Origin of the sequence: Streptomyces sp. NPDC020742, from assembly GCF_040641675.1 — a bacterium.
Lineage (GTDB): Bacteria > Actinomycetota > Actinomycetes > Streptomycetales > Streptomycetaceae > Streptomyces.
In genome coordinates, this window is record NZ_JBFAEA010000020.1 from 57,672 (window position 1) to 115,342 (window position 57,671).

Below are 57,671 nucleotides of genomic sequence, written 5' to 3' on the forward strand. Positions count from 1 at the left end.
GGGACGGGGGTCAGGTGCACGAACGGGGGACGGCTCGGGGCGGGTGCCGGGCGGTGCGGAGGTGCCGTGCGGACCGGCCCGGCGGGCCACCACGGCGTCCTACGGGGCGAGCGGGTTGGGGAGGGTGACGTAGACGGACTGGGTCTCGACCGGGCCGACGAGTTCGTCCAGGCCGTGCAGCCGGGTGGCGAGGTTGGCCTTGCAGCGCAAGGTGCGGGCGGCGAGCAGCTGCTCGGGGAGCGGCGAGCGGTGCGCGCGGGGCGCCGCGGCGGCATCGGCGAGGAAGCGGCGGAAGGCGGCGAGCAGGATCTCCTCGCGGACCAGGCGCTGGGCACCGAACGCCCCGATGAGGCCGAGGACGTTGTTGATCCCCAGGTAGTAGGCGAAGCGTTCGTCGATGACGTCGTCGGCGACGAAGGAGTCGCTGGCCGCGCCGATGCCGGGCAGCCGCCGCTCCAGTTCGGCGCGGCGGGAGGCGCGGTAGTAGTAGCCCTGGTTGTCGCGGTAGCGGCCGCCGGCCGGCCAGCCGTCGGGGTCGAGCAGGACCAGGGTGTTCTGCTGGTGCGCCTCCAGGGCGACCCCGGCCGTCCCGTCCAGCCACAGCAGGGGGCGCACGACCGCTTCGAGGTAGCGCAGGAACCACTCGGTGGCCACCGCGCCCGAGGGGCGGCCGTGGCGGGTGGCGAGCGTGCCGATGAGGACTTCCAGGCGGGAGCGCACCCCCGCAGGGCCGGGCCAGGGCCGGGGCGAGGTCAGGCCGGCGAGGCAGACGGCGTCGTCGGTGGTGGTGAAGGGGTTGTGGCGGATGACGACGTCCAGGCCCCGGACCGGTGCGCCGTCGGGCCCGTCGACGGCGAGGTAGGCCGGGTCGCGGACGATGTCGAAGCGGGGGTGGACGGTCTGCCACTGCTCGCCGAGGCCGGTGCGCAGCAGTCGGTGCACCTCGACCCCGCGGACGAGTTCCTTACGGAGGTTCTCCCGGCGGGAGTTGGTGATGCGCAGGCCGAGGGAGAGCTTCAGCATGGCGTCCGCGCCGGGGCGGTAGACGGTGCGGACCGAGGAGGTGGGGTGCCAGCGGGGACCGTGCGGGCCCAGGTCGTACAGCAGGCCGGCGTCGCGCAGCGCGACGATGTCGGGGCGGTCGGCCAGCTCCCTGGCCTGCCACGGGTGCAGCGGCAACGGCACGGCGTCGGCGGGGAGTTGGAGTTCCTCCCCAGCGAGGCGCGCGGCGAGCCGCTCGGCCGGTACGGGCTTGCCCCGCTCGGTCCAGGCCGAGTCGGTGGCGATGACGGAGCGGTGCACGGCCGCCCAGTGGAGCGGGAAGGCCCCACGCAGTTCGGGCGAGTAGGCGCGGGTCTCGGCCTCGGAGAGACCCTCCCGGCTCTTGGGGGTGGGGTGCAGCGGATGGCCGAAGAGCAGGGACTGCTCGGCCTCCAGGAAGAGGGCGGCGTGCTCGTCGGCGGGCCGGGTGCGCCGGTCGGCGAGGAAGACGGCGACGTTACGGACGGAGTCGGCCACTCGGCCGACGAGTTCGGCACCGGCGCCGTCCGGTGTCAGCGCTGGCTCGCTGTCCGGGTCGGGCCGTCCGTCGACGTCCGCGACCCGGTGCTCGCCACCGTCCGAGGCCCGCCGGTCGCCGCTGTGCGCCGCCTCCCGGCGCAGCAGCGCGGCGAGGGTGACGGCATCGAGCGGGGCGGCGCCGGCCGGGGCGTCCTCGAGGGTGGGGGCGCCCAGGCGGTGCCAGCCGGTGGGCGACCAGTAGCGGACGGGGACGTACAGGGCGCCCGCCCCGGCCTGTAGGGGGATGCGCAGCCGGCCGCCGGCCGGACGCCAGGTGCCGTTCTCCCGCAGCCAGCAGCGCAGCAGGTGCTCGATGCCGGCGGCGTCGGCGGCGACCGCCGGGTCCGGGTGGTCGAGCGGGTCGTGGTCCCCGTGCCGGGCACGGTCGTAGCGGCCGGCGGCGCCGGGCGGGGCGGTGGGGGCCGGGCTCTCGTGGGTCTGCTGGTGGCAGCCGTCGTCCGGGGCGCGCCGCTGCTGGCGGGGTACGGACTCGATGGTGGCGGCGCTCTGCGGACGGTCGGGGACGACCTCACCGGGCTGGGCGTCATCGCGGCCGGGGCGTTCGTTCATGGGGAGGTGCCTCGCAGTGTCGTGGGGGACGAGCCCGTCGGCCCGGGAGTGGTGCGGACCGCCGCCGTGATGGCGTCGGCGAGGCGGTCGAGGATGGCGTCCGCCTGTTCGTCGGTGATGGTCAGGGGTGGCAGCAGCCGGACGACGGCGGAGTGCCGGCCGCCCAGTTCGACGATCAGGCCACGGTCCAGGCAGGCCTGCTGGACGGCGGCGGCCAGGCGGGGGTCGGCCGGGCGGGCGCCGGTGGCGTCCGCATCGGCGTCCCGGTCGACGAGTTCGACGCCGAGCATCAGCCCCCGGCCACGGACGTCGCCGATGCAGTCGTGGGCGGCGGCGAGGGCGCGGAGCCGGGTGAGCATCCGGGCGCCGAGCTCACCGGCGCGCTCGGCGAGGCCGTTGGCGCGGACGTGGGCGAGGGTGGCGGCGCCGGCGGCCATGGCGAGTTGGTTGCCGCGGAAGGTGCCGGCGTGCGCACCGGGCTGCCAGGCGTCGAGCTCCTCGCGGTAGACGATCACCGCGAGTGGCAGGCTGCCACCGATCGCCTTCGACAGCACCAGGACGTCCGGCACGATCCCGCTGTGCTCGATGGCCCAGAAGGTGCCGGTACGGCCGACGCCGGTCTGCACCTCGTCGACGATCAGCGGGATCTCCCTGTCGGCGGTGAGCTCCCGCATCCGCCGCAACCAGCCGTCCGGCGCGGGGATCACCCCGCCCTCCCCCTGGACGGGCTCCAGGATCATCCCGGCCGGGCGGGGCACCCCGCTCTTGTCGTCGTCGAGCAGGCTCCGGGTCCAGCGGGCGGCGAGTTCGGCGCCGCGCTCCCCGCCCGTGCCGAAGGGGCAACGGTAGTCGAAGGGGTAGGGAAGCCGGACCACGCTGGTGTGCCGGGCGCCCCCGGAGGCGGCCAGCGCCTCGGCGGTCATGCCGTGGTAGGCGCCGGAGAAGGCCATCAGGCCGTCCCGTCCGGTCGCCGTACGGACGAGTTTGAAGGCGGCCTCGACGGCGTCCGTGCCGGCCGGGCCGCAGAATTGGATGCGGCCCTTTTCGGCCAATTCCCTTGGCAGCGTCGCGAACAGCTCGGTGGTGAAGGCGTCCTTGACGGGAGTGGCCAGGTCGAGGATGTGCAGCGGTGCGCCCGAGTCGAGGACCGCGCGGATCGCTTCGAGCACCACGGGGTGGTTGTGGCCCAGCGCCAGCGTCCCGGCCCCGGAGAGACAGTCGAGGTAGCGCCGGCCGTCGGCGCCCTCAATGGTGAGTCCGCGCGCCCGCACCGGAACGATGGGCAGTGAACGCGCGTAGGTGCGGGCAGCGGACTCACGCAGGGACTGCCGGCGCAGGATCCCCTCGTGGGCCGGCGGAGCGGCCGCCGGCACGGTGTCGGTCAACGCCACGGCAGTTGTGTCCTCCTGCTTGGTGAGCTGCTGGATACCGCGCGGGCCCAGCGGGCAGCCCGGACGTCCCCCGTCCGTACCAACGACGGCGGCGACCCGGGATCACGGCTGCGGGCAAGATCCTTGTCGGCCGGGAACCGGGGACCCGAGTACCGCCGTCCCCATCGTCACCGGCATAGTGGTGTGCTGCGCCGGGATCTTGAGGTTCATGACAACTTCGCTCCGGCGCGCTCCACTCGAGCCACACCGGCTCGGTCCGACTTACTCAGGGGGAACCCACCCATGCGATCCATACGACGGCCAGCTCTGGCCGCCGCCGCTCTCACCGCCGTCGTGGCGCTGACCGCAACCGGCTGCGGGCCCGAGGGCGGCAACGCGGACGCCAAGCCCAGCCAGTCCGCGGCTGATGCCTCGGGTGGGGGTGAGATCAAGATTCCCCAGGACATCCAGGACAAGCTCAAGGAGCACGGCGTCGACCTGGACAAGTGGAAGAACGGGGAGTGGAAGAACTGGGACCGGGACAAGTGGCTCCGGGAAGCCGGGGAGTTCATCAACCCGATCATCAAGAACTTCTGGAACCCGGACAAGATCGACAAGGTCAAGCCCCCGCAGGACCCCAGCAAGCCCGAGGACATCTCGGAGGACCAGGGCAAGACCGACCCTGAGCCGGCCGCCGTCCCCGCTCAGGCCGTCAAGACGCCCTACACCTCAACCGCCCCCGGCGTGGGTCTGCTGCTGTTCAGCACCCCCGAGGGCGAGTCCCGCTGCTCGGCCACCGTCGTCAAGGACCCGGCGCACCCCGGTAAGTCCAACCTCGTGTGGACCGCGGCCCATTGCGTGCACGCCGGCAAGAGCGGTGGCTGGTACCGCAACATGATGTTCGTGCCGAACTTCAACAAGACCGGCGGTTCCGCCTCCCAGTTGAAGAGCAAGCCGTTCGAGGAGCGCGTCCCGTCCGGTAAGTGGTGGGCGGACGACATGGCCACCTCCCAGGAGTGGATCAAGGACGGCGGCGCCGTTCCGGGCGTCCCGATGGCCCCGTACGACTTCGCGCTGATGCATGTGAAGCCGGAGTCGAGCACCGGTGGCAAGTCCCTCGAAGAGATGGCCGGTGGCGCCTACGAGGTCGACTTCAACGCCCCGGCGATGGCCAAGATCCCCAGCCTGACCGCGCAGGGCTACCCGGCCGAGGCGCCGTTCGACGGTGCCGCCCAGCAGCAGTGCACCGACAAGCCGACCCGGCTGTCGATGGACGCCAAGAAGCCGACCATGTACCGGATCGGCTGCACCATGACCGGTGGCTCCTCCGGTGGCCCCTGGTTCATCAAGGGCACCGACGGCAAGCCGGTGCTGGTCTCCAACATGTCGATGGGTCCGCGCCCGGCCCGTTGGTCGGCCGGCCCGCACCTGGGCCCGGAGGCCAAGGCGATGTTCGAGAACATGAGCAAGAAGTGGGCCAGCAAGCAGTAGCCCGCTGAGGGTGGGCGGTCCCCGTCGCGGCACCGCCCACCTCCGCCGTACGACGAAGGCCCGCCCCCGGTTCACCGGGGGCGGGCCTTGGCCGTACGGGCGGGTGTGCCGCCGGTGCCGCTACGCCGCCGGCACGAACGGCTCGAACTCGGCCGCCAGCTCCGGGTGCACCCGCGCCTTGAGGAACGTGCCCTCCCCGGTGTGCTCCTCGGAGATCACCTCGCCCTCCGCGTGCGCCCGCGAGACCAGGGCGCCCTGGGTGTAGGGCACCAGCACCTCGATCTCGACCTGCGGCCGGGGAAGCTCCTCGTCGAGCAGCTCCAGCAGCTCCGCCATGCCCTGGCCGGTACGGGCCGAGACCGCGAGGGCGTGCTTCTCCTGGCGCAGCAGGCGCTGGAGCACCAGCGGGTCGGCCGCGTCGGCCTTGTTGACAACCACGATCTCGGGCACGTCCGTCGCGCCCACGTCGCGGATCACCTCACGGACCGCGGCCAGCTGCTCCTCCGGCACCGGGTGCGAGCCGTCGACCACATGGAGGATCAGGTCGGAGTCGCCGACCTCCTCCATCGTGGAGCGGAACGCCTCGACGAGGTGGTGCGGGAGGTGCCGGACGAAGCCGACGGTGTCGGCGAGGGTGTAGAGCCGTCCGCTGGGCGTCTCGGCCCGCCGCACGGTCGGGTCCAGGGTGGCGAACAGGGCGTTCTCCACCAGGACACCGGCGCCGGTGAGGCGGTTGAGCAGCGAGGACTTGCCGGCGTTGGTGTAGCCGGCGATGGCGACCGAGGGAACCTTGTGGCGCTTGCGCTCCTGGCGCTTGATGTCGCGCCCGGTCTTCATCTCCGCGATCTCCCGGCGCATCTTCGCCATCTTCTCGCGGATCCGCCGCCGGTCCGTCTCGATCTTGGTCTCACCGGGACCACGGGTGGCCATACCGCCGCCCGCCGAACCGGAGCCACCGCCACCCATCTGCCGGGACAGCGACTGACCCCAGCCGCGGAGCCGGGGCAGCATGTACTGCATCTGTGCCAGCGAGACCTGCGCCTTGCCCTCCCGGGACTTGGCGTGCTGGGCGAAGATGTCGAGGATCAGGGCGGTCCGGTCGACCACCTTGACCTTGACGACGTCCTCCAGGTGGATCAGCTGGCCCGGGGAGAGCTCACCGTCGCACACCACGGTGTCCGCACCGGATTCGAGCACGATGTCCCGCAGCTCCAGCGCCTTGCCCGAGCCGATGTAGGTGGCCGGGTCGGGCTTGTCGCGGCGCTGGATGACGCCGTCGAGCACCATGGCGCCGGCGGTCTCGGCCAGGGCGGCGAGCTCGGCGAGGGAGTTCTCCGCCTCCTGGACCGTGCCCGTGGTCCAGACACCGACGAGCACCACGCGCTCCAGGCGGAGCTGCCGGTACTCGACCTCGGTGACGTCCTCGAGCTCGGTGGACAGGCCGGCGACGCGGCGGAGCGCGGCCCGCGCCGAGCGGTCGTACTGGTCGCCGTCGCGCTCCCCGTCGATCTCGTGGCTCCAGGCGACGTCCTCTTCCATCAGGGCGTCGGCCCGAAGGCTCTCGGGGAGGCGCTGCCGGTCCTGCGGAAGGGAAGAAGAGGAGGTCATTTGATCCTTTGTGTCGTTGGGAAGCCCTGACCGGGGCCGGGTGGCCCCACGGGGACTGTCGGTGGTGTCAACGTTCGAGCCGCCCCGGAGATTCCCGGGCGGGCGCCGTCGACCCGTCGATGGTCCCACGCCCCGGGAGGGCCGTCACGCGGGTTTTCCGGCCTGTGCCGGTTTCGCCGGCTGCGGGGGCTTTACAGGTGGTGTGGCCGGCCCGGTGGGCTTCCATTCGGGGTGCCCCGGCATCGGGGGTGTCCGGCGGCCGTAGAGCCAGGCCCGGAAGAAGCCCGAGAGGTCCTGCCCGGTGACCTTGGAGGCCAGCGCCTGGAAGTCCGCGGTGTCCGCCACGCCGTCGCGGTTCTGGGCCACCCACTCCCGCTCGACGCGGTCGAAGGCCGCGGGGCCGATCTTCCGCCGCAGGGCGTAGAGGACCAGCGCGCTGCCGTCGTAGACGACCGGACGGAAGATGCCGATCTTCTGGCCGGCGCCGGGGACCCTGGGGGCGGCGGGCGGCCCGCCCTCGGCACGCCAGCCGTCGGACTGCTCGTAGGCCCGCCGCATCCGGAAGTCCAGGGAGGCCCGGCGGTCGCCCTTCTCCTGCGCGTAGAGGGCCTCGTACCAGGTGGCGTGGGCCTCGTTGAGCCAGACGTCGGACCAGCGGCGCGGGCTGACGCTGTCGCCGAACCACTGGTGGGCCAGCTCGTGCACCATCACCGACTCGACGTACCAGCTGGGCAGCTGGTCGGCGGTGAACATGGCCTTCTCGAAGAGCGACAGGGTCTGGGTCTCCAGCTCGAAGCCGGTCCGGGCGTCGGCGATCAGCACGCCGTAGGCCTCGAAGGGGTACCGGCCGACCTTGCGCTCCATCCACGCGATCTGGTCGGGGGTCTTGGCCAGCCACTTCTGCAGGACCGGGCGGTCCACGGCGGGCACCACGTCCCGGACGGGCAGACCGTGCGGCCCGTGCTGCGTCAGCACGCTGGACTTCCCGATGGAGACCTGCGCCAGCTCGGTGGCCATCGGGTGGGCGGTGCGGTAGGTCCAGGTGCGCTGCGCTGCGCGCCGGGACTGCTGCCCCGCCGGCAGCCCGTTGGCGACCACGGTCAGCTCCTGGGGCGCGGTGATGTGGAAGGTGAAGAACGCCTTGTCGGAGGGGTGGTCGTTGCAGGGGAAGACCCGGTGTGCGGCGTCGGCCTGGTTGGCCATCGCCAGCCCGTCGGTGGTGCGGATCCAGCCGCCGTCGCCCACCGTGCGGGGGTCGCTGGTGTGCTGGACGGAGATCTTCACCTCCTGCCCCCGGGAGATGTGGAACGCCGGCGTGAGCACCAGGTCCTCACCGTGCTGCTCGTGCCGGGCCGGCAGGCCGCCGACCGTCGCGCCGCGCACGCTGCCGCGGGCGAAGTCGAGGTTGACGTGGTCGAGCTCGTCGGTGGCCCGCGCGGTGATCACCGTCGTCGCGTTGAGCGGCCGGTCGTTGTGGCCCGAGTAGTCCAGCGTGACGTCGTAGGACGTGACGTCGTAGCCCGTGTTGCCGAGCGTGGGGAAGAGCCGGTCCCCCAGGCCCTGTGCCCCCAGGGGCTGCGGTTCGGTGAGGGCGAGGGTGGCGACGGCGGCCAGCCCGAGGACGGCGGCCCGGCGGCCGGTCCGCCGCAGCCGGCCGCCGGGGGCATCACGGGGCGGGGCGGGGACGGGGCGGTCGGGGGCACGGGACGGACGGCGCGAGGGAAGGGACATGAACTACGGCTACCAACGCCGCCACCCGTGCCGCGGGTGAGCCGCCAAACGGCACCCGATCGGGCGGCGGATCGTGCGTTCGTCCCAGTACCGGTTGCGAACTGAGCGATCGTCAGGTGGGCCGGTCCGCGGTTCAGGACCGCGCCACCGCGGCCGATCGAGTCCGGCCGGCCCGCAACACGTCGAAGACACCGGGCACTTGGCGCATCGCCCGCATCAGGGACGGTAGCCCGGCGGCGTTCGGCAGGTGCAGCGTGTAGGTGTGCCGGACCCGCTGTTCGTGCGGGGGTTCGACGGCGGCGGACACCACGGCGGCGCCCTGGGCGGCGATGACCTCGGTGAGGTCGGCCAGCAGGTGCGGCCGGCTGAAGGCCTCGGCCAGGAGGGTGACCCGGCAGCCGTGACCGCCCTGGTCGGCGCCCCGCCAGCGCACCCCGACCGGCTGCCGTCCGGTGGCCGCCATCCGGGCCACGGCCGGGCACAGGGCGCGGTGGACCGTGACCATGCCGCCCCGTACGGCGAACCCGGTGACGGAGTCCGGTGGGACCGGGGTACAGCAGCCCGCCAGCCGGACCGTGGCATCGGGCAGATCCGCCACCGCGAGGACCGAGCCGGGGGCGGCCGGGACCGCGGCGGGGCGGTCCTCGTCGGCGGCCCGGCGGTCGGCGGGGGGCGCCGGGAGGGCGGGCGGCTCGCCGGTGTGCGCCGGACGGGCGCCGGCCTCCCGCGAGCCGGCCAGCCACCGGGCGATGGCGAGCCGGGCCGCGGGCGTACGGGCGTGGTCGAGCCATTCGGGCGAGGGTCCCGCCGCGGAGTCCGGGGCCATCAGCAGCTGCAGGCTGTCGCCGTCGCGCAGCACCGTGGCCAGGGTCGCCAGCCGGCCGTTGACCCGGGCACCGATGCAGCAGTGCGCGCCCTCGCCGTGCCGCTCGTAGGCCGCGTCCACACAACTCGCCCCGGCGGGCAGGCCGATGGCACCACCGGCGGCCCCGGGCGGGCCGGCCGCGCCCTCCGGGGCGGCATCGGCACAGAAGACCGTGATCTCCCGGTCCTGGGCGAGGTCGTCGCGCAGCGAGGTCCAGAAGGTGTCCGGGTCGGGGGTGGTGCGCTGCCACTCCAGCAGCCGGGAGAGCCACCCGGGGCGGGTCGGGTCGGCCCGCTCGCCCTCGGGGGCGTCCGCGTCGTCGGTGGGGGCGTAGGGGTTGCCCAGCGCGATCACCCCGGCCTCGGCGACCCGGTGCATCTGGTGGGTGCGGATCAAGGTCTCGGCGATCTCCCCGGACTCCCCGGCGACCGCGGTGTGCAGGGACTGGTAGAGGTTGAACTTGGGGGTCGCGATGAAGTCCTTGAACTCGGAGACGACCGGGGTGAAGCAGGTGTGCAGCTCGCCCAGGACCGCGTAGCAGTCGGCGTCCTCCGCCACCAGCACCAGCAGCCGCCCCAGGTCGGCCCCGGTCAGCTCGCGGCGGGCCAGGCGGACCCGGTGCACGGAGACCAAGTGCCGCCGCCGGAGCAGGACTTCGGCCCCGATACCGGCCTCGGCCAGCACCGTGCGCATCCGCTCGGCGAGCGCGGCGAGCGGGTCGGGCCGGGTGGCGTACTCCATGACCAGGGCCTGCGTCGTGGCGTACTCCTCGGGGTGCAGGATCGCGAAGACCAGGTCCTCCAGCTCGGCCTTGAGCGCCTGCACGCCCAGCCGCTCGGCGAGCGGGATCAGCACGTCCCGGGTCACCTTGGCGATCCGGGCCTGCTTCTCGGGCCGCATCACGCCGAGGGTGCGCATGTTGTGCAGCCGGTCGGCGAGCTTGATGGACATCACCCGGACGTCGTTGCCGGTGGCCACCAGCATCTTGCGGAAGGTCTCCGGCTCCGCGGCGGCGCCGTAGTCGACCTTCTCCAGCTTGGTGACGCCGTCGACGAGGTAGCAGACCTCGTCCCCGAAGAGGTCCTGCACCTGGTCGAGGGTCACCTCGGTGTCCTCGACGGTGTCGTGGAGCAGGGAGGCGGTCAAGGTCGTGGTCTCCGCGCCGAGTTCGGCGAGGATCAGGGTCACCGCGAGGGGGTGGGTGATGTACGGCTCGCCGCTCTTGCGCAGCTGGCCGCGGTGCGAGCACTCGGCGAGCAGGTACGCCTTGGTGAGGATGTCCAGGTCAGCCTCGGGGTGGTGGTGGCGGTGCACCTTGGCGACGTGTTCCAGGGCGTGCGGGAGGCCATCGCGCGGGGCCGGGCCGAGCAGTGCGGCACGGCCGATGCGGCGCAGCCCTCTGAGCTCCAGTCGGCGGCGGCCGCGCCTGCGGCCCGCTGCTCCAGGGTTACCAGGGTTAGTGGCCTCTGCGCTCATGGGCACCTCCGGCAGCGTCGACCGGCGGTGGAGCGCGCCCGCGGCGGACGTCCGGGCCGGTGCTTGATGCTATCGAGCCCATCACGCAGCGCTGTACCGCTCTCGCCCAGAGTGAGGCGGACCACCCGTTCGAGCGAAACTTTTGGCCGGAAGCGCCGTCCGAGGGGGTGGCCGGGCGGATCCGGACCGGGTGCCGTCAGGAGAGCGCGGCGGCCAGCCAGGCGGGGTCGAAGGTGCCCTCGGCGACGATCTCGGCGGGGCCGGTCATCTCGACCGTACCGTCGGGCAGCTCGGTGATCGACAGGCTGCCGCCGAGCACCTCGACGGTGTAGGTGACCGGGGCGCCGGTACGGGCCGGGTCCAGGCCGTCCCTGCGCGCGGTGGCGACGGCGACCGCACAGGCGCCGGTGCCGCAGGACCGGGTCTCGCCCGAGCCGCGCTCATGGACCCGCATGGCCACATGGCGCGGGCCGCGGTCGACGACGAACTCGATGTTCACGCCGTCGGGATAAACCGACGCTGGGCTGAACGGCGGTACCGACCGCAGCTCCCCGGCGTGGGCCAGGTCCTCGACGAAGGCAACCGCGTGCGGATTGCCCATGTTCACGTTGCGGGCCGGCCAGCTGCGGCCGTCGACGCTGACCACCACGCCCTCCTCGGGCAGCTCCGCGCGGCCCATGGCGACGGTGACATCGCCGGTCTTGGCGAGGTGGACGCGGCGGACGCCGGCGCGGGTGGCGATGGCCAGCTCACCGGCCTCGGCCAGCCCGGCGTGCAGCAGATAGCGGGCGAAGACCCGGACGCCGTTGCCGCACATCTCGGCGATGGAGCCGTCGCCGTTGCGGTAGTCCATGAACCACTCGGCCTCGTCGGCCTGGGCGCGCGCCTCGGGGTGCGCGGCGGACCGTACGACGCGCAGTAGCCCGTCACCGCCGATGCCGGCCCGGCGGTCGCAGATCCGGGCGGCGGCGCTCGCCGGCAGGTCGAGGCGGCCGTCCGGGTCCGGGACGATCACGAAGTCGTTCTCGGTGCCGTGGCCCTTGAGGAAGGCGATGCGCGCGGTGCTGGTCACCCTTGCATCGTACGGGGAGGGCGGCCCGGGCGCGGTGACGGGGGCGGAGGTGGGGAGTGGGCCATCTCTACTCCCCCCGGACCGTCGTACCGCCCGGCGCGCTCAGCGCAGCCGTGCCACCCGCCAGATGGCGAGGGCGGCGGGGACGGACACCACCAGGGCGTACAGGAGCACCACGCGCCAGTCGGCCCGGCGGCCGGAGCCGCGTGCCGGGAGACCGGGCCAGGTATGGCCGACGCGGCGGGCGGCCATCATGCCCCAGCCGGCGGCGCAGCAGCACAGCAGCAGACCCAGCATCGCGATCACCGCGCCCCCGTCGCCACCGAACTCGAAGGCGAGCGGGAAGGCGAACATCAGCGAGCCGACGGCGGCGAGCCCGACGATCGGCGCGAGCTGCCACAGCCGCAGCCGGCGCGGCGGGCGCAGCTCCCGGAAGGACGCGCCGCCCTCACCGGGCGCCTCGGCGGCCGCATCGGGGCCCTCGGAGCCGGACAGGTCCTCCTGGGTGTCCGGGCCGTCGTCGGCCAGCGGCGCCGTGTCGGCGACACCGTTGTCCGGGTGCTGGGCTCCGCTGCGAGGGCCGGCCTCCATTGCCACGCGCCCTCCCCACTGCAGACTGCACGTCTCGATCGAAGGTCGATGATGACACGCCCTCAGCGGCGCTGTTGACGGCCGGAGCGTCCCGATGCCATGACGTGATCAGGCTGTGACCGGTCGTTCGAGCAACGCGAGCGCCTGCCGGGGAAGTTCCGCCCGCCGGTCGGCCGCACCGCTGAGCCAGTGCACCCTGGGGTCCCGGCGGAACCACGAGTCCTGACGGCGCGCGAAGCGCTTCGTAGCGCGCACCGTCTCGTCCCGCGCCTCCTGTTCGGTGCACTCGCCCGCCAGCTGGGCCAGCACCTGCTGGTAGCCCAGCGCCCGGGAGGCGGTACGGCCCTCGCGCAGCCCCTCGGCCTCCAGCCGGCGCACCTCGTCGACCAGTCCGGCCTCCCACATCCGGTCGACCCGCCGGGCGATCCGCTCGTCGAGCTCCGGGCGCTCGACGTCGACGCCGATCTGCAGGGTGTCGTAGACCGCTTCGTGACCGGGGAGGTTGGCGGTGAACGGGCGGCCGGTGATCTCGATGACCTCCAGGGCGCGCACGATGCGGCGGCCGTTGCTGGCCAGGATCGCGCGGGCCGCTTCGGGGTCGGTGGCGGCCAGCCGGGCGTGCAGGGCGCCGCTGCCCTGGTCGGCCAGTTCGGCCTCCAGGCGGGCGCGTACCTCCGGGTCGGTGCCGGGGAAGTCGAGGGCGTCGATGGCACCGCGTACGTACAGGCCGGAGCCGCCGACGAGGACCGGGGTGCGACCCTCGGCGAGCAGCCGGTCGATCTCGGCGCGGGCCAGCCGCTGGTACTCGGCGACGTTGGCCGCGCGGGTCACGTCCCAGATGTCCAGGAGGCGGTGCGGTACGCCGTGCTGTTCCTCGGGCGTGAGCTTGGCGGTGCCGATGTCCATGCCTCGGTAGAGCTGCATGGAGTCGGCGTTGATGACCTCGCCGCCCACGTGGTGCGCGAGCGCGACGCCAAGATCGGACTTGCCGGCCGCGGTGGGGCCGACGACGGCGATGACCCGCGGAGCGGGGACGGCGGTGTTCACCCCGTCAGTCTCGCAAACATCACGCCCCCATCTCGAACGAGCGACGTGACGGGCCACCGATGGCGTCGTTGCCTGTTCGAGGTCCCGAGTGAGCCGGTGCAGCACCGGCGCCCGTGGGCGGCGCAACGGTCCGCTCCGGGCGGCCCGGGATTTCGCCACATGAAGAGCGTAGGAGCAGTTATGGGCGTGTTTTCGCGGTTTCGTCGCCGTAAGGACGAAGCGTCGACGGAGGAGAGTGCCGCTGCGACGGTGACGACCGAGGCGGAGGAGCCCGCGGGGTCGGCCGCTTCGGCGGACTCCGAGGGCGCCGAGCGGGCCGAGGAGAGCGACGCGGCCGGGCGGACTCCCCAGGACGGCGCGTCCGCCGGGGAGGTGTCAGCCGCTGCGGAGGAGGCCGGCCCGGCGGCGGAGAGCGCGGCTCCGGAGGCCTCCGGTGACGGCGCGCAGGCGGCCCCCGAGGTCGCGGCGGACGAGGAGCCACGGGCGGAGCGGTCCACCGAGAGCGCCGGGATCCCCCGGCAGCAGTCGGCGCGGGCCGCGGCCGACAGCGAGTCCGGCGAGAGCACCCGGCAGTAGGCCCGGCGCCCGGATCGGGCGTACGGCGACGGCCGCGAGGTGGGTCCACCTCGCGGCCGTCGCCGCATGCCCGGACGGATGCCCGCGCTACGACCAGGTGGCGACGAAGTAGCCCACGCCGTACGGGGCCTCCTCGCGCAGCAGTCGGCCGCTCGGGGACGTCCCCTCGGCCGCGCCCGCCAGGACCTGCCAGCAGGCCCGTCCGCGCGCCTGGAGTTCGCGGGCCAGCGCCGCGTCGAGCGCGCCCAGTGCGGGCAGGTCGGCGGCGCCCAGGGCGCGGGCAGCCGCGGTGTCGAAGCCCTCGGCCCGTGCGTCGAGGTAGCCCGGCGCCTTCACCGTCCGGCACGCACTGCCGTCGCCCATCACCAGCAGGGCGACCCGGGGCGCGGACGCGGCGGCCTCCCGGCCGGCCGCCAGGCACCGCTCGGGGGGCAGGTCCTCCCCCACGGCCAGGCCCTGCACCGGGGCGTCGTCCCAGTCCGCCCGGGACAGCAGCCAGGCGCCGACCGCCAGCGACTGCGGGAGCGCGCTACCAGGTGCCTCCTCGGCCGCGCCCAGCGCCACCTCCAGGTCCACGCCGACGCCGCGGAAGGAGCCGACGGCGCCCTGCGGGTAGGCCTCCGTACCGCTGCCGGCGACGGGGCCGAGGACGACCAGCCGGTCCGGGCGGGCCGCCGCGAGCACGCCGACCGCGTCGAGGCAGGCGGTGCGCAGCGGGTCCAGCTCGGGTGCGGCTCCGGCGGCCACCTCCGGTACGAGCAGCGGTGGGCAGGGGCAGAGGGCGGCAGCTACGAACATGCCACGCAGCGTAACGCCCCGGCTCCGTCCGTCCCGTACCGGTCAGTCGCAGCCGCAGCCGGCCGCGGGGACCGGGCTGGGCGCCGGGGCCCCGATGGTGGGCAGACCCAGCAGCACTCCCTTGGGCTGCTCCGCCGGGGCGGCGTTCCGCTTCTCCCAGGCGTCGCCGGAGCGGGTGCGGCGGACGGCCTTGGCCGGCCCCTCCGCCAGGAGGTGGTGCGGCGCGGCGTAGGTGATCTCGACGGTCACCACGTCACCGGGCCGGACCGGCTCCTCGGGCCGGGTGAAGTGCACCAGGCGGTTGTCGGGGGCGCGCCCGGACAGCCGGCGGGTGGCGTCGTCCTTACGGCCCTCGCCCTCGGCGACCAACACGTCCAGGGTGCGGCCGACCTGCTTCTTGTTCTCCTCCCAGGAGATCTCCTCCTGGAGGGCGACCAGGCGCTCGTAGCGAGCCTGCACGACCTCCTTGGGGATCTGGTCGTCCATGTCGGCCGCCGGGGTGCCGGGGCGCTTGGAGTACTGGAAGGTGAAGGCCTGGGCGAAGCGGGACTCGCGGACCGTGTGCAGGGTCTGCTCGAAGTCCTCCTCGGTCTCGCCCGGGAAGCCGACGATGATGTCGGTGGAGATCGCGGCGTCCGGCATCGCGGCGCGCACCTTCTCGATGATCCCGAGGAAGCGCTCCTGGCGGTAGGAGCGGCGCATCGACTTCAGGATCCGGTCGGAGCCGGACTGCAGCGGCATGTGCAGCTGCGGCATCACGTTCGGGGTCTCGGCCATGGCCGCGATGACGTCGTCGGTGAAGTCGCGGGGGTGCGGGGAGGTGAAGCGGACCCGCTCCAGTCCCTCGATCGAGCCGCAGGCCCGCAGCAGCTTCGAGAACGCCTCACGGTCGCCGATGTCGGAGCCGTACGCGTTGACGTTCTGGCCGAGCAGGGTGATCTCGCTGACGCCCTCGGCGACCAGCGCCTCGATCTCGGCGAGGATGTCGCCGGGCCGGCGGTCCTTCTCCTTGCCGCGCAGCGCCGGGACGATGCAGAACGTACAGGTGTTGTTGCAGCCCACGGAGATGGAGACCCAGGCGGCGTAGGCGCTCTCCCGCCGGGTGGGCAGCGTGGAGGGGAAGGCCTCCAGCGACTCGGCGATCTCCACCTGCGCCTCTTCCTGGACGCGGGCGCGCTCCAGCAGGACGGGGAGCTTGCCGATGTTGTGCGTGCCGAAGACCACATCGACCCAGGGGGCCTTCTTGACGATGATGTCGCGGTCCTTCTGGGCGAGGCAGCCGCCGACGGCGATCTGCATGCCGGGCCGCGCGGCCTTCTTCGGGGCCAGCTGGCCGAGGTTGCCGTAGAGCCGGTTGTCGGCGTTCTCGCGCACCGCACAGGTGTTGAAGACGACGACGTCGGCGCCCTCCGCCTCCTTGGGCGCGGGCACGTAACCCGCCTCCTCCAGCAGCCCGGACAGCCGCTCGGAGTCATGGACGTTCATCTGGCACCCGTAGGTGCGGATCTCATACGTCTTGCTCTGCTGAACGCCCACTGCCTGGCTCCGGTCGCTGCTGGTCATACGACAAGGGTAGGCGCTGCCGAACCCTCTCCCGGACGCCGGAGCGCACTCCGGCACCGGCCGGCACACCCGCGGTGCCGGGGCCGGGATCAGTGAAATGCGCCGCTGCCCCTCCCGCCGGCGCCACGCTGCTGGCAGGATCCCGCGCATGGTCTGTGCACTTCCCCGCTCCGTCCGCCGGATCCTCCAGGCGGCGACCGCGGCGCTGCTCGCCCTGGGGGCGCTGCTGTGGTGGGCGCTGTCGGCGAACGGGGAACGGGCCCCGAGCGGGCGGGTGACGCTGGTGACGGGCGTGCCGACCGGTGTCTACGCACGCTACGGGGAGTTGCTCAAGCAGGACCTGGCGCGCGATATGCCGGAGCTGGATCTGCGGCTGACCCGCAGCGAGGGGTCGATCGACAACCTGCGCCAACTGGTCGCGGGGAAGGCCCAGTTCGCCATCGCGACCACGGACGCGGTGGCCGCGGTACGGGGTGAGCCGGGCGCGGACCGGCTCCGGGCCTGCGCCCGGCTGTACGACGACTACATGCAGCTGGTGGTGCCGAAGGACTCCGCGGTGCGCTCGACGAAGGACCTGCGGCGGCTGCGGGTGGGAGTGGGCACCGACGGCTCCGGCGTACAGCTGATCACCCGGCGGCTGCTGGAGGCGGCCGGTCTGGACTTCGCCCGGGACATCGAACCGGTACGGGTCGGCATCGACCGGATGCCGAAGCTGCTGGAACAGGGGAAGCTGGACGCCTTCTTCTGGTCCGGCGGGCTGCCGACGACGGCCGTGCAGCGCCTGGCGCAGCACTTCCCGGTGCGGCTGGTCCCGCTCGGGGACCTCACCGGGGGGCTGCACCGGCAGGGCGAGCGCACCCGCTACTACCGGGCCGCGGTGATGCCCGCCGACGCCTATCCGCGGGCCCAGGACGGGCGGGCGGTGAAGACGATCGCGGTGGCGAACCTGCTGGTCACCACCGACCGCGAGGATGCGGCGCTGACCCAGGGGATCACCCGGACCGTGATCGACAGCCGGGACCGGATCGGCCGCGAGGTGCACGCCGCGCAGAAGGTCGACCTGCGGACGGCGGTCTTCACCGACCCGCTGCCGCTGCACCGGGGCGCCCGGCGGTACTACCTGTCGGTGAAGCCGTAGCGCACCCCCGGGCAGCGGCCGCAGTCACCCGGGCGCGCGACGGAACGGACCGGGGCCCGCACCGGAAATCGGTGCGGGCCCCGGTCGACAAGCGGGACGCGTCAGGCCGCGACGATGTTCTCCGCCTGCGGGCCCTTGGGGCCCTGGGTCACGTCGAAGGTGACCTTCTGGCCCTCGAAGAGCTCACGGAAGCCCTGGGCGGCGATGTTCGAGTAGTGGGCGAAGACGTCGGGGCCGCCACCCTCCTGCTCGATGAAGCCGAAGCCCTTCTCGGGGTTGAACCACTTGACGGTGCCGGAAGCCATGTCCTTCTCCTTCACGGGGCAATCCGGAGACCGCACCTTGCGGCCTCCCTGTCGCCGAGGTGCTCGCCCCACACCGGAAAGATCCGGAAAAACACGGAACGCCCGGGGCTACCAGCCTCCGGGCGCGCACAACGTTCATCATGGGTACCGCAACTGCAACACCATGCACGTTAGCACAGGCTTTCCACTGCCGCCCCGCGCGGCCGCGCCCCGGTGCCGCGGCTTCAGGGCGCGGTACGCGGCACCGTGACGGTGACCTCCAGCCCGTGCGGCGGGTGCGGGGCGTAGGCGATGTCGGCGCCGCCCGCAGCGAGCAGGGCGCGGGTGATGGAGAGCCCGAGCCCCGAGCCGGAGACGTTCTGGTGGCGGCTGCTGCGCCAAAAGCGGTCACCGACCCGGGCGAGCTCGTCCTCGGCCAGACCGGGGCCGCGGTCGGCCACGGTGATCCGGACCTGCCCGCCGTCCGGCGCCACCCCGACGGTGACCGGCTCGCCGGCCGGGGTGAACTTCAGGGCGTTGTCGATCACGGCGTCCAGCGCGCTGGACAGGGCGATCGGGTCGGCCCAGCCGGTCACCGCGGTGTGCCCTTCGTAGCGCAGGCGGACGCCCTTGTCGTCGGCCATCGGGGCCCAGGAGCCGACGCGTTCGGCGGCCAGCGCCGCGACATCGGTGAGCTGGAGGTCGGCGGCGGAGTGCTCGGCCAGCGCGAGATCGAGCAGATCCTCCAGAACCCGGGCCAGTCGCTTGCCCTCGGTGCGTACCGAGGCGATCTCCTCGTTGCCCTCGGGCAGCTCCAGCGCCAGCAGCTCGATCCGCAGCAGCAGCGCGGAGAGCGGGTTGCGCAGTTGGTGGGAGGCGTCGGCGACGAAGGCGCGCTGCTGCTCCAGGACGTCCTCGACGTGGTCGGCCATCTCGTTGAACGAACGGGCCAGCCGGCGCAGTTCGGGCGGGCCCGCGGTGCCGGCGACCCGGGACTTCAGCCGTCCGGTGGCGATGTCGTGACTGGCGACGTCCAGGATCCGTACGGGCCGCAGCACCCAGCCGGTCAGCCGGAAGGCCGCGGCCACCGCGACCAGCATCGCGCCGCACTCACCGGCGCCGATCAGCAGCCAGCCGTGCAGGATGCGCGACCGCATCTGGCCGGTGGGCGAGTCGGTGACCACGACCGCGACCACATCGCCGTCCCGGATCACCGGTGAGGCGACCGGGATCCGGCCGTCCTCGTCCCAGGGCCAGACCTGGTGCGGATCGTGGCTGCGGCGACCGGCCAGCGCCTCGTTGAAGGCCCGCCCGCCCTCGCCGTCCCGGGGCACCGGGAGGTCGTGCGGGGCGGCGGCCATCGGGGTGTGGTCGCGGTAGAAGACGCCGGCGCGGATCCCGTAGAGGTCGTGGTAGCGCTCCAGCTCGGCGTCGAGGGTGGTGCGCCGCTCGTCCTCCTCGGGCGTCTTGTGGCGGGGGTCCGCGCCGGGGCGGGCGGTGACGAACTGGGCGAGCGCGGCGAAACGGGCGGCGTCGTCGATCCGGTCGACGACCACCTTCTGCTGCTCCACACCGGCGGTGATCACGCTCAGCGGGAAGCCGAGGGCCAGCAGCACCCCGGCCATGAGGACGATGAGGAGCGGGAGGAGTCGGGTGCGCACGGACCGGCGGCGGCCTTCAGGACGCCGGGGTGGTGGGCCGGCCGGCGGCGGGCACGACGAGGCGGTAGCCGACGCCGCGCACCGTCTCGATCAGGGCCGGCATCCGCAGCTTGGCCCGCAGGGAGGCGATGTGCACCTCCAGGGTCCGGCCGGTGCCCTCCCAACTCGTGCGCCACACCTCGCTGATGATCTGCTCCCGCCGGAAGACCACCCCGGGGCGCTGGGCGAGCAACGCCAGCAGATCGAACTCCTTGCGGGTGAGCGGCACCGTCGTGCCGCCCACGGACACCTGGCGGGTGGGGAGTTCGACGGTGACCGCGCCCAGCCGCAGCGCCTCGTCGGGGGCACCCTCGTCGGCCGGCTGCTCGCCCCCGCGGTCGGTCGGGGGCACCGTGCGCCGGCTCACCGCGTGGATACGGGCCAGCAGTTCGCCGGTGTCGTACGGCTTGACGACGTAGTCGTCCGCGCCCAGGTTGAGGCCGTGGATCCGGGAGCGCACATCGGAGCGCGCGGTCACCATGATCACCGGAATGCTGGTCGTCCTGCGGATCCGGCCGCAGACCTCGAAGCCGTCCTGGTCGGGCAGCCCGAGGTCGAGCAGGACCACCGCGAAGGGCTCGGCACCGTCCGGCAGCAGGGCCTTCAGCGCCTCCTCGCCGTTGCGGGCGTGCACCACGGCCAGGCCGTGCTTGGCGAGCACCGCGGACAGGGCCGCGGCCACATGATCGTCGTCCTCGACGAGCAGCAGTCTCATTCCGGCCCTCCTTCCGGGTGCGTGCGCAGGGGCCACAGGGCATCTACGGCGATGGGGGGCGGGTGCGTCAAGAGCTGGCCACCTCCGCGCCGCCATCCGTTACCCAGCCGGTACGCCCGCGGTATTCCGGCACTGTTCCCATGGCCCGGACCGCCGTCCGGGCCCGTCCACCACCGGGTCACGCAGCGTCTCCCGCTGCGACCGGATCGTTATGCTCAAGTTCCCCTCAGATGTAATGACGCTGCTCGAAGCGCCTCACTAGGGTCCTCCCCAATCGAGGAGGACGGAGCTGTACGCCGATGAGCGAAGTATCGGTGACCAAGAACGCCGAGGGTCCCACGCAGGCAGGGGACCAGCTGGTCGTGCTGGACAACGTGAACAAGCACTTCGGCGCGCTGCACGTGCTCCAGGACATCGACCTGACGATCAACCGGGGTGAGGTCGTCGTCGTGATCGGGCCCTCGGGCTCGGGCAAGTCGACCCTCTGCCGCACGATCAACCGCCTGGAGACCATCGACTCCGGCAGCATCACCATCGACGGGAAGGCCCTGCCGCAGGAGGGCCGGGAACTGGCCCGCCTCCGCGCCGACGTGGGCATGGTCTTCCAGTCCTTCAACCTCTTCGCGCACAAGACGGTGCTCGAGAACGTGATGCTGGGGCAGGTCAAGGTCCGCAAGACGGACAAGGCCACGGCCGAGGAGAAGGCCCGCACCCTGCTCGACCGGGTCGGGGTCGGCACCCAGGCCGACAAGTACCCCGCACAGCTCTCCGGCGGCCAGCAGCAGCGGGTGGCGATCGCCCGCGCCCTGGCGATGGACCCGAAGGTGATGCTGTTCGACGAGCCCACCTCCGCGCTGGACCCGGAGATGATCAACGAGGTGCTGGACACCATGCAGCAGCTCGCTCGGGACGGCATGACCATGGTCGTGGTCACTCATGAGATGGGCTTCGCGCGCTCGGCGGCGAACCGGGTCGTCTTCATGGCGGACGGCCGCATCGTCGAAGAGGCCGAGCCGAACCAGTTCTTCAACAACCCGCGCAGCGACCGCGCCAAGGACTTCCTGTCGAAGATCCTGCACCACTGAGGCCGAGTTGGGCCACGATGATTGCCAACACCTGTTGAACCAAAGGAAGTTCACCATGAGGATGCGTAAGACGGCTGCGGCCGGTGCGGTGGTGCTCGCCCTGGCGGCTACGGCGACCGCCTGCGGTGGGGAGTCCGGTACGGCAGGCGACAAGCCGGCCGGCGGCGAGGTCTACAAGGGCAGCTACACCGTCGCCAAGGACGTCAAGGTCAACTCGCCGGTGCTGAAGAAGGCGCAGAAGGCCAAGAAGATCGTCGTCGGTGTGAAGGCCGACCAGCCGTTCCTGGGCTTCAAGGACCCGGCGACCACCAAGTACTCCGGTTTCGACATCGAGATCGCCAAGATGGTCGCGGCCGACCTCGGCTTCTCCGAGAACCAGATCGAGTTCAAGACGATCGACTCCAACGTCCGTGAGACCACCATCTCCAAGGGCCAGGTCGACTACTACGTCGGTACCTACACGATCAACGAAGAGCGCAAGAAGCAGGTCGGCTTCGCGGGCCCGTACTACACCGCCGGCGCGGACCTCCTGGTGCGCAAGGACGACAAGGCGATCACCGGCCCGGACGCCCTCAAGGGCAAGAAGGTCTGCTCGATCACCGGCTCCACCCCGCTGCAGGAGATCAAGAAGAAGCGGTACGGCGCCGACACCACCGAGGTCGGCAAGTACTCGGACTGTGTGAAGTACCTGCTGGACAAGCAGGTCGACGCGGTCACCACCGACGACGCGATCCTCAAGGGCTACGCCGCGCAGCGGCCCTCCAAGCTCCGGGTCGTCGGCAAGCCGTTCACCAAGGAGCCCTACGGCGTCGGCATGAACAAGGACGACAAGACGCTCCGCGACGCCATCACCAAGGCGCTGGAGCACCACATCGCGAACAAGGACTACCAGAAGGCGTACGAGGGCACGCTCGGCAAGTCGGGCTCGAAGTACGTCGCCCCGGAGACCCCGCTGCCGCGCTACTGAGGCAGCGCACGCACCGGACCGCGCCGCCCCGTACGCCCGCCGCGGCGGGTGTGCGGGGCGGTGCGCCTTCCCGCCGTGCACCTCGGCACCGTCCGGCCGTTCCGTTCGTCCGTGACCTTCCCGCCGCCGACCCGATGACCGCTACCGCGGAGACCCCATGAACGTACTCCTCGATTACCTGCCCGAGTTCCGGGACGGATTCCTCGGCACGCTGGCGATCACCGCGTCCAGCGGCCTGCTCGCGCTGATCCTCGGCGTGCTCATAGCCGGCTTCCGGGTCTCGCCGATTCCGCCACTGCGCGCCTTCGGGACGGGCTGGGTCACACTGCTGCGCAACACGCCGCTGACCCTGCTCTTCCTGGTCGCGTTCTTCGTCGTACCGCAGGTCCTCTTCCAGGGCGCGAGCCCCTTCGTGCTCGCCACGCTGGCGCTCGGCTTCTACACCTCCTCGTTCGTGTGCGAGGCGGTGCGGTCCGGCATCAGCACCGTGCCGCTGGGACAGGCGGAGGCCGCGCGCAGCCTCGGTATGACGTTCGCCCAGACGCTGCGCATGATCGTGCTCCCGCAGGCGACCCGCACCGTGATCGCGCCGCTGAGCAGCATCTTCATCGCACTGACGAAGAACTCCGCGATCGCCGGCGCCTTCAGCTACCCCGAGCTGTTCAACGTCTCCAAGCTGCTGAACGACAAGGGCTACGCGATCGCCTGGATCTTCCTGTGGATCGCGCTCACCTACCTCATCATCACCTTCTCCATCAGCGGACTCTTCCGACTGCTGGAGCGCCGGATGGGGGTCGCGCGATGAGCGGACACGGGAGCCGGAACAGCACGACGTGGGGGCCGCGCGCAGGCGGGGCGGAACGAAGCGAGGTAAGGGCATGAGTGGCGCCAGCGTTCTCTACGACGTACCGGGGCCGCGGTCGAAGCGGCGCAACCTGGTCTACTCGGTCATCGGCGCGCTCGCGATGGTGGCGCTGGTCGTGTTCGTGGTGCTGCGGCTGCAGTCCAAGGGCCAGCTGGAGCCCGAGGTCTGGAACATCTTCAACAACGCCGGTGTGCGGACCAGCATCCGCGACGGTGTCCTGACGACCCTGAAGGTCTTCGGGGTCGCGGCGGTGCTGTCGCTGGTACTGGGCGTACTCCTCGCGGTGGCGCGGCTGTCGGACCACAAGCCGGTCCGCTGGCTGGCGACCGGCTTCATCGAGCTCTTCCGCGCCGTCCCCCTGCTGATCACCATCTACGCGCTGTGGGTCATCCTCCTCAGCAACCGGGCGAGCCTCGGGCTGGGCGACAACGAGCCGCAGTTCTGGGCGCTGGTCATCGGCCTGACGGTCTACAACGGCTCGGTGCAGGCCGAGGTGCTGCGCGCCGGCATCAACGCCGTGCCCAAGGGGCAGCGCGAGGCCGCCTACGCCCTGGGGCTGAGCAAGACGCAGGTGATGACGACGGTCCTGATCCCGCAGGCCGTCCGGGCGATGCTGCCGACGATCATCAGCCAGCTCGTGGTGACCCTGAAGGACACCTCCCTCGGCTACATCATCACCTTCGAGGAGCTGCTCTTCACGGCCCGGCTGATGAGCACCAACATCATCGTCAACGGCAACGACACCTACGTCCCGGTCATCATCGTCACCGGCAGCATCTACGTCGCGATGTGCCTGACGCTCTCCGCCCTCGCCAACTGGATCGAGCGGCGCGGCCGGCGCGCCAAGACCGGCATCGGGGTGGCAGCGGCCGCCGAGCCGGTTGAGGCGACCGACGCGAGGGAGGTCGCCGAGGCCGCTCCGGGCGGGCCGGCGGCCAAGGCGGACTGACCCCGATCCCCCCGCCGGCCGCCGCGCCGCGCGGCGGCCGAGACGCATCCCCTGCGGAGGCGATGGCAACGGCGCCATCGCCTCCGTCACTTGACGCGAGCGGCCGCAGTGGGTTGCATACGCTGTGTGATCACGCACCGGGCTCCAACTGCCAGTTCCCGCACGTCCCGTACGCAGCAGCGGCCCCAGGGAGCGGCGCCGTGGACCCGGTGATCGTGGCCGGAGCCGGCCCGGTCGGTCTCTCCCTCGCCCTGGCGCTCGCCCGGCTCGGTGTGCCCTCCGTCGTCCTGGACGAAACCACCGGCCAGGACGAGGAACGGCCCGCCCGCACCGCCGTGCTCCGCCCCGACACCACGGCCTTCGTCGGCCGGCTCGGCTGCGCCGACACCCTGGAGAGCGCCGGCGCCCGCTGGGCGGCCTGGCGCGTGATGCGCCGCCGGCGCCTGGTGGAGCGCGTCGCCTTCGCCCCCCGGACCCCGGACGCGGCGGCCGGCCCGGCCCCAGCCTCCCCCGTCCACCTCCCCCAGCACGCACTCACCCGTGCGCTGCGCGCCGCGCTGGCCCGCGAGAAGCTCGCCGAGGTCGTCACCGGCAGCAAGCTCGCCGATCTCGAACAGGACGAGCACGGCATCAGCGCCCAGACCCGCGGCCCCAACGGAACGTGGTGGCGCGGGAGTTACCTCATCGGCTGCGACGGCTCCCGGTCGACCGTCCGCAAGCTGCTGGACATCCGCTTCCCGGGCCGTACGGCGGTCGAACGACATGCCGTGGCCACCCTGCGCTGCGAACTCCCCTGGCCGGGGGAGGCCTTGCTGCACCGCTCCCCGCGCCGGCAGGGCGGCGGGCCGGGCGACGAGGTCTCCGCCCGCCCGCTGGCCGACGGCGTCTGGCGGCTGGACTGGCTGCTGCCGCCGGGGCGCGAGCTGGTCACGCCGGACGCCTTGGTGGCCCGGATCCGGGACACCCTGGCCGGCTGGACCAGCGAGGCCCCGGTGGAATCCGGCGCGGGCCCGAACACCGACCGGGCCACGGCCCACGGCCTCGGCCGGCCGGTCCCCCCGTACGAACTCCTCGACACCGGTGTGCACACCGTCCACCACCGGCTCGCCCGCTGCTGGCGGCAGGGCCGCGCCTTCCTCGCGGGGGATGCCGCCCATCTGCTGGGGGCCCTGGGCACCCAGGGGCTGGACGAGGGGCTGCGGGACGCCGAGAACCTCGCCTGGAAGTTGGGCCTGGCCTGGCACCACGGCGCCTCCGAGTTGCTGCTCGACAGCTATCAGGCCGAACGTCGGGGGGCGGTGGCGGCCCGGCTGCGCGCGGCCGACCAGGCGCTGCCGCTGCTCCGGGACGGCCGTTCGGCCCGCTGGCGCACCGTGCTCCCCGGGGCCGCCCGCGGCCGCAGCACCCTGCTCACCGACGGCCATCTGGGCCGCGGTCCACTGGGCGCACCGCCGGTGTACGCCCGCACCCCGCTGGCACCGGACGCCGGCCACCCCGCTGGTCCCCTCGTCGAGACACCGCCCGGGGCGCCGGTCGCCGATGTACCGGTGACCGCGTCCGACGGCTCGGTGGTCCGGCTGCGCGACCGTCTCGGCGACGGCCTGCTGGTGGTGCTGGTGGCGCCCGGCACCACGGTCTGGGACCGGCGGCACTGGCGGTCGGCGGGCCTGATGCCCCGTCTGACCAGCGCGGTCGCGGCCCTGCCGATGTCCGCCGAGGTCCTGGTCACCGAGGCCTACCCGGGCGCCGCGGCGCACACCGTGCTCCTCGTACGGCCCGACGGCCACCTGGTCACCTCGCTGGCCGGTGTCCGCCCGGAAGAGATGGCAGCGTGTGCGGACGCCGTGCGCGGCGGAACGCACGGCCGGGGCGCCGGCGCCGCCCGCCGGGCCGGGGCACACGGCCGGGCCACCGACGGTCCGGCCGCCGGGTCGGCGGCCGGGTCGGCGGCCGGGACGGAGACGGCCGGGGGAGAGCCGGCCGGGGTGGATGCGACAGGGGCGGAGACGGCTGGGACGGAAACGGCCGGGACGGAGGTGGCCGGGACGGAGGTGGCCGGTGCGAAGGTGGCCGGGACGGAGGTGGCCGGCACGGAGGTGGCCGGTGCGGATGCGGCGGGTGCGGGTGCGGGTGCGGTGCCCCCGGACGAAGCGGAGCGCGCCGACGCCGCGGAGGAGGCGCCGGGGACCGGCTCCCCGGTTGACCCCCTGGGAACCTCCGTGCTTCACTCCGAGGATGACTGAGCACAGCTCGCGCTTCTGGCGGAGGGTCCATCTGGACCTGGTCCGCTATGCGGGCTGCATGTGTCGCCCGTCCTGTTGATCCGCATTTTCTCCCCGCGCGGCCCTCCGCCCTGTCCGGCAGCCGCGCCTCTTCGCGATCACTCAGGACGGTTTCCGTGCCCGACGTACACACCCCTGCGCGTCCGCAGGCCCCCGACCTTGCCGGTGGGCCCGGCGCATCCGAGCTCCTCGACTTCGTCCACCGCACCGCCACGGACGCAGCGCTCGTCGCCTCACTTCCGCTCGACCCCGAAGGCCGTACCTGGATCCGGCTGAACGGGCCCGGCGGTAGCGAGGCCTGGCTGATCGGCTGGCCGCCGGGCACCGGCACCGGCTGGCACGACCACGGTGGCTCCCGCGGTGCCTTCGCCACGGCCACCGGTGAGCTGACGGAACAGTCGCTCGCCACCCAACTGCCCACCGAGGGCTGGAAGACGCTGGAGCTCGCCGAGGGCGTGGACCGCGAGCGCACGCTCAGCGACGGCCGCGGCCGGGCGTTCGGCCCGCACCATGTCCATCAGGTGCTCAACACCTCCCAGGACACCCACGCGGTCTCGGTACACGCCTACTACCCGCCGCTGCCCCTGATGCGCCGCTACAGTCGCACCGGCCAGCTGCTGCGCCTCGAAGAGGTCGAACGTCCGGAGGAGTGGGCATGAGCGCCATCGACGAACTGCTGGCCCGGGCCCGGCAGGAGTTGGGCCACCGGGTGGACCCCCAGGAGGCGGCGGCCGTCCAGGACGCCGGCGGTCTGCTGGTCGACATCCGCTACGCACAGCTGCGGGACCGCGACGGCACCATCCCCGGCGCCCTGATCGTGGAACGCAATGAACTCGAATGGCGCCTCGACCCCACGGGGGAACACCGCGCCCCCGAGGCGACCCACCACGACCTGTCGGTCGTCGTCGTCTGCAACGAGGGCTACGCCTCCACTCTCGCCGCCCTCTCCCTCCGCCAACTGGGCCTCCACCGTGCCACGGACCTGGCCGGCGGCTTCCAGGCATGGCGGGCCGCGGGGCTACCGCTCCGCACCTGAGCACCTGCTCCCGCCGGCCCCGGCCCACCGCCGCTCCTGCGGCCGCGGTCCACGGGCCCGCGGTCAGTCGCCCGGCAGGTGGCCCTCCAGGAACTCCGGGTCCTCGCCTTCCTCCTCGAGGGCCTGCCTGACGACCCGGAGGGCGAGCCCCTCCGGGTAGCCCTTGCGAGCCAGCATCCCAGCCAGGCGGCGCAGCCGCTTGTCCCGCTCCAGACCCCTGGTCGTACGGAGTTTGCGGTCGACGAGAGCGCGGGCGGTGACCTCCTCCTGCTCGGAGTCGAGGCGGCCGACGGCCTCATCGATAAGGGCGGAGTCCACTCCCTTGGTGCGCAACTCCCTGGCCAGGGCGCGCCGGGCCAGGCCGCGGCCGTGGTGGCGGGACTCCACCCAGGCATCGGCGAACGCCCCGTCGTCGATCAGCCCGACGTCCTCGAAGCGGGACAGCACTTCCTGTGCCGCCTCCTCGGGGATGCCCCGTTGGCGGAGGGCGTCGGCCAGCTGTTTGCGGGTGCGCGGACTCCCGGTGAGCAGGCGCAGGCAGATGGCCCGCGCCTGCTCCTCGGGGGTACGCGGCGGTCCCGACTCGGCCCTCGACGAGGAGGGACCACCGCTGTCCACAGGGCCGTCCTCCGGAGCCTGACGGCCCCGACGGCCCCTGCGGCCACTACGGGTCTCGGCGTCGCCGGCAGTGCGGCTCAACTCGTCCGCGCTGTCCGGCCATTCCGTTCGCCGTGTCATGGCGGGCTAGCTCTTGGCCGCGGCGGACTTGGCTCCCTTGGCGCCCTTGGCCGCCGGGGCTGGAGCCGCGGTGGCCGGTTCGGCCGGGACGCCGGCCGCGTCCGCACCGGGCTCCGCCGACGGGTCCTGCGGCTTCACACCGATCCCGAGCTTCTCCTTGATCTTCTTCTCGATCTCGTTGGCCAGGTCCGGGTTGTCCTTGAGGAAGTTGCGGGCGTTCTCCTTGCCCTGGCCGAGCTGATCGCCCTCGTAGGTGTACCAGGCGCCGGACTTGCGGATGAAGCCGTGCTCCACACCCATGTCGATCAGCCCGCCCTCGCGGCTGATGCCCTGGCCGTAGAGGATGTCGAACTCGGCCTGCTTGAACGGCGGGGAGACCTTGTTCTTGACGACCTTGACGCGGGTGCGGTTGCCGACCGCGTCCGTGCCGTCCTTGAGGGTTTCGATGCGGCGGATGTCGAGGCGCACCGAGGCGTAGAACTTCAGCGCGCGACCACCGGTCGTGGTCTCCGGCGAGCCGAACATCACGCCGATCTTCTCGCGGAGCTGGTTGATGAAGATCGCGGTGGTCTTGGACTGGTTGAGCGCGCTGGTGATCTTCCGCAGCGCCTGGCTCATCAGCCGGGCCTGGAGGCCGACGTGGGAGTCGCCCATCTCGCCCTCGATCTCCGCCCGCGGCACCAGGGCGGCGACGGAGTCGATCACGATGAGGTCGAGCGCGCCGGAGCGGACCAGCATGTCCGTGATCTCCAGGGCCTGCTCACCGTTGTCGGGCTGGGAGAGGATCAGGGAGTCGGTGTCCACACCGAGCTTCTTGGCGTACTCCGGGTCGAGCGCGTGCTCGGCGTCGATGAACGCGACCGATCCGCCGGCCTTCTGGGCGTTTGCGACGGCGTGCAGGGTCAGGGTCGTCTTACCGGAGGACTCCGGACCGTAGACCTCGATGACGCGGCCGCGAGGGAGACCGCCGACGCCGAGGGCGACGTCGAGTGCGGTGGATCCGGTGGGGATGACCTCGATGGGCTCCTTCGACCGCTCCCCCATACGCATCACGGCGCCCTTGCCGAATTGCCGTTCAATCTGTGCGAGCGCGGCGTCCAGTGCCTTCTCGCGGTCAGTGCCTGCCATGGGTTCCACCCGATTTGCTTGTGTCGATCGCTTCACGTCCATGACGCTAACGCCTGCCACTGACAATGCGCCCGGACCCGGCTCCGGCCTGTGGACAACTCCGCGAAAACCCCGGAAACACCGGCCAGAACCCCCATAAGAATGGATGTTCGATTTTGCTGTCAAGCATGCCACGCCCCGTGCCGCGCGGGCTGCCCTGGGCCACCGAACCCGGGTCTTCGCCGTCGCGGGGTTGATGATCGTGAGTTTGTGCCCTCGGGAGTTGAGCGGCACGGAGTGCTGGGTGTCACAAACGGCGGACCACCGTCCCACTACCGTTGCTCCGCATGGCGCACGCCGAGAGCGAGATCACCGTGGGGTTGGTCCGGGACCTCCTGCGTGAGCAGCACCCTGACCTTGCCGATCTCCCCTTGAAGCTCGGCGCGCGCGGTTGGGACAACCAGTTGTGGCGGCTCGGCGACGACCTCGCCGTCCGGTTGCCCTGGGCAACACGGTCTGCGGACATGCTGCTGCGCAAGGAGCACGCCTGGCTGCCCGCCCTCGCCCCGCACCTTCCGCTGCCGGTCCCCGTCCCGCAGCGGCTCGGCGAGCCCTCCGAGCGGTTTCCACGGCCCTGGATCGTCACCACCTGGGTGCCGGGCGAGCCCGCCGACCGCGCTCCCGCCACGCGCGCTGCGGAGGCGGCCGACACTTTGGCCGCGTTCCTGTCGGCTCTTCACCGACCCGCTCCCACCGGGGCGCCCGCCGGCCGCGGCCGGGGAGGGCCGCTGGCCGAGCATGCCGAGGGGTTCGCCCAGCAGCTCGCCTCGGCCACCGAACTGGGGCTGATCCCCGACCCGGACGCCGTCCGCGTGGTCTGGGAGGAAGCCGCCGCCGCGCCCGACTGGGCGGTCCCAGCGATGTGGCTCCACGGCGACCTGCATCCGGCCAACGTTCTCACCGCGGACGGCATCTTCTGCGGCGTGATCGACTTCGGTGACCTCTTCGCCGGCGATCCAGCCTGCGACCTCGCCGCCCCTTGGGTACTGCTCCCGGACGGCGCCGCCGACCGCTTCTACGGGGCCTACCAGCCGACCCCGGACGCCGCGACCTTGCGTCGCGCCCGCGGCTGGGCGGTACTGCGTGCCCTCGCCTGCCTCCTCATCGGAGACGCCGGCGTCCACGGCCGCCCCGGCGGCAAGCCCACCTGGGGCCCACCCGCCCATGCCGCACTACGACGCCTGACCGCAACGGCCCACCGCTGAGCACGCCCGCACCCTTCGACGACGAACGCTCAAGGTTCGCTGTCACAGAACACGGGCGTGGCACGGGGCGGCAACCGAGCCCGGCGTCCTCCAGGGACTGCCGGGGCGAGGGCTCAGCGGGCGGTGCCGCCGTCCTGGTCTGAGGCGCCCCCGGAGTCCGCCTCGCCGCTGCCCTCGGCACCGGTCCCGCCGCCGGGCGGCGTCCGGGGCGCCGTCACCGTGGGCGCGGACTCGTCCCGGGCCACCACCGGCTCCTCCGGTGACGGTCCCGACCGTTCGGCGCGCAGCACGCCGCGGGCGCGGGCGAGGAGGCCGGCGGCCCGCAGGCCCCGGCTGCGGCCACGGATGCGCAGATCGCCGGGGACCTCGTAGCGCCTGACGTAGGCGCCGAGGAACGCCTGCAGCGTCGCCGTCGCCGGGATGGCGATGAGGGCACCCACCGCGCCCATCAGGGCCGTGCCGGCGACGACCGAGCCGAAGGCGACGGCGGGGTGGATGTCCACGGTCTTGGCGGTGATCCGCGGCTGCAGGAGGTAGTTCTCGAACTGCTGGTAGACCACGACGAAGGCGAAGACCCACAGCGCGTGCCAGGGATCGACGGTGAAGGCGATCAGGATGGGCAGCGCGCCCGCCAGGTAGGTGCCGATGGTGGGGATGAACTGGGAGACCAGGCCGACCCACATGCCCAGCGCGGGGGCGTACGGGACGCCCATCAGCTCCAGCAGGACGTAGTGCGCGATACCGGAGATCAGCGCCATCAGCCCGCGCGAGTAGAGGTATCCGCCGGTCTTGGCGACGGCGATCTCCCAGGCCCGCAGCACCTCCGCCTGGCGATGGGGCGGCAGGACGGAGCACAGCGCGCGCCGCAGCCGGGGGCCGTCGGCGGCGAAGTAGAAGGAGAACAGGGCCACCGTCAGGAGGTTGAACAGGCTGCCCAGCACCGTCGCGGAGACCGCCAGGACGTTGTTGGCGCTGTCCTGGACGTACTTCTGCAGCCAGTCGGACCGCAGCAGGTTGTTCTGCACCTGGACCCGCGAGAGGTGGGTGTGCAGGGTGCTGTTGATCCAGCTGATGACGGAGTCCAGGTACTGCGGGAACTCCTCGACCATGGTGGCGATCTGGCCGGCCAGCATGGACCCCAGGAGCGTGAAGAAGCCGACCGCGCCCACGAGGATCCCCACGAAGACCAGGCCCGTGGCCAGCCCGCGGCGCATCCCTCGGGCCGCCATCCAGTCCACGGCCGGCTCGACGGCCAGCGCCAGGAAGAAGGCGATCAGCACGTTCAGCAGCAGCGTGATCAGCTGGTGGAAGCCCCAGATGGCCAGCTGGTAGCAGCCCACGAGGGCGAGCGCGAGCAGCATGGCGCGCGGCAGCCAGCGCGGCATCCGCGCATCGGAGCGGTCCCCCGGCTGGGCCTCGGCCCGGTGCTCACGCCGGTCCGCCGGCCGGTCCGCGGGCCATGGGTCATCGTTACTGGTGATCTCTTCAGACACGGGCACGCTGCCCAGTGTCGCGTACCGCGCCGACATCCCCGGCCCTGGGCCGTGGCGCGGTCCGTGCCCCCGCAGCCGCACCGGGCGGCCCTGGGCCGCCCGGTCCGCACCGCTGCGATCGGCACCCCGGACCGGCGCCGATCGCGAGGCACCGCCCACGGTGGACGGCCTACGGCAGCGCTTCCCGGTCGGCCTCTGACCGGCCCCGGTCAGCCCAGATCGGCTCCGATCGGCTCCCGTCAGCCCTTGGTCAGCCCCTGGTCAGCGCTTGTCCTGCGGCACGTCCATCACCGAGCAGACCACCCGCCACACCTCCTTGGCGCTCCAGCCCGCGTCCAGCGCCTCGTGGATGGTCCGGCCGCCGAGGCCGGACATCACATGATCGCGCGCGAAGGAGTCGGCGTAGGACGCACCGAAGTGGTCCGCCATCCGCTGCCAGAAGACCGTCAACCGCATGCCTTCAGTATCCCGCCTGGGAGGGCCGCGGTGCGCGAGCCGGTGTCGCCGGGAGATTTCGGGCCTACGGTCGGGCCATGGCCGACAACGTAAGCCCCCCTTCGCCCCATCTGGCGCGCGCCGAGCGCTTCATCTGGCTGACCGCCCGGGTGTTGGAGCAGCGACTCTTCGAGTACCACTTCCTCGGTGGCGCGGCGGACCCGGTCGAGACCGCGCTCGCCGCGTACCGCAACGACGACGACGGCTACGGCCACGCCCTGGAGCCCGATCTGCGCGGCCCCGTCAGCCAGCCGCTGCACACCGCACACGCCCTGAAGATCCTCGACGCCATCGGACGCTGCGACGGCCGCCAGGTGGAGCGCATCTGCCGCTACCTGACGAAGATCTCCACTGCGGACGGCGCGCTACCCGCGCTGCACCCCTCGCAGCGCGGCTATCCGGCCGCCCCGTGGATCCCGGTGGTCGACGATCCGCCGAGCGCGCTGCTGGCCACCGGCCCCGTGGTGGGGCTGCTGCACCGCAACGAGGTGTGGCACGCATGGCTGTTCCGGGCCACCGACTACTGCTGGGCGGCCGTGGAGTCCCTGAAGGACACCCATCCGTACGAGGTCGAGGCGGCGGTGGCCTTCCTGGACGGGGCCCCGGACCGCCCGCGCGCCGCCGCGGCCGCCGAGCGGTTGGGGCGTCTGGTGCGGGAGCGGGGCCTGGTGCTGCTGGACCCGGAGCGCGCCGCGGACGTCCCGGTGGCGGAGGGGTACGCCCCCGGGGAGCACCACCTGGCGTACGACTTCGCGCCCACCCCCGGCTCGCTGGCCCGCACCTGGTTCACCGACGCCGAGATCGACCGGGCGTTGGACCACCTCACCGCGCTCCAGGAGGAGGACGGCGGCTGGCCGGTCAACTGGCGGGTGTGGGCTCCGGGGACCGCGCTGGAGAGCCGCCCGATGGTGACGCTCAGGGCGCTGCTCACCCTGCGGGCGTACGGGCGCCTGGGCTGAGCTCCGCCCGCCCCGGCGTCCGGCCGCGGCGGGCCGCGCGGGGCCGCGATGTCAGTGGTCCGGTGCACGATGGGGGACATGGCCAAGGCAGCACTCGACTCGTTCTCCCCCGCGACCCGCGGATGGTTCGCCGGGGCGTTCAGCGCGCCCACCGCGGCGCAGGAGGGGGCTTGGCAGGCGATCGCCGCGGGGTCGGACGTCCTGGTGGTGGCGCCCACCGGGTCCGGCAAGACCCTGGCCGCGTTCCTCGCGTCGCTGGACACGCTGGCGAGCACCCCGCCGCCCGCGGAGCCGAAGAAGCGCTGCCGGGTGCTGTACGTCTCCCCGCTGAAGGCGCTGGCCGTCGATGTCGAGCGCAATCTGCGCAGCCCCCTGACGGGCATCCGCCAGGAGTCGGTCCGCCTGGGACTGCCGGAGCCGGACCTCACGGTCGGCATCCGCTCCGGGGACACCCCGCCCGCGGAGCGCCGGTCGATCGCCAACCGCCCGCCGGACATCCTGATCACGACCCCCGAGTCGCTGTTCCTGATGCTGACCTCATCGGCCCGGGAGGCGCTGGCGGGCGTCGAGACGGTGATCGTGGACGAGGTCCATGCGGTCGCCGGCACCAAGCGCGGCGCCCATCTGGCGCTGTCCCTGGAGCGGCTCGACGAGCAGCTGGACCGCCCGGCCCGCCGGATCGGGCTGTCGGCGACGGTGCGGCCGGTGGAGGAGGTGGCCCGCTATCTGTCTCCGCGGCGCCGGGTGGAGATCGTCCAGCCGCCGTCCGGGAAGCGCTTCGACCTCTCGGTGGTCGTCCCCGTGGAGGACATGGGCGAGCTGGGCGGCGCACCGGTCCAGGAGGGCGACACCGGTGAGAAGCCGTCCATCTGGCCACAGGTGGAGGAGCGGATTGCCGATCTCGTCCAGGCGCACCGCTCCACCATCGTCTTCGCCAACTCCCGCCGCCTGGCGGAGCGGCTGTGCAACCGGCTCAACGAGATCGCCTACGAGCGGACGACGGGCACCGCGCTGCCCGAGCACCACTCCCCCGCGGAGCTGATGGCCGAGGCGGGCGCCGCCAAGGGCGCGCCGGCACTGCTGGCCCGGGCGCACCACGGATCGGTGTCCAAGGAGCAGCGCGCCCAGGTGGAGGAGGACCTGAAGGCGGGGCGGCTACCGGCCGTGGTCGCCACCTCCAGCCTGGAGCTGGGCATCGATATGGGCGCGGTGGACCTGGTCGTCCAGGTGGAGTCCCCGCCGTCGGTGGCCTCCGGGCTGCAGCGGGTGGGCCGCGCCGGGCACCAGGTGGGCGCGGTCTCCACGGGCATCGTCTTCCCCAAGTACCGCGGTGACCTGGTCCAGGCGGCGGTGGTCACGGAGCGGATGCGCTCGGGCGCCATCGAGGCGCTGCGGGTGCCGGCCAACCCGCTGGACGTGCTCGCCCAGCAGCTAGTGGCCATGGCCGCGATGGACACCTGGGACGTCACCGAGCTGCTGGCCGTGGTGCGCCGGGCCGCCCCGTTCGCCGCGCTCCCGGAGTCGGCGTTCACGGCCGTGCTCGACATGCTCGCCGGGCGCTACCCCTCCGACGCCTTCGCCGAGCTGCGTCCGCGCCTGGTGTGGGACCGCATCGCCCAGACCGTCACGGGCCGCCCCGGGGCGCAGCGGTTGGCTGTGACCTCCGGGGGCACGATCCCCGACCGCGGTCTGTTCGGGGTGTTCCTGGCCGGCGGCGACTCCGGGAAGGGTGGCGGGCGACGGGTGGGCGAACTGGACGAGGAGATGGTCTACGAGTCCCGCGTCGGCGACGTCTTCACCCTCGGCACGACGTCCTGGCGCATCGAGGACATCACCCGCGACCGGGTCCTGGTCACCCCCGCCCCCGGGGTGCCCGGCCGACTCCCGTTCTGGAAGGGCGACCAGCTGGGCCGCCCCCTCGAACTCGGCCGTGCGCTGGGCGCGTTCCTCCGTGAGGTCGGCGCGCTCGGCGCCGAGGACGCCGGGGCCCGGCTGTCCGCCGCCGGGCTGGACGACTGGGCGGTGTCCAATGTGCTGGCCTATCTGGCCGAGCAGAAGCAGGCCTGCGGCCACGTCCCCGATGACCGGACGATCGTCGTCGAGCGGTTCCGCGACGAACTGGGCGACTGGCGGGTGGTCATCCACTCCCCCTTCGGCGCGCAGGTCCACGCCCCTTGGGCGCTGGCGCTCGGCGCCCGGCTGGCCGAGCGTTACGGCATGGACGCCCAGGTGATGCACGCCGACGACGGCATCGTGCTGCGACTGCCGGACGCCGATCTGATGGGGCTCGACCTCCTGGACGGCGACGGCGGGTTCGGGCCGACGGCCGGCCTCGGGCCGGGCAGCCGGGGCGCGGAGTACGACCCCGAGCAGTCCCCGGTGGGGGCCGCCGACGTCGCCTTCGACCAGGGCGAGATCGACCAGGTGGTCACCGACCAGGTCGGCTCCTCGGCGCTGTTCGCCTCCCGGTTCCGGGAGTGCGCGGCGCGCGCCCTGCTGCTGCCGCGGCGCAGCCCCGGCAAGCGCACCCCGCTGTGGCAGCAGCGCCAGCGGGCCGCCCAACTCCTCCAGGTGGCAAGCGAGTTCGGGTCGTTCCCCATCGTGCTGGAGGCCGTCCGCGAGTGCCTCCAGGACGTCTTCGACGTACCGGGCCTGGCGGAGCTGATGGGCGACATCGAGGCCCGCCGGGTGCGCCTGGTGGAGGTCACCACCCCCGAGCCGTCCCCGTTCGCGCGCTCGCTCCTGTTCGGCTACGTCGCCCAGTTCCTCTACGAGGGCGACTCGCCGCTCGCCGAGCGCCGCGCGGCCGCGCTGTCGCTGGACTCCCGGCTGCTCGCCGAGCTGCTGGGCCAGGCCGAGCTGCGCGAACTGCTGGACGCCGAGGTGCTCGCCGAGCTGGAGCGCGAGCTGCAGTGGCGCACGGAGGACCGCCGGGTCAAGGACGCCGAGGGGGTCGCCGATGTGCTGCGGCTGCTGGGCCCGCTGACCGACGCCGAGCTGGCCGAGCGTGGTGCGGACCCGGCCTGGTCCCGGGAGCTGGCCGCGGCCCGCCGCGCCATCCAGGTGCGGATCGCCGGTGCGGACCACTGGGCGGCGGTGGAGGACGCCGGACGGCTCCGTGATGCGCTGGGCACCGCGCTGCCGGTCGGCGTCCCGGAGTCGTTCACCGAGCCGGTGGCCGACCCACTGGGCGACCTGCTGTCCCGGTACGCCCGTACGCACGGCCCGTTCACCTCGGAGCAGGCCGCCGCCCGCTTCGGACTGGGCGCGGCCGTCACGGACGGCGCGCTGCACCGCCTCGCCGCCGCCGGCCGGGTCGTCCAGGGGGAGTTCCACCCCGCGGGGATCGGCCAGGAGTGGTGCGACGCCCAGGTGCTGCGCCGCCTGCGCCGGCGTTCGCTGGCCGCGCTGCGCGAGGAGCTGGAGCCGGTGCCGCCGGCCGCGCTCGCCGCCTTCCTCCCCCAGTGGCAGCATGTCGGTGCCCCGCGCCCGGCGTCGGCGAGCGGCACTCCGGCGCCGCCGTCCGGGGCGTCGCACGGCCTGCGCGGTATCGACGGGCTAGTGCGCGCTATCGAGCAGCTGCAGGGCGCGCCGGTGCCGGCCTCGGCCCTGGAGAAGCTGGTGCTGCCGTCCCGGGTCGGCGGCTACTCCCCCGCCATGCTGGACGAACTCACCGCCACCGGCGAGGTCCTGTGGGCCGGTGCCGGTGCGCTCCCCGGGAAGGACGGCTGGCTCTCCCTCCACCTCGCCGACTCCGCCCCGCTGTTGCTCCCGCCGCCGCTCCCCCTGGAACTGTCCGCGCTGCACGAGTCGTTGCTGTCGGCCCTCGCCCCCGGGTACGGCCTGTTCTTCCGCCAGCTCGCCGACCAGGTGCGCGCCACCACCCACCCCGAGGCCACCGACCCCCAACTCGCCGATGCGCTCTGGGAGCTGGCCTGGTCGGGGCGGCTGACCAACGACACCCTCGCCCCGCTGCGGGCGCTGTTGGGCTCGGGCCGTACGGCGGGCTCGACCGCCCACCGCGCGCGCCGCGCCGTCCCCCGGGGCCGGTACGGCACACTGACCGCCGGCGCGGGCCACGGCGCCCGCCCCACCGCCTCCCGCTCCGGCCCGCCGACCGTCGGGGGCCGCTGGTCGCTGCTGCCCGCGCCCGAACCGGACGCCACCCACCGCGCCCATGCGCGGGCCCGTACGCTCCTGGACCGCCATGGCATCGTCACCCGCGGTGCGGTCGCCGCCGAGGGGGTGGAGGGCGGGTTCTCCGCCGCGTACCGGGTGCTGGCCGCCTTCGAGGAGTCCGGTCAGGCCCGCCGGGGGTATGTCGTCGAGGGGCTGGGCGCCGCCCAGTTCGCGATGGACGGTGCGGTGGACCGGCTGCGCGCGGTCAACACCCAGCGGGAGCGCACCGCCGATGACCCGCTGGGCGACGGCGGTCCGGCGCGGCGCGGCGGTCCACAGCGGGCCGTCGTCCTGGCCGCCGCCGACCCGGCCAACGCCTACGGTGCCGCCCTGTCCTGGCCCGACCCTCCGGAGGGCTCGACCCACAAGCCCGGCCGGAAGGCGGGCTCCCTGGTGGTCCTGGTCGACGGCGCGCTGACGCTCTACATGGAGCGCGGCGGCAAGACCCTGCTCGTCTGGCCCCTGGGACAGGATCCGGGCCGGGCGTCCGAGGACCCCCGGCTGCGTCTCGCGGTCGAGGCCCTCACGGACGCCGCCCGCGCCGGGGCCCTGGGGACGATCACCACCGAGCGCATCAACGGCACCGCGGCCCTGACCTCCCCCTTCGCCACCCTCTTGGAGGCGGCCGGCTTCCACCCGACCCCGCGGGGGCTGCGGCTACGGGGGTGAGCCCCTTGCGGGCCGCCCACCGGAGCCGCGGTCGCGGCCCGGCGGCACCCCTCCGCCCCGGACGCCACCCCGCTCCCCATCGCCTCCCCCTCACGTCCCGACCGCGTCCCGACCGTCCCGCCGCGTTCCCGGCATCATGGGGACATGCCCGAAGGCGACACCGTATGGCGCGTGGCCCAGCGGCTCCACCAAGCGCTGGCCGGCCACCGGCTGACCCGCTGCGACCTGCGGTTTCCCCGGCTCGCGACGGTGGACCTCACCGGCCGCACGGTGCAGGAGGTGATCCCCCGGGGCAAGCACCTGCTCGCCCGCTTCGAGGGCGGCCTCACCCTCCATTCCCATCTGCGGATGGACGGCGCCTGGCAGCTCTACGGCCCGGACGAGCGCTGGCGGGGCGGTCCCGCGCACCAGATCAGGGCGGTCCTGGCCACCACCGGGCGAACCGCGGTCGGCTATCGCCTGCCCGTTCTCGAGCTGCTGCGCACCGCCGACGAAGCCCGGGTCGTCGGCCACCTGGGTCCGGATCTCCTCGGCCCCGACTGGGACGCCGAGGAGGCCCTGCGCCGGCTGCTCGCCGACCCCGCGCGGCCGCTCGGCGAGGCGCTGCTGGACCAGCGCAATCTCGCCGGGATCGGCAATGTCTACAAGTCCGAACTGTGCTTCCTGCTGCGCGCCTCCCCCTGGCTTCCCCTCGGGGACCTCCCGGAGCCGCTCCGCGTCCCGGTGCTCGCCAAGAAGCTGCTGGAGGCCAACAAGCGCCGCCCGGCCCGGGTCACCACCCCCAGCGCCCGCCCCGACCGCCGGCTGTGGGTGTACGGGAGGGCCGGCCGGCCCTGTCTGCGCTGTGGTACGCCGGTCCGCGGCGCGGACCAGGACCCGGACGCGGAGGAGCGGGTCACCTACTGGTGCCCTGCCTGCCAGCCCGGCTCGGCCCGGTCTCCGGAGCCCCCGACCCGACGCCCGCCCACTTATTGACGGACCGTCAGATCCCTCCCTACCCTCGGCCCATGCCCCTCACGGCGTACGACCTCAGCGGCCGCACCGCGGTCGTCACCGGCGCGGCGAGCGGCATCGGCCGCGCCACCGCCGTCCTGCTCGCCGAGGCCGGCGCCACGGTCCACTGCGCGGACCTCGACGGCCCGGGCGCAGCGGCGACCGCCGCGGCCATCACCGCATCCGGCGGGGCCGCACACCCCCACCACTTGGACGTCACCCGCCGCTCCGAGGTCGCCGCCGTCGTCGACGCGGCGCGCGAGGACACCGGCCGTCTCGATGTGATGGCCAACATCGCCGGGATCATGCACTCCTCCCCCGTGCTGGAGACCGAGGACGCCGATCTGGACCGGGTGTGGGCCACCAACTTCAAGGGCGTGCTCCACGGCTGCCAGGAGGCCGCCCGCGCCATGATCGCCACCGGCACCCGGGGCTCCATCGTGACCATGGCCTCCGGCGCGATCGACACCGGCGCACCCGGCCTGCTCTGCTACAGCGCCGCCAAGGCCGCCGTCGTCCAGCTCACCAGGACGCTGGCCACGGAGGCCGGTCCGCACGGCATCCGCGTCAATGCCGTCGCCCCGGGCTGGATACGCACCGCGATGACCGCGCGGCACAGCGCCGAGGCCCAGCAGCAGGCGGAGCGTCCGATGAGCCGGATGTCACCACTGGGGCGGGTGGGCGAGCCCGAGGAGATCGCGCACGCCGTGCTCCACCTGGCCTCGGACGCCTCGTCCTTCACGACCGGCCAGATCCTGCGCCCGAACGGCGGCGTCGCCATGCCCTGGTGAACGCCGCCCCCACCCTCCGTACCCCTCGGACGACGGCCCGTCGGACGGTTCCCTCGCTCCGCCCCGTCGACGGCACACAGTGCACCGGCAGCAGGCTCAGCCCCCAGCCGCCCAGCGCCACGGCGCCTTCGACCACCCCCGACGCCTGCGGCCAGAGCACCAGCCGGACCACGGCGAACCACCACAGCCCCCCGGCCAGCACCGCGGATATCCAGCGCCCCGGCACGCTCCGGGCACGCCGGCCGCCCGGCTCAGCCACCGGGAGCCGACCGGCCGGCCCGCGGGCCACAGATCCACGCCATGCCATGGGTGCCTCCTCCGGCCGACGCTAGACGGGCCCGCCGCCGGCGGGGAGGGCGCACCGGCGCTTGTCCCGCGCGCGGGACGCCGGTGCGCGCTCCGGTCAGTGGTGGGCCTCGGCCTGGAACATCCAGTGGTGCTTCTCCAGGTCAGCGGTGAGACCGATCAGGATGTCCTGGCTGACCGGGTCCGGGTCCGCGGTGTCGACGATCCGCTCCCGCATCCGGCCGATGATCGCGCCCAGGGCGTTCACCATGGCCCGCACCACTTCCCCGTCCTTGATCCAGCCGTCCTGCACCTCGCTGATGCCGCTGGTCTTGGCCACGGTGCCGGCCCGACCGTCGGGCGAGACACCGATCGCGGACGCCCGCTCGGCCACCGTGTCGGCGTGCGTCCGCGCGCTGGCGACCACCTCGTCGAGCTGGAGGTGTACGGAACGGAAGCGGGGGCCGATGACGTTCCAGTGCACCTGCTTGGCGACCAGGGAGAGGTCGACCAGGTCGACGAGGGCCCCTTGGAGGGCGTTGCCGACCGTGCTGCGGTCTGCATCGGACAGCGTGCTCTTGACGACGGACATCCGGATACTCCTGTTCGGACGAGGGAAGGGGCGGTCGATCGGACACCGGCCGGACGCCAGCGGCCGCGGACCGGAACACCAGCCGGACACCGAGGGCACCGAGCCGGAGGCACCCGGAGAGCGATTGGGCGATTTACCCGATTTCGCCATCGTACAAATGAATCGTCCGTTCTGGTCGCCTCAGGCGGACCGACCGAGCGCGCACCAGGGCGCCGTCCACAGCCCCGCCCGGGCAGCACAAAGCCCCGGCGGGCGTGCTGCCCACCGGGGCCCGGTGCGTACGAACAGGGGGTGTCAGGCCGCTACGACATCCACGACGTCGGCCGGCGACTTGATGGTCACGCGCTCCTCCGGCACACCGGCCAGGGACGCGACGGACACCGAATTGAGCTTCGGCCGCACCGGTGCCGGCACCGCATCGCTCGCGGCCGCGGACGCTGCCAGCTCGGCGAGCGCAAGCTCGTCGCTGACCTCCCGCATGAGCTCGGACATGCGCACATCCAGCGCGTCACAGATCGCCGAGAGCAGTTCGGAGGACGCCTCCTTCTGCCCCCTCTCGACCTCGGACAAATAGCCGAGCGATACCCGGGCGGAGGAAGAGACCTCGCGCAGGGTTCGGCCTTGGCGCTGACGCTGTCGGCGCAGCACGTCACCCAGCAGGCGACGAAGCAGAATCATCGCTGGCTCCCTCCTCGGACCTCGGATCCGGATCCTTCTCGCCCCACCGTACCGCCTCGGGCCTCGGCCGTGCCGGGCGCGACTACGTGTTCACTCAGGGCTGCAAACATCCATTCCCCCCGTGTTGTTCCGTATCCTGTGCCCGCGCATTTTCTGTCAGTTCGCTCAACAACAGTGCGAGGACGGCCTCGATGGTGTCTCGTCGGATCCGGTCCCGATCCCCCGACAGCGCCAGTTCGCGCACCCCTCCGACGCCGCCCGGCCCCTGAACCGCCACGAAGACCGTGCCCACCGGCTGCCCGTCCTGCGGCTCGGGGCCGGCCACACCGGTCGTGGCGATGCCCCAGTCGGCGCCCAGCACCCGCCGCACACCCGCCGCCATCTGCCGCGCGACCTCGGCGTCCACCGCCCCGCGCGCGGCCAGCAGCCCGCCGTCCACCCCCAGCAGTTCCCGCTTGAGGTCGGTGGCGTACGCCGTGACCGAGCCGCGCAACACCCGCGAGGCCCCGGGGACGCCGGTCAGTGCGCCCGCCACCAGGCCGCCGGTCAGCGATTCGGCCACCGCCAGGCTCTGCCCCCGCCCGGCCAGCAGCTCCAGCGCCCCGGCCGCGACAGAACCCGGCCCGCTCACCGCGCGGTGTCCCGCTCGGCCCGATCGGCCCGCTCCCGGGCCAGCCCGGCCCGGCGCAGCACCACGGCCTGCCGGACGTAGTCCAGCCCGGTCGCGACCGTGAGCACCACGGCCGCCGCCATCACCCACCAGCGGAGGGTCGCCAGCGGACCGGTCAGCACCAGGACGTACATCCCGACCGCAGTGCCCTGCGCCAATGTCTTGATCTTGCCGCCACGACTGGCCGGAATGACCCCGTGCTTGATCACCCAGAACCGCATCAGCGTGATGCCGAGCTCACGGAAGAGGATCACCCCGGTCACCCACCAGGGCAGATCACCCAACACCGACAGACAGATCAACGCGGCGCCCATGATCGCCTTGTCCGCGATCGGGTCAGCGATCTTGCCGAAGTCGGTGACCAGGTTGTACGTGCGCGCCAGGTGGCCGTCGAAGATGTCGGTGATCATGGCGACGGCGAACGCGGCCCAGGCGAACACACGCCAGACCGGATCCGTCCCGTCGTCGTGCATCAGCAGCACGACGAAGGCCGGGACCAGCACCAGCCGCAGCATCGTCAGGACATTGGCGATGTTCCACAGCCCGGCCTGCCGGACGGCCGGCGCCGTGCGCGGCCCACCAGCTGCGGATGCCGGGACTCCGGTCATCTGCCCGCCTCCTCGGTACACCCCGTGCCGTCCACCGACAGCACCTCCGCCACGAGGTCCACGCCCTCGCTCGCCACCACCTTTGCTTCGACCATACGACCGGGCTGAAGCTCCTGGTCGGTCGAGAGCAGGGTGACGCCGTCGGTCTCCGGCGCCTGGTGCGCGGCCCGCCCGACGATGCCGTCCTCGTCGTCGATCCGGTCCACCAGCACCCGCAGCGTCTCCCCGACCCGCTCCTCGGCGCGCTGTGCGGTCAGCTCCTCGGCCAGCCGCGACACCCGCGCCAGCCGCTCAGCGACCTCGTCCGGGTCGACCTTGTCCTCGTACGAGGCGGCCTCGGTGCCGTCCTCGTCGGAGTAGCCGAAGACGCCGATGGCGTCGAGCCGGGCCCCGGTGAGGAAGCGCTCCAGCTCCGCCAGGTCGTTCTCGGTCTCCCCGGGGAAGCCGACGATGAAGTTGGAGCGGGCGCCGGCCTGGGGCGCCTTCGCCCGGATCGTGGCCAGCAGGTCGAGGAAGCGGTCGGTGTCGCCGAAGCGCCGCATCGCCCGCAGCACGCCCGGCGCGGAGTGCTGGAAGGACAGGTCGAAGTAGGGCGCCACCTTGTCGGTGCCGGTCAGCACGTCGATCAGGCCGGGGCGCATCTCCGCGGGCTGGAGGTAGCTGACCCGGATCCGCTCGATGCCGTCGACGGCCGCCAGCTCCGGCAGCAGCGTCTCCAGCAGCCGGATGTCGCCGAGGTCCTTGCCGTAGGAGGTGTTGTTCTCGGAGACCAGCATGACCTCCTTGACGCCCTGCTCGGCCAGCCAGCGGGTCTCCCCGAGCACGTCCGAGGGGCGGCGGGAGATGAACGACCCGCGGAAGGACGGGATGGCGCAGAACGAGCAGCGCCGGTCGCAGCCGGAGGCCAGCTTCACCGAGGCCACCGGGTTGCTGCCGAGCCGGCGGCGCAGCGGCGCTCGCGGCCCTGAGGCCGGTGCGACGCCCTCCGGGAGGTCCTCGGGCGCCTCGGCCGGCGGCGCCGCCGCGTCGGTCTGGGCGTGGCCGGGCAGCGCCACCGCGGTGGCGCCCTGGCGCTCGGCGGGGCTGAGCGGCAGCAGCTTGCGGCGGTCGCGCGGGGTGTGCGAGGCGTGGATGCCGCCGCTGAGGATGGTCTGCAGACGGTCGGAGATGTCGGCGTAGTCGTCGAATCCGAGCACACCGTCGGCCTCGGGCAGCGCCTCGGCGAGCTCCTTGCCGTAGCGCTCGGCCATGCAGCCGACGGCCACCACGGCCTGGGTTCTGCCGTGGTCCTTCAGATCGTTGGCTTCCAGCAGGGCGTCGACGGAGTCCTTCTTGGCGGCCTCGACGAAACCACAGGTGTTGACGACGGCGACATCGGCTTCGGTGGCTTCCTCGACAAGCTCCCAGCCGTCCGCTGCCAGGCGACCTGCGAGCTCCTCCGAGTCCACCTCGTTACGGGCGCAGCCAAGAGTGACAAGGGCGACGGTACGGCGTTCGGGCATAGGGCTCAGCCTACTTCGTCCCGGACACCCCCTTGGCGCGCAGGTCTCCGCCGCCGGCTCCGGAGCTCCCGGAGCGGGCGGCGGACGGCCCCTCGGGGCGGCGACGGTCAGCCCGCCTGGGGGTCTCCCGGCGTGTAGCTGAGCCGCTCCACCGGGCCCTTCTCACCGATCTGCTTGACTTCCTTGCCGTTGACGTACAGCTGTACGGCCGGGGCGTTGCCGAGGACCAGGTCGATCCGCTTCTTGTCCGTGATCGTCTTGGACTCGCCCTTCTTCAGCAGGCTGTCCTCCAGGAGCTTGCCGCTGGCGTCCTTCGCCGAGACCCAGCTCTGGCCGTCGCGGGCGGTGACCTTGATCGTGACCTTGTCCTTCGGCAGCCCGGCGACCGCGCTGTCGGAGGGCTCCGGGACCGGAGGCTTGATCGTCGAGGGGTGCCGGGTGGGGGCGGGCGCCGGCTTGGCGTTGGCGCCGCCGGCCGTGATCGGACCGTTGCCGCTCTTGTCCCCACCCGTGAAGAGCGTGAACCCGGCGAAGCCCACCACGGCGACGATCGCCGCGATCATGGCGGCCGTCCAGTTCGGGCGGCGCGGCTCGGAGCGGATCCGCTCGGCCTCGAAGATCGGGGCGGCCAGCTCCGTCGGGGTCGGCCGGCCACCGTGCTCCGCGTCGAACTGGCCGATCAGCGGTCCGGGGTCCAAGGACACGGCACGGGCGAGCGCTCTGATGTGTCCCCGGGCGTAGACGTCGCCGCCACAGCGCGAGAAGTCGTCCTGCTCGATCGCCTGCACGAGAGGAATGCGCACCCGCGTCGTCGTACTGACCTCTTCTACGGTCAGTCCCGCTCCGATACGGGCCTGCTGGAGGGCACGACCGACGGAAGGCCGGTCTGCTTCGGGGGAGTTGCCGATGGACACGGGGGCGCCTTTCGAGCGTGTAGCCACCTGCTGGAAGTTCAGTCTAGGGGTGGAGCGAAAGGGTCGGGCAAGCGGGAGGGCGGGGTTTGTACGCCATCGGAACGCCCCCGGGTGCCATGGGGGTCGGTTGACGAACCATCGTTCCCTCGCCTCCCTCAACTTGACGTTTCGGCAGGAGAAACGGTTGCCTGCTTCTCTCGTACGGGTGACCCGGATGTGTGTGCTACTGGGTAGCCTCCCCCCGGATCACCGCAAGCACTCCGTCCAATTCATCCGGCTTCACCAGAACGTCGCGCGCCTTGGAGCCCTCGCTCGGCCCGACGACGTTTCGTGACTCCATGAGGTCCATCAGCCGGCCCGCCTTGGCGAACCCCACCCGCAGCTTGCGCTGGAGCATCGACGTCGACCCGAACTGGGTGGAAACCACCAGCTCAGCGGCCTGACAGAGCAGATCGAGGTCATCGCCGATGTCCTCGTCGATCTCCTTCTTCTGCGCCGTGCCGACCGTGACGTCCTCGCGGAAGACCGGGGCCATCTGGTCCTTGCAGTGCTGGACGACGGCCGCGACCTCGTCCTCGGCCACGAACGCACCCTGCATACGGACCGGCTTGTTGGCCCCCATCGGCAGGAAGAGCCCGTCGCCCTTGCCGATCAGCTTCTCGGCGCCCGGCTGGTCCAGGATGACCCGGCTGTCGGCGAGCGAGGAGGTGGCGAAGGCGAGCCGGGAGGGCACGTTCGCCTTGATCAGACCGGTCACCACGTCGACGGACGGGCGCTGGGTGGCGAGCACCAGGTGGATGCCGGCCGCGCGGGCGAGCTGGGTGATGCGGACGATCGCGTCCTCCACGTCGCGCGGCGCGACCATCATCAGGTCCGCCAGCTCGTCCACGATCACCAGCAGGTACGGGTACGGCGCCAGCTCCCGCTCGCTGCCCTCGGGCGGGCTGACCTTGCCGCTGCGCACCGCCGCGTTGAAGTCGTCGATGTGCCGGAAACCGTAGGCCGCGAGGTCGTCGTAGCGCAGGTCCATCTCGCGCACCACCCACTGCAGCGCCTCGGCGGCCCGCTTGGGGTTGGTGATGATCGGCGTGATCAGGTGCGGGATGCCCTCGTACGCGGTGAGCTCGACCCGCTTGGGGTCGACCAGCACCATCCGGACGTCCTCCGGCGTGGCCCGCATCATGACCGAGGTGATCAGGCAGTTGATGCAGGACGACTTTCCGGAGCCGGTGGCGCCGGCGACCAGCACGTGCGGCATCTTCGCCATATTGGCCGTGACGTAGCCGCCCTCGACGTCCTTGCCGAGCGCGACCAGCATCGGGTGGTCGTCGCCCGCGGCATCCGCCAGCCGCAGCACATCGCCGAGGTTGACCATCTCGCGGTCGGTGTTGGGGATCTCGATGCCGACCGCGGACTTGCCCGGGATCGGGCTGATGATGCGGACATCGGGGCTGGCCACGGCGTAGGCGATGTTCTTGGCCAGCGCGGTGATCTTCTCGACCTTGACCGCGGGGCCCAGCTCGACCTCGTAGCGGGTGACCGTCGGGCCACGGGTGAAGCCGGTGACCGCGGCGTCGACCTTGAACTCCTGGAAGACCGTGGTCAGCGCGGTCACTATGGCGTCGTTGGCGGCGCTGCGGGTCTTGCCGGGGCCGCCGCGGGAGAGCAGCTCCAGGGACGGCAGCGCATAGGTGATGTCACCGGACAGCTGGAGCTGCTCGGCGCGCGCCGGCAGCTCACCGGACGGCTCCGGCGGGGCCTTGGTGAAGTCGGGGACCGACGAGGCGGGCCCACCGCCCTTCGCCGGGGGCTTCGCGCCGCGGGCCGGCGGGACCGTACCGGACTGGGCCGCGGCGTCCCCGGTGTCGGCGCCGTCCTGCTCCCTCCGCTCGCCGGAGACGCTGCTGCTCAGTCCCGCGACGAGCGGGGAGGGCTGGACGCCGTGCAGCACCGCACCGTCCAGCGCCGCGGCGGCCGCCGCGGCGACGTCCACCGCGTCCATCGGCCGATCCGCTTCGGGCTCCGCGGACGCCCGGCGCGGACGGCTCCGCTTGGCCAGCGCCGCCTCCTCTATGGCCTCCGGGCCGTCCGAGGCGGGGGCCGCGGCGGAGCTGCGCCGCGGCCTGCGGGCCGGCTGCTCGCGCCACTCGTCGGCGTACTCCTCGGCGTACTCGTCCGCATCGTGGTACTCCGCCTGCCCGGCGGGGTGCAGCACGCCCAGCCGCTCGCCGAGCGCCCGCAGCCGCTGCGGGACGGCGTTCACCGGCGTCGCGGTGACCACCAGCAACCCGAAGAGGGTCAGCAGCGCCAGCAGCGCCACGGCCAGGGTCTGCCCGACGGTGAAGATCAGCGGCTTGGAGGCGACCCACCCGACATAGCCCCCCGCGTCCTGTATGGCGGCCAGACCGTTTCCCCGGCCCGGTGATCCGCAGGCCATCGCGACCTGCCCCAGGACACCGATGACCAGCGCCGAGAGCCCGATGACGATCCGGCCGTTGGCCTCGGGCTGCTCCGGGTGCCGGATGAGGCGTACCGCGATGCCGCCCAGCAGGACCGGCACCACCAGGTCGAGCCGCCCGAAGGCACCGGTCACCAGCAGCTCGACGAGATCGCCGACCGGACCGGAAAGGTTGGACCACGTACCGGCCGCGATGACCAGCGCCAGACCGAGCAGCCCCAGCGCCAGACCGTCCTTGCGGTGCGCCGGGTCGAGGTTCTTCGCGCCGCGGCCCATACCGCGGAACAGCGCGCCGATGGCGTGGGCAAGACCCAGCCAGCAGGCACGGACCAGACGGTAGACGCCGCCGGTCGGTGACGGGGCCGGTCTCGGTGCGGCCTTCTTGGCGGGCGCCTTCCTGGCCGGGGCCTTCTTCGCCGCGGCCTTCTTGGCCGGCGGCTTGCCGGACGTCTTCTTCGCGGCGGTCTTCTTGGCGGCGCCTCCGGACCGTCCGGCACGCTGCTTCGCGGGTCCCGCCGTGCTCTGGGTTCCCTTGCCGGAGGTACGTGAGGCCATGGCGACGAGATTACAGGCGAACGCGGGCATGACACGAGCGCACGGCGCTTCACCCATCCGTGTCGCGCGCCGGGTCTATGAGGGGGCGTCAGACGGCGCCCGCGCCCCGCGGTCAGCTCGCAGCGGTCCCCGCGGCGCCTGGTTCCAGCGCGTCCAGGGCCCGGCGCAGTCCGGTCAGTTTGCGCTCCAGATGGGCGGCGGTGGCCACCGCCGCCGCGTCCGCCGTCTCGTCCAGCTGCTTGGAGAGCGCCTCGGCCTGCTCCTCGACGGCCGCGAGCCGCGCGGAGAGCTCGGCCAGCAGCCCGGCCGACTCCCTCGCCTCGTCGGCGCTCGGCCGGCCGCCCTCCAGCTGCAGCCTCAGCAGGGAGGCCTGCTCCCGCAGTTGGCAGTTCTTCATGTACAGCTCGACGAATACCGACACCTTGGCGCGCAGCACCCACGGGTCGAACGGCTTGGAGATGTAGTCCACCGCGCCGGCCGCGTAGCCCCGGAAGGTGTGGTGCGGGCCGTGGTTGATCGCCGTCAGGAAGATGATCGGGATGTCACGGGTGCGCTCGCGCCGCTTGATGTGCGCGGCGGTCTCGAATCCGTCCATGCCCGGCATCTGCACATCGAGCAGAATCACCGCGAAATCGTCCGTGAGCAGTGCTTTGAGCGCTTCCTCCCCGGACGATGCCCGCACCAGTGTCTGATCGAGCGCGGAGAGGATCGCCTCCAGCGCCAGCAGATTCTCCGGCCGGTCATCGACCAGGAGGATCTTGGCCTTCTGCACCATGGCCCGTCCTCCTCGCCCCGGCATCGAACCGGACGCCGCCCCAGGGGACGACTCCGTCACGCCGCCCGTCCTTGTGCCGGTCATGGTAGCTGCACCCCGCCTGTCGCCACACCCTGTCACCGCGATGTCACTGTGCACGTAGCAGAAACGCAGACAGAGACGAGAAGGTTCCCCGAATCCGGTGCGTCCACACGTCCGCGGCAACACTCAGTCAGCACGCGATGATCCTCTTACGGCTCCCATACTGTCGTCCCGTCACTCCGCACGCATCCATTGCTCCATGACCGACAGCAGATGATCGGTGTCCACCGGCTTGGTCACGTAATCGGACGCCCCGGAGTCGATGCTCTTCTCCCGGTCGCCCTTCATCGCCTTCGCGGTCAGCGCGATGATCGGCAGCCCGGCGAACTGCGGCATGCGACGGATCGCGGCCGTGGTCGCATAGCCGTCCATCTCCGGCATCATGATGTCCATCAGCACCAGCACGATGTCGTCGTGCTGTTCGAGGACCTCGATGCCCTCCCGGCCGTTCTCGGCGTACAGCACCGACAGGCCGTGCTGCTCCAGGACGCTGGTGAGCGCGAAGACATTGCGGATGTCGTCGTCGACGATCAGCACCTTCTCGCCGTGGAAGCCGCCCTCGAAGCCCGCGTCCACCAGGTCCTGGCCGTTGCCCAGCCAGGGCTCCTCGGCGGGCTGTGGGGCGGCCGGCAGCGCCGGCGGCTGCGGTGCGGGCTGCGGCGGCTGCGGGGCCGGCTGCGGCGGCGCGGCGGGCTGCTGGCCCGGCAGCGCGAAGCGGCGCTGACCGCCGGAGACCGCCCGCCGACGGCGCCGGCTGAGGCTGCCGCCCATCTCGCGATGCTCCGCCTCCTCGGCCTCCTGCCGCACGGCCTCGGTCTCCCGGGCCTCCGCGTCCATCGCCAACCCGCCGGCGACCAGCTGCGGGTAGCCCTGTGGCGGCAGCCCGCCGGGGTTGTGCGGCAGGTAGAGCGTGAAGGTGGAGCCGCGGTTGGGCTCGCTCTGGGCATGGATCTCGCCGCCCAGCAGCCGGGCGATCTCCCGGCTGATGGACAGCCCCAGGCCGGTACCGCCGTACTTGCGGCTGGTGGTGCCGTCGGCCTGCTTGAACGCCTCGAAGATGACCCGCATCTTGCTGGACGCGATGCCGATGCCGGTGTCGGTCACCGAGAAGGCGATCATCTCGGCGTCCGGGTCACGCAGCGAGCCGTGCTCCAGCAGCTGCTCGCGGATGGCCACCGGCACGTCCGCGCCGGCCGGCCGGATGACCAGCTCGACGGCGCCGGTGTCGGTGAACTTCACCGCGTTGGACAGCAGGTTGCGCAGCACCTGCAGCAGCCGCTGCTCGTCGGTGTGCAGCGTCGCCGGCAGCTCCGGGGAGACCCGTACGGAGAAGTCGAGCCCCTTCTCGGCGGTCAGCGGGCGGAAGGTGGCCTCGACGTAGTCGACGAGCTGGACCAGCGCGATCCGCGTCGGGCTGACGTCCATCTTGCCGGCCTCGACCTTCGACAGGTCGAGGATGTCGTTGATCAGCTGGAGCAGGTCGGAACCGGCCCCGTGGATCGTCTCGGCGAATTCGACCTGCTTCGGGGAGAGGTTCCCCTCGGCGTTGTCGGCCAGCAGCTTGGCCAGAATCAGCAGGGAGTTCAGCGGCGTCCGCAGCTCGTGCGACATGTTCGCCAGGAACTCCGACTTGTAGCGCATGGAGACCGCGAGCTGTTCGGCGCGCTCCTCCAGGACCTGCCGCGCCTCCTCGATCTCGGTGTTCTTCACCTCGATGTCGCGGTTCTGCGCCCGCAGTTGCTCGGCCTTCTCCTCCAGCTCGGTGTTGGACAGCTCCAGCGCCCGCTGCCTGCTCTCCAACTCCGCCGAGCGCTCCCGCAGTTGCTCGGTCAACTCCTGCGACTGCTTGAGCAGCACCTCGGTCTTGGTGTTGACCGAGATGGTGTTGACGCTGGTCGCGATCATCTCGGCGATCTGGCTGAGGAAGTCCCGCTGGATCTGGGTGAACGGCTGGAAGGACGCCAGCTCGATCACCCCGAGCACCTTGTCCTCGAAGAGCACCGGCAGCACGATCACATTCGCCGGCGGGGCCTCGCCCAGCCCGGAGGCGATCTTGAGGTATCCGGAGGGGACGTTCTCCACCAGGATCGTGCGGCCCTCCTCAGCGGCCGTGCCGATCAGCGTCTCGCCCGGTTTGAACGTCGTCGGCATCCCGCCCATGGAGTAGCCGTACGAGCCCATCAGCCGCAGCTCGTACGCGCCCGGCTCGCCGCCGTCCGCGCCGATCTCCTGGCTGTCGGGCTGCGCCGCGAGGAAGAACGCGCCGTGCTGCGCGGAGACCGCGGGCGACAGCTCGCTCATGATCAGGGTAGCGACGTCCTTGAGGTCGCGCCGGCCCTGCATCAGACCGGAGATCCGGGCCAAGTTGCCCTTGAGCCAGTCCTGTTCCTCGTTGGCGAGGGTGGTCTCCCGAAGCGTGGCGATCATGGTGTTGACGTTGTCCTGGAGCTCCAGGATCTCGCCCGCGGCGTCCACATCGATCCGGACGTTGTGGTCGCCCAGGGTGACCGCCGCGGCGACCGCGGCGATGGCCCGTACCTGACGGGTCAGGTTTCCGGCCATCTCGTTCACCGACTCGGTCAGGTCCCGCCAGGTGCCGGCCACCCCGCGCACCTGCGCCTGACCGCCCAGCTGGCCCTCCGTACCCACCTCGCGGGCCACCCTGGTGACCTGCTCGGCGAAGGACGACAGCTGGTCGACCATGGTGTTGATGGTGGTCTTCAGCGCCAGGATCTCGCCGCGCGCATCGATGTCGATCTTCTTGGTCAGATCGCCCTTGGCGATGGCGGTGGTGACCATGGCGATGTTGCGGACCTGGCCGGTGAGGTTGTTGGCCATCGAGTTCACGGACTCGGTGAGGTCCTTCCACGTACCGGCGACGCCGGGGACGCGGGCCTGGCCGCCCAGGATGCCGTCGGTGCCCACCTCACGGGCCACCCGGGTGACCTCGTCGGCGAACGACGACAGCGTGGTGACCATCGTGTTGACCGTGTCGGCGAGCTGCGCGACCTCGCCGCGCGCCTCGACCGTGACCTTCTTGGTCAGATCGCCGTTGGCGACCGCCGCGGAGACCTGGGAGATGTTGCGCACCTGGATGGTCAGGTTGTTGGCCATCAGGTTGACGTTGTCGCTGAGGTCCTTCCAGATGCCGGTGACGCCCGGAACCCTTGCCTGGCCGCCCAGTTGGCCTTCCGTACCGACCTCGCGGGCGACCCGGGTCACCTGCTCGGCGAACAGCGACAGCTGGTCGACCATCGTGTTGACGGTGGTGACCAGTTCGAGGATCTCGCCCTTGGCGTCGACGGTGATCTTCTTCGACAGGTCGCCGCGGGCCACCGCGGTCGTCACCTCGCCGATGTTGCGCACCTGCGACGTCAGGTTGTTCGCCATGAAGTTGACGGACTGGGTGAGGTCCTTCCACGTCCCGCTGACGCCCTGCACCTCGGCCTGGCCGCCGAGGATGCCCTCGGTGCCCACCTCTCGGGCGACCCTGGTGACCTCCTCCGCGAACGAGGAGAGCTGGTCGACCATGGTGTTCAGGGTGTTCTTCAGCTCCAGGATCTCGCCCCGGGCGTCCACGTCGATCTTCTGCGACAGGTCACCCCGGGCCACCGCGGTGGCGACCTGGGCGATGTTGCGGACCTGGGCGGTGAGGTTACCGGCCATGCCGTTCACCGAGTCGGTCAGATCGCGCCAGACGCCGGCGACGCCCGGCACCTGCGCCTGACCGCCGAGCCGGCCCTCGGTGCCCACCTCACGGGCCACCCGGGTCACCTGCTCCGCGAACGCCGAGAGCTGGTCGACCATCGTGTTGATGGTGTTCTTCAGCTCCAGGATCTCGCCGCGCGCGTCCACGTCGATCTTCTGCGACAGGTCACCGCGCGCCACCGCCGTGGTCACTTGGGCGATCTGCCGCACCTGCGAGGTCAGGTTCCCCGCCATGAAGTTGACGGAGTCGGTCAACTCCTTCCAGGTGCCGCTGACGCCGTCCACCCGGGCCTGACCGCCCAGCCGGCCCTCCGTACCCACGTCCCGGGCCATCCGCGTGACCTGGTCGGCGAACGAGGAGAGCTGATCCACCATGGTGTTCACGGTGTTCTTCAGCTGGAGCATCTCGCCGGAGACGTCGACGGTGACCTTCTGCGACAGATCGCCGTTGGCCACCGCCGTCGTCACCTGGGCGATGTTGCGCACCTGCCCGGTGAGGTTGCGGAAGGCGGTGTTGACGGAGTCGGTGAGGTCCTTCCACGTTCCCGCGGCCCCGGGCACCGCCGCCTGGCCGCCCAGCTCACCCTCGACCCCGATCTCCCGTGCCACACGGGTCACTTCGGCACCGAACGAGGAGAGCTGGTCCACCATCGTGTTGACGGTGTTCTTCAACTCCAGCATTTCACCGGCGACATCGACGGTGACCTTCTGCGACAGATCACCGTTGGCCACCGCCGTCGTCACCTGGGCGATGTCACGGACCTGCCCGGTCAGGTTGCGGAAGGCGTTGTTGACCGAGTCGGTGAGGTCCTTCCACGTACCGGCCGCACCCGGCACCTGCGCCTGGCCGCCGAGCTGTCCCTCGGCGCCGACCTCGTTGGCCACCCGCGTCACTTCGTCAGCGAAGGTCCGCAGCGTCTCGGTCATGGTGTTGATGGTGTCGGCGAGCTGCGCGACCTCGCCGCGCGCGCTGACCGTGACCTTCTGCGACAGGTCGCCGTTCGCGACCGCGGTGGTGACCTGGGCGATCCCCCGCACCTGCGCAGTGAGGTTCCCGGCCATCAGATTGACCGAATCCGTCAGGTCCTTCCACACGCCGGCGACGCCGGGGACCTGCGCCTGCCCGCCGAGCTCACCCTCCGTACCGACCTCCCGGGCGACCCGGGTCACCTCGGAGGCGAACGAGGACAGCTGGTCCACCATCGTGTTGACGGTGTTCTTCAGCTCCAGCATCTCGCCGGCGACGTGCACCGTCACCTTGCGCGACAGATCACCCTTGGCGACCGCGGTGGTGACCAGTGCGATGTCCCGCACCTGCGCGGTGAGCCGCGAGGCCATCGTATTGACGGACTCCGTCAGGTCCTTCCACGAACCCGACATCCCGCGCACCCGCGCCTGCCCGCCGAGCTTGCCCTCCGTACCGACCTCGCTGGCCACTCTGGTGACCTCGTCGGTGAACGCGGAGAGCTGGTCGACCAGTCCGTTGACCGTCCGACCCACCTTGAGGAACTCGCCGCGCAGCGGATGCTCCGAGGAGCTGTCCGAACTGCGCGACCGCAGATCCATCCGCTGCTCCAGGTCGCCCTCGGACACCGCCGAGAGCACCCGCCCCACTTCGGACACCGGCCGTACGAGATCGTCGACCAGCGCGTTCGAGGCATCGATCGCCGCGGCCCAGGAGCCCTCGGCGGCGCCGACCTCCAGCCGCTCCGTGAGTTTTCCCTCACGCCCGACCACCCGGCGCACCCGCGCCAGCTCGCCGGTCAGATGCAGATTGCGGTCCGCAACCTCGTTGAAGACCGCCGCGATCTCCGACATGACGCCTTCGCCGGAAACCGTGAGCCGCTTGCGGAAGTTCCCGTCCCGCATGGCAACCAATGCGACCAACAGCCGATTCAGCGCAGCCGTATCCACTTCGGTCGTCCCGTTGTTCCGGGATCGTCCGCCTTTCGCGCGCGTGCTTGCGCCCCGCGCCGCTGCGCCAGACTCCACCGTGTCCCTCCCGCAGGGTCGACCGTTCTACCCGGGCTTTCTCTTGATACTTGCCCAGTGTTTCACCATGGCCCAACCAGGCCATAACAGTTCGGCAGCATCGCACACCGTCCTGAGCACGATTGGGGCGGAAACACACCTGACCGGCATCCTCGGGCGCGGCGAAGGTAAGTAACCTGGCATACGGCTGTCCACCCGCCCGGCCGCGAACACGGGCAGCGGTGGTACGAGCACAACAGGTATTCGGAGGGGCGCCGCGACCATGGGGGAGCAGATCACCGACACACGCATGAGGAGACCAGTGATCACCGCGCGGGCCGCCGCAACCTTCGAGCCGGTGGGGCGCTCCGTCGCGACCGCCCGCGCGTTCGTCCGCGACACCCTCCAGGGCTGGGGCTGCGCCGACATCGTCGACGACGCCGTCGTGCTGACCAGCGAGCTGGTCACCAACGCCGTGGTGCACGCCGGCACCGCCGCGGACGTGCTGTGTCTGCGCAACGACGGAGGGGTACGGATCTCCGTCGCCGACCGCTATCCCGAGCGTGAGATCCCGCTCCAGAACGCCGGCCAGGTCATGGTCCACCCGGACCGCGAGGGCGGCCGCGGGCTGCTGCTGTGCGGCGCGCTCGCCGCCCGCTGGGGCGTGGAGTACACCGCCGCCCAAAAGCACGTCTGGTTCCAGCTCGACCTCCCCGAGCGCCCGGCCGGCACCCGCTCGGCCGGCCCCGCCCTCCCCGTCGACGCCCTCCCGGTCGCCGACACCCGCGTCCGCGTCGCGGTGATCCAAATCGACCGCGGCGGCTGCATCAGCTTCTGGAACGAGGACGCCCAGGACCTCTTCGCCTACGAGCCCGAGCAGGTCATCGGCAAACCGCTCACCGACTTCGCCGCCTGGCCGCACACCCCCGGCACCGGCACCGGCATCGCCGAGGCGCTCCAGCTCTCCCGCTGGGAGGGCTCCTACGGCATAAGGGGCGCCGACGGCCGGGTCGTCCCCGTCTACGCCTCCCACCTGCGCGTCCGCGACGCCGACGGCGAGGCGTCCACGGTCTGCCTGCTGGTGCGCGACCACGAGCGCGCCATCCTGCAGAGCCCCCAGCGCACCCCCGCACCGGACGCCGCCGTACAGGCCGCCCAGGCCGAGGGCCGACCGTCCGACCCGTTCGAGGTCTTCATCGGCTCCCCGGCCCCGGACGACCTCGACGGCTTGCTCCAGCGCACCGTCGAGCGCGCCCGCGACATGCTCGACGGCGACGCCGCGTACCTCCTGCTGGCCACCGACGACGAGACCGAGCTGGAGGTGCGTGCCTCGACCGGCCTGCCCTCCGCCCGCCAGCGGTTCGCCCGCGTTCCCGTGGAGGCCGGCTCCGGACGGTACGGCTCGGCCCGGATGCCCGCGGTCCACGAAGACCTCACGGCCGTCCCCGGCGCCGTACCGCTGCTCAGCGGAACGGGCATGCGCTCGGTCGTCACCGTCCCGCTCAAGGTCGAGGGACGGCTCACCGGCTCCCTCGGCGTCGCCGCGGAGGCCCCCGGCCGCTACACGAACGAAGAGGCACTGCGCCTGCAGTTCGCCGCCGACCGGATCGCCCTCGCCGTCGAACGCGCCCGCCTGACCGAGCTGGAGAAGCTGCGCCGCGGCTCCCTGTCCTTCCTCGTCGAGGCCTCCGACCTGCTCGCCGGCACCCTCGACCGCGACCAGACCCTGGCCCTGATGGCACAGATGACGGTGCCCACGCTCGCGACGTGGTGCGCCGTCTACACCGTCGCCGACCAGGCCTCCGAGCCCGAGCTCTCCTACGTCCTGCACGAGGACGAGGACCGCATCGACGGCCTCAAGACCCTGCTGACGAAGGTCGATCCGCCCGAGCCGGTGCCCACCCCCGGCGCCCGCGTGTGGACCGCACCCGGCGACGCCGCCCACGACGCGGCGCTGCGCACCTCCATGCGCAGCCTCGGCCTCGGCAACGCCGCCCGCCCCTCCACCGGCCCCGGCGCCTCCCTGGCCACCGCCGCCGCGGTCGGCGGCGAGACCGTCGTTCTCCCGCTGGTGGCCCGCAACCGCGTCATCGGCATGCTCACCCTCGGCAAGCCCACCGAGGAGCACTTCCGTCAGGAGATCCTGGAGCTCGCCGAGGACCTCTCCCGCCGGGCCGCGCTCGCCCTGGACAACGCGCGCCTCTACTCCGAGCGCACGGCCATCAGCCAGTCCCTCCAGCGCAGCCTGCTGCCACCGGAGCTGCCGGACATCGCCGGCGTCGAGGTCGAGGTCATCTACCGCGCGGCCGGCGAGGGCAACGAGGTCGGCGGCGACTTCTACGACCTCTTCCCCATCCGCGACGGCGCGTACGGCTTCGCCATCGGCGACGTCTGCGGCACCGGCCCGGAGGCCGCCGCCGTCACCGGCCTGGCCCGGCACGCCCTCCGCCTGCTCGCCCGCGAGGGCTTCGGCGGCCCCGCCGTCCTGGAGCGGCTCAACGCCGCCATCCTCGACGAGGGCGCCCGCAGCCGGTTCCTGACGCTCCTTTACGGCGAACTGTGGCCGCAGGACGACGGCAGCGCGATCCTTAAGGTCGTCTGCGCCGGCCACCCCCTGCCGCTCCGCCTGCGCCAGGACGGCACGGTCGAACCGGCCGCCGAACCCCAGCCGCTGCTCGGCGTCATGGACGACCTCGAACTCTACGAGCAGACCGTCACCCTCGACCCCGGCGACGTCCTGCTGTGCGTCACCGACGGCGTCACCGAGCGCCGCGAGGGCACCCGCATGCTCGGCGACGACGGTCTCACCGACGTCCTGACGACCTGTACGGGCCTGACGGCCGGCG

General features: G+C 72.4%; 44 protein-coding genes (1 of these 44 only partly in view). 17 read left to right on the forward strand and 27 right to left on the reverse strand.

Going from position 1 to position 57,671, the window contains the following annotated elements:
• Positions 1-99: 99 nt before the first annotated feature.
• Together AB0G84_RS27645 and AB0G84_RS27650 are read right to left on the reverse strand one after the other, a co-directional pair.
• Positions 100-2,130, reverse strand: a complete 2,031-nt coding sequence (locus AB0G84_RS27645; RefSeq protein ID WP_361326280.1) for an IucA/IucC family protein — start codon at positions 2,128-2,130, stop codon at positions 100-102.
• A complete protein-coding gene (locus AB0G84_RS27650; protein WP_361326283.1) occupies positions 2,127-3,521 on the reverse strand; it encodes a diaminobutyrate--2-oxoglutarate transaminase family protein in 1,395 nt (464 codons plus the stop codon). Before AB0G84_RS27650 ends, AB0G84_RS27645 begins: the two co-directional genes overlap by 4 nt.
• A gap of 282 nt (positions 3,522-3,803) precedes the next feature.
• Between AB0G84_RS27650 and AB0G84_RS27655 the strand changes: the two genes are divergently transcribed.
• Positions 3,804-4,991, forward strand: coding sequence for a hypothetical protein (locus tag AB0G84_RS27655; RefSeq protein WP_361326286.1), 1,188 nt, complete (start codon positions 3,804-3,806; stop codon positions 4,989-4,991).
• Between the two features lie 120 nt (positions 4,992-5,111).
• Here AB0G84_RS27655 and hflX read toward each other — a convergent pair whose 3' ends face one another.
• The 6 genes from hflX to miaA all read right to left on the reverse strand — a co-directional run bounded on the left by hflX (position 5,112) and on the right by miaA (position 13,381).
• Positions 5,112-6,599 (reverse strand): GTPase HflX, encoded by a 1,488-nt coding sequence (gene hflX, locus AB0G84_RS27660; RefSeq protein WP_361326289.1) that lies wholly within the window; start codon positions 6,597-6,599, stop codon positions 5,112-5,114.
• Between the two features lie 144 nt (positions 6,600-6,743).
• Entirely contained in the window at positions 6,744-8,330 is a 1,587-nt protein-coding gene (locus AB0G84_RS27665; RefSeq protein ID WP_361326291.1) for a M1 family metallopeptidase, read from the reverse strand.
• 133 nt (positions 8,331-8,463) lie between these two features.
• Positions 8,464-10,671 carry an HD domain-containing protein gene (locus AB0G84_RS27670; protein WP_361326294.1) on the reverse strand — a complete coding sequence of 736 codons (2,208 nt, stop codon included), beginning with the start codon at positions 10,669-10,671 and terminating at the stop codon, positions 8,464-8,466.
• A gap of 196 nt (positions 10,672-10,867) precedes the next feature.
• A complete protein-coding gene (gene dapF / locus AB0G84_RS27675; RefSeq protein WP_361326297.1) occupies positions 10,868-11,743 on the reverse strand; it encodes a diaminopimelate epimerase in 876 nt (291 codons plus the stop codon).
• A gap of 102 nt (positions 11,744-11,845) precedes the next feature.
• On the reverse strand, positions 11,846-12,334 hold the full coding sequence (locus AB0G84_RS27680; RefSeq protein ID WP_361326411.1) for a hypothetical protein: 489 nt from the start codon (positions 12,332-12,334) through the stop codon (positions 11,846-11,848).
• 108 nt (positions 12,335-12,442) lie between these two features.
• Complete coding sequence (gene miaA / locus AB0G84_RS27685) at positions 12,443-13,381, reverse strand: tRNA (adenosine(37)-N6)-dimethylallyltransferase MiaA (protein WP_361326299.1); 939 nt, start codon at positions 13,379-13,381, stop codon at positions 12,443-12,445.
• Between the two features lie 180 nt (positions 13,382-13,561).
• Here miaA and AB0G84_RS27690 point away from each other — a divergent pair, with 180 nt between their 5' ends.
• On the forward strand, positions 13,562-13,957 hold the full coding sequence (locus AB0G84_RS27690) for a hypothetical protein (RefSeq protein WP_361326302.1): 396 nt from the start codon (positions 13,562-13,564) through the stop codon (positions 13,955-13,957).
• Between the two features lie 87 nt (positions 13,958-14,044).
• Here AB0G84_RS27690 and AB0G84_RS27695 read toward each other — a convergent pair whose 3' ends face one another.
• The gene (locus tag AB0G84_RS27695) at positions 14,045-14,755 is read right to left on the reverse strand and encodes a class III extradiol dioxygenase subunit B-like domain-containing protein (RefSeq protein WP_361326305.1); all 711 of its coding nucleotides are present in this window, start codon (positions 14,753-14,755) and stop codon (positions 14,045-14,047) included.
• A 42-nt stretch (positions 14,756-14,797) separates the two neighbouring features.
• The gene (gene miaB, locus AB0G84_RS27700) at positions 14,798-16,318 is read right to left on the reverse strand and encodes a tRNA (N6-isopentenyl adenosine(37)-C2)-methylthiotransferase MiaB (RefSeq protein ID WP_361326308.1); all 1,521 of its coding nucleotides are present in this window, start codon (positions 16,316-16,318) and stop codon (positions 14,798-14,800) included.
• Positions 16,319-16,466: 148 nt separating this feature from the next.
• On the opposite strand from miaB, the gene AB0G84_RS27705 reads away from it, so the two are divergent.
• Complete coding sequence (locus AB0G84_RS27705) at positions 16,467-17,456, forward strand: TAXI family TRAP transporter solute-binding subunit (protein ID WP_361326311.1); 990 nt, start codon at positions 16,467-16,469, stop codon at positions 17,454-17,456.
• Positions 17,457-17,557: 101 nt separating this feature from the next.
• Here AB0G84_RS27705 and AB0G84_RS27710 read toward each other — a convergent pair whose 3' ends face one another.
• The 3 genes from AB0G84_RS27710 to AB0G84_RS27720 all read right to left on the reverse strand — a co-directional run bounded on the left by AB0G84_RS27710 (position 17,558) and on the right by AB0G84_RS27720 (position 20,155).
• Positions 17,558-17,761, reverse strand: a complete 204-nt coding sequence (locus AB0G84_RS27710) for a cold-shock protein (RefSeq protein ID WP_361326314.1) — start codon at positions 17,759-17,761, stop codon at positions 17,558-17,560.
• Positions 17,762-17,985: 224 nt separating this feature from the next.
• Positions 17,986-19,401, reverse strand: a complete 1,416-nt coding sequence (locus AB0G84_RS27715; RefSeq protein WP_361326316.1) for a HAMP domain-containing sensor histidine kinase — start codon at positions 19,399-19,401, stop codon at positions 17,986-17,988.
• A gap of 16 nt (positions 19,402-19,417) precedes the next feature.
• A complete protein-coding gene (locus tag AB0G84_RS27720) occupies positions 19,418-20,155 on the reverse strand; it encodes a response regulator transcription factor (protein ID WP_361326318.1) in 738 nt (245 codons plus the stop codon).
• Between the two features lie 299 nt (positions 20,156-20,454).
• Between AB0G84_RS27720 and AB0G84_RS27725 the strand changes: the two genes are divergently transcribed.
• The 8 genes from AB0G84_RS27725 (at position 20,455) to AB0G84_RS27760 (ending at position 27,339) form a co-directional block, all read left to right on the forward strand.
• Positions 20,455-21,240, forward strand: coding sequence for an amino acid ABC transporter ATP-binding protein (locus AB0G84_RS27725; protein WP_361326321.1), 786 nt, complete (start codon positions 20,455-20,457; stop codon positions 21,238-21,240).
• A gap of 55 nt (positions 21,241-21,295) precedes the next feature.
• Entirely contained in the window at positions 21,296-22,207 is a 912-nt protein-coding gene (locus tag AB0G84_RS27730) for a glutamate ABC transporter substrate-binding protein (RefSeq protein ID WP_361326324.1), read from the forward strand.
• A gap of 157 nt (positions 22,208-22,364) precedes the next feature.
• On the forward strand, positions 22,365-23,012 hold the full coding sequence (locus AB0G84_RS27735; RefSeq protein ID WP_361326327.1) for an amino acid ABC transporter permease: 648 nt from the start codon (positions 22,365-22,367) through the stop codon (positions 23,010-23,012).
• 73 nt (positions 23,013-23,085) lie between these two features.
• Positions 23,086-24,021 (forward strand): amino acid ABC transporter permease, encoded by a 936-nt coding sequence (locus tag AB0G84_RS27740; protein ID WP_361326330.1) that lies wholly within the window; start codon positions 23,086-23,088, stop codon positions 24,019-24,021.
• A gap of 200 nt (positions 24,022-24,221) precedes the next feature.
• Positions 24,222-26,264, forward strand: coding sequence for an FAD-dependent monooxygenase (locus tag AB0G84_RS27745; RefSeq protein WP_361326333.1), 2,043 nt, complete (start codon positions 24,222-24,224; stop codon positions 26,262-26,264).
• Positions 26,257-26,343, forward strand: a complete 87-nt coding sequence (locus AB0G84_RS27750) for a putative leader peptide (protein ID WP_338059684.1) — start codon at positions 26,257-26,259, stop codon at positions 26,341-26,343. Before AB0G84_RS27745 ends, AB0G84_RS27750 begins: the two co-directional genes overlap by 8 nt.
• Before the next feature lie 76 nt (positions 26,344-26,419).
• Positions 26,420-26,962: a cysteine dioxygenase gene (locus tag AB0G84_RS27755; protein ID WP_361326336.1), complete on the forward strand. Its 543-nt coding sequence runs from the start codon at positions 26,420-26,422 to the stop codon at positions 26,960-26,962.
• The gene (locus AB0G84_RS27760) at positions 26,959-27,339 is read left to right on the forward strand and encodes a rhodanese-like domain-containing protein (protein WP_361326338.1); all 381 of its coding nucleotides are present in this window, start codon (positions 26,959-26,961) and stop codon (positions 27,337-27,339) included. Before AB0G84_RS27755 ends, AB0G84_RS27760 begins: the two co-directional genes overlap by 4 nt.
• A 63-nt stretch (positions 27,340-27,402) precedes the next feature.
• Here the strand turns inward: AB0G84_RS27760 and recX are convergent, their stop codons facing one another.
• Both recX and recA read right to left on the reverse strand, forming a co-directional pair.
• Entirely contained in the window at positions 27,403-28,077 is a 675-nt protein-coding gene (recX, locus tag AB0G84_RS27765; protein ID WP_361326341.1) for a recombination regulator RecX, read from the reverse strand.
• A gap of 6 nt (positions 28,078-28,083) precedes the next feature.
• The gene (recA, locus tag AB0G84_RS27770) at positions 28,084-29,205 is read right to left on the reverse strand and encodes a recombinase RecA (RefSeq protein WP_361326344.1); all 1,122 of its coding nucleotides are present in this window, start codon (positions 29,203-29,205) and stop codon (positions 28,084-28,086) included.
• A 326-nt stretch (positions 29,206-29,531) separates the two neighbouring features.
• Here recA and AB0G84_RS27775 point away from each other — a divergent pair, with 326 nt between their 5' ends.
• Positions 29,532-30,449 carry a phosphotransferase gene (locus tag AB0G84_RS27775; protein WP_361326347.1) on the forward strand — a complete coding sequence of 306 codons (918 nt, stop codon included), beginning with the start codon at positions 29,532-29,534 and terminating at the stop codon, positions 30,447-30,449.
• Positions 30,450-30,562: 113 nt separating this feature from the next.
• On the opposite strand, the gene AB0G84_RS27780 is transcribed toward AB0G84_RS27775, so the two are convergent.
• Both AB0G84_RS27780 and AB0G84_RS27785 read right to left on the reverse strand, forming a co-directional pair.
• Positions 30,563-31,948 carry an AI-2E family transporter gene (locus tag AB0G84_RS27780; RefSeq protein WP_361326349.1) on the reverse strand — a complete coding sequence of 462 codons (1,386 nt, stop codon included), beginning with the start codon at positions 31,946-31,948 and terminating at the stop codon, positions 30,563-30,565.
• A gap of 255 nt (positions 31,949-32,203) precedes the next feature.
• Entirely contained in the window at positions 32,204-32,398 is a 195-nt protein-coding gene (locus AB0G84_RS27785; protein ID WP_361326352.1) for a DUF3046 domain-containing protein, read from the reverse strand.
• 77 nt (positions 32,399-32,475) lie between these two features.
• Here AB0G84_RS27785 and AB0G84_RS27790 point away from each other — a divergent pair, with 77 nt between their 5' ends.
• The 4 genes from AB0G84_RS27790 (at position 32,476) to AB0G84_RS27805 (ending at position 40,028) form a co-directional block, all read left to right on the forward strand.
• The gene (locus AB0G84_RS27790) at positions 32,476-33,396 is read left to right on the forward strand and encodes a hypothetical protein (RefSeq protein WP_361326354.1); all 921 of its coding nucleotides are present in this window, start codon (positions 32,476-32,478) and stop codon (positions 33,394-33,396) included.
• Between the two features lie 78 nt (positions 33,397-33,474).
• The gene (locus AB0G84_RS27795; protein ID WP_361326357.1) at positions 33,475-38,244 is read left to right on the forward strand and encodes a DEAD/DEAH box helicase; all 4,770 of its coding nucleotides are present in this window, start codon (positions 33,475-33,477) and stop codon (positions 38,242-38,244) included.
• Positions 38,245-38,388: 144 nt separating this feature from the next.
• Entirely contained in the window at positions 38,389-39,219 is an 831-nt protein-coding gene (locus AB0G84_RS27800; protein ID WP_361326360.1) for a DNA-formamidopyrimidine glycosylase family protein, read from the forward strand.
• Positions 39,220-39,251: 32 nt separating this feature from the next.
• A complete protein-coding gene (locus AB0G84_RS27805) occupies positions 39,252-40,028 on the forward strand; it encodes an SDR family NAD(P)-dependent oxidoreductase (RefSeq protein WP_361326363.1) in 777 nt (258 codons plus the stop codon).
• On the opposite strand, the gene AB0G84_RS27810 is transcribed toward AB0G84_RS27805, so the two are convergent.
• The 10 genes from AB0G84_RS27810 to AB0G84_RS27855 all read right to left on the reverse strand — a co-directional run bounded on the left by AB0G84_RS27810 (position 39,976) and on the right by AB0G84_RS27855 (position 54,846).
• Positions 39,976-40,254, reverse strand: a complete 279-nt coding sequence (locus tag AB0G84_RS27810) for a hypothetical protein (protein ID WP_361326414.1) — start codon at positions 40,252-40,254, stop codon at positions 39,976-39,978. The two genes, AB0G84_RS27805 and AB0G84_RS27810, sit on opposite strands and share 53 nt — an antisense overlap.
• A gap of 177 nt (positions 40,255-40,431) precedes the next feature.
• Complete coding sequence (locus AB0G84_RS27815; RefSeq protein WP_361326366.1) at positions 40,432-40,905, reverse strand: DNA starvation/stationary phase protection protein; 474 nt, start codon at positions 40,903-40,905, stop codon at positions 40,432-40,434.
• A gap of 294 nt (positions 40,906-41,199) precedes the next feature.
• On the reverse strand, positions 41,200-41,583 hold the full coding sequence (locus AB0G84_RS27820; RefSeq protein ID WP_030415589.1) for a helix-turn-helix transcriptional regulator: 384 nt from the start codon (positions 41,581-41,583) through the stop codon (positions 41,200-41,202).
• 94 nt (positions 41,584-41,677) lie between these two features.
• Positions 41,678-42,214, reverse strand: a complete 537-nt coding sequence (locus AB0G84_RS27825; RefSeq protein WP_361326369.1) for a nicotinamide-nucleotide amidohydrolase family protein — start codon at positions 42,212-42,214, stop codon at positions 41,678-41,680.
• Positions 42,211-42,861 (reverse strand): CDP-diacylglycerol--glycerol-3-phosphate 3-phosphatidyltransferase, encoded by a 651-nt coding sequence (gene pgsA, locus AB0G84_RS27830; protein ID WP_361326372.1) that lies wholly within the window; start codon positions 42,859-42,861, stop codon positions 42,211-42,213. Before pgsA ends, AB0G84_RS27825 begins: the two co-directional genes overlap by 4 nt.
• A complete protein-coding gene (gene rimO / locus AB0G84_RS27835) occupies positions 42,858-44,363 on the reverse strand; it encodes a 30S ribosomal protein S12 methylthiotransferase RimO (protein WP_361326375.1) in 1,506 nt (501 codons plus the stop codon). The genes pgsA and rimO overlap by 4 nt, the downstream gene beginning before the upstream one ends.
• Before the next feature lie 107 nt (positions 44,364-44,470).
• Complete coding sequence (locus AB0G84_RS27840; RefSeq protein ID WP_361326378.1) at positions 44,471-45,277, reverse strand: helix-turn-helix domain-containing protein; 807 nt, start codon at positions 45,275-45,277, stop codon at positions 44,471-44,473.
• Between the two features lie 223 nt (positions 45,278-45,500).
• On the reverse strand, positions 45,501-48,290 hold the full coding sequence (locus tag AB0G84_RS27845) for a DNA translocase FtsK (RefSeq protein ID WP_361326380.1): 2,790 nt from the start codon (positions 48,288-48,290) through the stop codon (positions 45,501-45,503).
• 112 nt (positions 48,291-48,402) lie between these two features.
• Positions 48,403-49,065: a response regulator gene (locus AB0G84_RS27850; protein ID WP_361326382.1), complete on the reverse strand. Its 663-nt coding sequence runs from the start codon at positions 49,063-49,065 to the stop codon at positions 48,403-48,405.
• A 255-nt stretch (positions 49,066-49,320) separates the two neighbouring features.
• Entirely contained in the window at positions 49,321-54,846 is a 5,526-nt protein-coding gene (locus tag AB0G84_RS27855) for a HAMP domain-containing protein (protein ID WP_361326385.1), read from the reverse strand.
• Between the two features lie 289 nt (positions 54,847-55,135).
• Here AB0G84_RS27855 and AB0G84_RS27860 point away from each other — a divergent pair, with 289 nt between their 5' ends.
• Positions 55,136-57,671, forward strand: the 5' portion of a protein-coding gene (locus tag AB0G84_RS27860) for a SpoIIE family protein phosphatase (protein WP_361326388.1). It continues 107 nt past the right edge of the window; the window shows 2,536 of its 2,643 coding nt (coding positions 1-2,536); its start codon is at positions 55,136-55,138; its stop codon lies off the right edge, out of view.

Bases quoted from the DNA above. Each gene is read 5' to 3' on its own strand.
- AB0G84_RS27645 (WP_361326280.1), bottom strand. From the start codon at position 2,130: ATGAACGAACGCCCCGGCCGCGATGACGCCCAGCCCGGTGAGGTCGTC.
- AB0G84_RS27655 (WP_361326286.1), top strand. From the start codon at position 3,804: ATGCGATCCATACGACGGCCAGCTCTGGCCGCCGCCGCTCTCACCGCC.
- hflX (WP_361326289.1), bottom strand. From the start codon at position 6,599: ATGACCTCCTCTTCTTCCCTTCCGCAGGACCGGCAGCGCCTCCCCGAG.
- AB0G84_RS27665 (WP_361326291.1), bottom strand. From the start codon at position 8,330: ATGTCCCTTCCCTCGCGCCGTCCGTCCCGTGCCCCCGACCGCCCCGTC.
- AB0G84_RS27670 (WP_361326294.1), bottom strand. From the start codon at position 10,671: ATGAGCGCAGAGGCCACTAACCCTGGTAACCCTGGAGCAGCGGGCCGC.
- AB0G84_RS27680 (WP_361326411.1), bottom strand. From the start codon at position 12,334: ATGGAGGCCGGCCCTCGCAGCGGAGCCCAGCACCCGGACAACGGTGTC.
- AB0G84_RS27690 (WP_361326302.1), top strand. From the start codon at position 13,562: ATGGGCGTGTTTTCGCGGTTTCGTCGCCGTAAGGACGAAGCGTCGACG.
- AB0G84_RS27695 (WP_361326305.1), bottom strand. From the start codon at position 14,755: ATGTTCGTAGCTGCCGCCCTCTGCCCCTGCCCACCGCTGCTCGTACCG.
- miaB (WP_361326308.1), bottom strand. From the start codon at position 16,318: ATGACCAGCAGCGACCGGAGCCAGGCAGTGGGCGTTCAGCAGAGCAAG.
- AB0G84_RS27705 (WP_361326311.1), top strand. From the start codon at position 16,467: ATGGTCTGTGCACTTCCCCGCTCCGTCCGCCGGATCCTCCAGGCGGCG.
- AB0G84_RS27710 (WP_361326314.1), bottom strand. From the start codon at position 17,761: ATGGCTTCCGGCACCGTCAAGTGGTTCAACCCCGAGAAGGGCTTCGGC.
- AB0G84_RS27720 (WP_361326318.1), bottom strand. From the start codon at position 20,155: ATGAGACTGCTGCTCGTCGAGGACGACGATCATGTGGCCGCGGCCCTG.
- AB0G84_RS27725 (WP_361326321.1), top strand. From the start codon at position 20,455: ATGAGCGAAGTATCGGTGACCAAGAACGCCGAGGGTCCCACGCAGGCA.
- AB0G84_RS27730 (WP_361326324.1), top strand. From the start codon at position 21,296: ATGAGGATGCGTAAGACGGCTGCGGCCGGTGCGGTGGTGCTCGCCCTG.
- AB0G84_RS27735 (WP_361326327.1), top strand. From the start codon at position 22,365: ATGAACGTACTCCTCGATTACCTGCCCGAGTTCCGGGACGGATTCCTC.
- AB0G84_RS27740 (WP_361326330.1), top strand. From the start codon at position 23,086: ATGAGTGGCGCCAGCGTTCTCTACGACGTACCGGGGCCGCGGTCGAAG.
- AB0G84_RS27750 (WP_338059684.1), top strand. From the start codon at position 26,257: ATGACTGAGCACAGCTCGCGCTTCTGGCGGAGGGTCCATCTGGACCTG.
- AB0G84_RS27760 (WP_361326338.1), top strand. From the start codon at position 26,959: ATGAGCGCCATCGACGAACTGCTGGCCCGGGCCCGGCAGGAGTTGGGC.
- recX (WP_361326341.1), bottom strand. From the start codon at position 28,077: ATGACACGGCGAACGGAATGGCCGGACAGCGCGGACGAGTTGAGCCGC.
- recA (WP_361326344.1), bottom strand. From the start codon at position 29,205: ATGGCAGGCACTGACCGCGAGAAGGCACTGGACGCCGCGCTCGCACAG.
- AB0G84_RS27775 (WP_361326347.1), top strand. From the start codon at position 29,532: ATGGCGCACGCCGAGAGCGAGATCACCGTGGGGTTGGTCCGGGACCTC.
- AB0G84_RS27785 (WP_361326352.1), bottom strand. From the start codon at position 32,398: ATGCGGTTGACGGTCTTCTGGCAGCGGATGGCGGACCACTTCGGTGCG.
- AB0G84_RS27790 (WP_361326354.1), top strand. From the start codon at position 32,476: ATGGCCGACAACGTAAGCCCCCCTTCGCCCCATCTGGCGCGCGCCGAG.
- AB0G84_RS27795 (WP_361326357.1), top strand. From the start codon at position 33,475: ATGGCCAAGGCAGCACTCGACTCGTTCTCCCCCGCGACCCGCGGATGG.
- AB0G84_RS27800 (WP_361326360.1), top strand. From the start codon at position 38,389: ATGCCCGAAGGCGACACCGTATGGCGCGTGGCCCAGCGGCTCCACCAA.
- AB0G84_RS27805 (WP_361326363.1), top strand. From the start codon at position 39,252: ATGCCCCTCACGGCGTACGACCTCAGCGGCCGCACCGCGGTCGTCACC.
- AB0G84_RS27815 (WP_361326366.1), bottom strand. From the start codon at position 40,905: ATGTCCGTCGTCAAGAGCACGCTGTCCGATGCAGACCGCAGCACGGTC.
- AB0G84_RS27820 (WP_030415589.1), bottom strand. From the start codon at position 41,583: ATGATTCTGCTTCGTCGCCTGCTGGGTGACGTGCTGCGCCGACAGCGT.
- pgsA (WP_361326372.1), bottom strand. From the start codon at position 42,861: ATGACCGGAGTCCCGGCATCCGCAGCTGGTGGGCCGCGCACGGCGCCG.
- rimO (WP_361326375.1), bottom strand. From the start codon at position 44,363: ATGCCCGAACGCCGTACCGTCGCCCTTGTCACTCTTGGCTGCGCCCGT.
- AB0G84_RS27845 (WP_361326380.1), bottom strand. From the start codon at position 48,290: ATGGCCTCACGTACCTCCGGCAAGGGAACCCAGAGCACGGCGGGACCC.
- AB0G84_RS27850 (WP_361326382.1), bottom strand. From the start codon at position 49,065: ATGGTGCAGAAGGCCAAGATCCTCCTGGTCGATGACCGGCCGGAGAAT.